Source organism: Veillonella tobetsuensis, from assembly GCF_002959935.1.
In the GTDB taxonomy this organism is placed as follows: Bacteria; Bacillota; Negativicutes; order Veillonellales; family Veillonellaceae; genus Veillonella; species Veillonella tobetsuensis.
The window spans coordinates 233,186-290,856 of the sequence record NZ_PPDF01000012.1 but is presented as its reverse complement, the minus strand read 5'-3'; the positions used below and the strand labels follow the sequence as shown (position 1 = coordinate 290,856).

Below are 57,671 nucleotides of genomic sequence, written 5' to 3'. Positions count from 1 at the left end.
ATACAACGTATGCGTTCAATAAACCGGTTTACTAGATGACTATCAACCACATATTCACCTATATGATAAGGATATCGATTAGGTATTCCATGATAATCAGATCCACCTGTAATAAATAAGTTCCGCTCCTTTGCCATAGCCAAATATTTTTGTTCATCCGCTTGATCGTGTTTGGAGTGATATACTTCAATACCATCAAAGCTATAATCTAGTAGTTCTGTAACATAATCATCATTGCGAACTAGTTTAGGATGGGCCAATACAGCTAGTCCATTTGCATTGTGAATAATATCTAGTATTTCAGGAACTTCTAATTTGACCTTAGGAATATAACAAGGACTTTTTGAATTTAATATGCCATCAAACACCTCTTGTACATCTTTGGCATAGCCATGGTCTATTAGTAATCTAGCAACATGTGGTCTACCATAAGATTTGGTATTTGGATATAAATCTTCTAATTCTGTAAAAGAAATATTATAACCATGATTAATACATCGAGAGATAATATCTTTTATTCTTGATTCACGCTTTTCCTTAAAGAATTCAATGAATTTATGCAGGCCCTCATCATGGTGATTAAAACCATAGCCTAAAATATGTATATCTTTTCCTTTATAATGAGCACTAAATTCACAGCCTGTAATAATTTGAATAGGACTCTCAATGGCTAACATTGTATCTATTCCAGCAATCTCATCGTGATCAGTTAATGCAATCATTTTCAAATCAGCTTCCACAGCATGTTGCAATAGCTGCTCTGGTGTTTCTACACCATCAGAAAATGTAGAATGCATATGAAAATCTACACGCATAATTACCTCCAAATTATTACAATACCCTATCATTTAATTATGACTTATTCTACTAGTTTATTCAAGTTTTTAAAACTAATCTCTGAAAGTTTTACAACTATAATTAGAATATTTCTAATTCTCTATAACATAAAAATTGCGATTCTAATGAGCATTCACTAGAATCGCAATTTAAATTATAATTGACTCAATAATTCTTGTACTTTACTGGATACTTCACCAATTGGACAATTAATAGCTTCACCTGTTTTACGGATACGGATTTCTACTTCATTACTATCCAACGTATTTTTACTTACTGTAATTCGTAATGGATAGCCAATAAGATCAGCATCTTTAAATTTAACACCAGCTCGATCTTTACGATCATCTAATAAAACATCTACTTTATTGTTTAACAATGTATCGTAAATAGATGTACTTGTGGACATTAGAGCTTCATCTTTTGCGTTAATAGGAACAATAACTACTTCAAAAGGAGCTATAGCACGAGGCCAAATTATACCATTCTCATCATGGTATTGCTCAATAGTAGCAGCTAATGTACGGCTAACGCCGATACCATAACAGCCCATAACCATTGCATTAGGACGACCATTTTGGTCAAGGTATGTAGCTTGTAAACTTTCAGAATATTTAGTACCCAACTTAAATACTTGGCCTACTTCGATACCTTTACTGTATTCTAAAGGACTATGACATTCAGGGCATACATCGTCTTTTGTAATTAAACGAATAGGTGCTACAATAATATCTTCTGTATTAAAATCGCGTTTAGGATTGATATTAATATAATGAGCATCAGCTTTATTAGCACCACCACAAACATTATATGTTTCCATAACAGATTCGTCTACAACAATAGCAAAATCGTCTGTTTGTTTAAGGCCTACCGGACTGATGAAACCAGCAGTCAATCCAACCTTTTCCAATTGTTCAGGTGTTGCCATTTCAGGCTCTACGGAACCATTAACCGCATGTTGAACAGCCACTTCATTCACATCATGATCACCGCGAACCATAGCTAGAATTACTTTATCTTCAATGGCATATACTACGGCTTTAATAGTTTTTTCTAAAGGTAAATTGAGCATTTCAGCAACAGCTTCAATAGTAGATGCATGAGGCGTATCCACAACTTCTAATTCTTTTAAAGCCTCTTCTACTTGTTTCATGATGCCCGGTTTACCAATTTCAATATTTGCAGCATAGTCACAAGATGAACAGTGAATAATATCTGCTTCGCCAGCTTCAGCAATAGCCATAAATTCATGAGTATTGCTACCACCAATAGCACCGCTATCAGCTTCTACAGGTCTAAAAGTAAGACCGCAACGAGTAAAAATACGACTATATGCATCATACATAGTTTTGTAAGATACATCTGCAGCTGCATCATCAATATCAAAGGAGTAACCATCCTTCATAATAAATTCGCGGCTACGCATTAAACCATATCGTGGACGACGTTCATCGCGGAATTTGCTTTGGATTTGATAAAGATTAACTGGTAATTGACGATATGAATTAATTTCATTTTTTACCAATGTTGTAATCATTTCTTCATGAGTAGGTCCTAAGCAGTACTCCACATCATGGCGGTCATTAATGCGCATCATTTCAGCACCATACGCATTCCAGCGACCGGATTCTTTCCAAATGTCAGCAGGTTGCAAAATAGGCATCATGACTTCTTGTGCTCCAGAACGGTCCATCTCTTCACGAATGATGGCTTCAATTTTTTTGATACTTCGCCAGCCCAACGGTAAAAAACTATATAAACCATTGGCAACCTTGCGCATAAAACCTGCACGCAACATAAGTTGTTGACTTACCACATCTGCATCAGATGGAACCTCCCGCAATGTTGGGGCATATAATTTACTGGCTAACATACAATTACTCCTTATCAAGTGTTTCTAAATATTGATCTATTTCTCTAAATAAAGTATCTACTAATTCAGATTCAGGAACAGTTTTAAATACTTCCCCTTTTCTGAAAATAATGCCTTGACCATTACCACCGGCAATACCAAAATCAGCTTCTCTAGCTTCACCTGGACCATTTACAACACAGCCCATAACGGCCACCTTAATAGGTGCAGAAATAGATGCTAAACGTTCCTCTACAATACCTGCCATATCAAACAAGTTAACTTGGCAGCGACCACATGTGGGACAAGAAATCATGGTGGCCCCAAAGTTTCTAAGGCCTAAATTACTTAAAATACTTTTTCCCACTTCGATTTCATGAATGGGATCACCTGTTAAGGATACACGCAATGTGTCTCCAATACCATCCAATAGTAATGCACCTATACCCATAGCAGATTTAATAGTACCTTGTTTAATAGTACCTGCTTCTGTTACACCTAAATGTAATGGATATGGTATTTTATCTGAAAGCTTTCTATATGCATCTACCATGAGAGGAACTTCAGTAGCTTTAATAGAAATCTTCATGTGTTTATAGTCTAATTTTTCTAAAATGCGCACATGCTCTAAAGCAGTTTCAACCATCCCATCAGCTGTAGGATGACCACCATAAGCCTTTAATATATGTTGAGGTAAAGAACCGGCATTAACACCAATTCGAATAGGTATTTGTTTAGGTTTAGCTTTTTCAATAACCGCTAAGACCTTATCCTCACCACCGATATTTCCTGGATTAATACGAAGACCATCTACATTATTCTCGATAGCTTCTAAGGCCAATTTATAATCAAAATGAATATCTGCTATTAAAGGGATTGTAATGCCTGCACGTACCGCTTTTAATGCTTTGGCAGATGCCATTGTCGGTACTGCTACACGCACTAATTCACAACCTGCTTCAGCCAGTCGATTAATTTCAGCTATCGCCTTTTCTGTATGTACAGGATCAGTAGTAATCATAGATTGAATACTAACTGGTGCATAGTCGCCAATTTTTACATTGCCTACATAGATGCCATTTGTTGGTTTTCTAGTAATCATATATAACTCCTAACTATGACTCTTATAGTAATTGTATAATATCTTTTGCCGTAGCATATACAAAGATAGTGACTAAAAGAGCGATACCAACCATTTGAATATACATCAACGCTTTAGCAGGTAATTTACGTCTTGTAATAGCCTCAATCAAAATGATGATAAGATGACCGCCATCTAATACTGGTAGTGGCAATAAATTAATTACGCCAAGGTTGATGCTAAGTAATGCAGCAAAGCTCAATAATGGGGCAAACCCTTGTTGTGCTATAGAACCAGCCATATGTGAAATGCCTACTGGCCCAGATACTTCTGCCTGTTCTTTGCCGACAACCATCTCTCTAAGACCATCTACCATGGCTCCAATAATATATCCTGTTTTTTGAACAGCTAATACAAAGGACTCCCCAATACTATGAGGTATTGTTTCATAGGATTGATAAATACCAAGTTTAGGTGTATCCTTTTCTAATTTAGGAATCACTGTAGATTCTATTGTTTCTCCTTTACGCTCTACTACTACAGTAACCCCATGATTAGCGGTACCTTTTAAACGTTCAGAAATCTCTGACCATTTTGAAATAGGTTGATTATCAATGGAAAGAATTATATCTCCACCTTGTAATTTACCTAAATCAGCAGCACCACCTGTTACTACACTACCAATAATTGGTTTATCCGTAGAGACCATCGTTCCTACTGTTGCATTTAAGCCAAAGTAAATCACGATAGCTAGTAAGAAATTAAATATTGCACCAGCAGAAATAACAATTAACTTTTTATAGGCTGGTTTATTGTAAAAAGAACCTTCATCCAAAGGCTCATCAGGTGTCATACCTGCAATTTTATTAAAACCACCTAAAGGAATACAACGAATGGAATAGAGTGTTTCGCCATATTGTTTTTTGACTAAAATAGGACCAAAACCAATGGCAAACTCATCAACGCGCATTCCAGATAATTTTGCAGTTATAAAATGACCTAATTCATGAATAAACACAATTAGACCAAATACAAATATTGTGGCTAAAGCCGTAATCATACTATCTCCTATTTATAAACTCTGTTGCTTTTATGCGAGCCCATTGATCGACAGCCAATAAGTTATCAAGGGTGAACGTATCATCAGGTTCCATAGATTCTAATACAGCAGTAACAATTTTATAGATGTCGCTAAACACAATTTTCCCATCTAGGAAGGCGTAAACAGCAGTCTCATTAGCCGCATTAAAAACAGCTGGTTTAAAACCACCTATTTTACCTACTTCATAAGCTAAACGTAGTGCAGGAAAATCGTCAACTCTAGGAGGCATAAACTCGAGAGTGAGTAATTCTTTAAAGTCTAAATGCTTCATATCAAGAGACATACGATCAGGGTAGGTTAAAGCATATTGAATAGGTTCTCTCATATCAGGATTTCCCATTTGTGCAAGAATAGCACCATCCTTCAAACGAATCATGGAATGGATAATACTTTGAGGGTGAACCACAACATCGATATGATCAAAATCAAAACCAAATAACCAGTGTGCTTCAATTACTTCTAATCCTTTATTGAATAAAGAAGCAGAATCAATAGTGATTTTGCTCCCCATGTTCCAAGTTGGATGCTTTAAACAATCCGCTGCAGTTGCAGACGCAATACGTTCACTAGGCCAAGTACGAAGTGGTCCACCAGAAGCAGTTAAGATTAATGAATCTACATTAGCTTTAGTTTGACCTTCTAAGCATTGAAAAATAGCACTATGTTCACTGTCTATAGGTAAAATAGCAACGTCATATTCCTTGGCAATAGAAGTAATTAAGGGTCCCCCAGCAACTAAGGTCTCTTTATTTGCAAGACCAATGGTTTTACGAGCTTTAATGGCCTCCACAGTTGGCTCGATTCCTACAGCACCTACAATAGCAGTAATAACCATAGTTGCCTCTTGTATTGTTGCTGCCGCTATCAAAGCCTCTTTGCCACCAATTAGTTTAGTAGATCCAGTGTAACGATCTTTAAGAAGAGTATACGCTTGCTCATCAACAACGCCAGCTATAAGAGGTTGAAATTCATTGATTTGCTTTTCTAAAAGATCAATATTTTTATTTGCTACTAAGGCAACTGCCTTAAATTGATCTGGATGTTGTTTGATAACATCTAGCGTCTGAGTACCTATTGAGCCAGTGCTTCCCAATATACTTACATATTTCATAAAAACCTTCTTTTCTGCTTAAGTTATTATGCAAAAAATAAAATAAGTAATAATGTAACAGGGGCCGTAAACAGTAGACTATCGAAACGATCTAATACGCCACCATGACCAGGCAATAATGTACCCGAATCTTTCACATTACATAATCGTTTTAATTTGGACTCAAATAAATCCCCTAATGGTGCTAATACACCGCAAATAATACCTACATAGGCACCAAAATAAACAGGTATATTGCTTATACTAGCATAAATAATACCCGTTATAATACAGCCGATAAAACCACCAATAAAGCCTTCTAATGTTTTATTAGGACTAATAGAAGGTACAATTTTGCGCTTACCAAATGCACGACCCGCAAAATAAGCAAAGGTATCACTGGCCCATGTACAGAATAATAGTAGCCATAGCATAACTACGCCCCAGCTTTCACCAGCTATAGGCATAGTTAAGGAATAATATAGCCAATCATGACGAATTAATAGTAATGAACCTAATCCCATTACTATATATATCAATCCAAATAAGCTATAGGATACACTACTCATAGAATATGTATTTTCGCCAAATGTACACATTAGGTAATTAGCGATGAATGCAAACATAAGCGCAGTCAAACCAAGTGTGTAGGTTCCGAACCATAAGGATATCATTATAGCGATAATCGATATATATCCCCATAAAACCGGTACCCGCACACGTCTAGCCTTACTGAGCAGAACAAATTCACGCCACCCAATAAGGGCCAATAAGGTTATGAGAGCATCATAGGTAAAACCACCTATAGTTATAGCACCTAATGCAATAATAAAACCAATAACCGCAGTGATAACACGTGTTTTAAGCATCGATTATTCCTCTTGCAAGCCACCAAAACGACGTTCGCGCTTTTGATATGCTGCTACAGCTTCTAATAAAGTTTCTTTTGTAAAATCTGGCCAATGCAAATCTGTAAACCAAAATTCGGCATACGCTAGCTGCCATAATAGAAAATTACTGATGCGATAGTCTTTACTTGGTCGTATCAATAAATCCACATCACTAAATTCTTGTGTATACAAATGATCACTAATATATTGTTCTGTAATATCTTGAACTGCAAGTTGGCCATCTAACACAGACTGTGTTAATTCTTGTACAGTTCTAACTATTTCATCACGCCCACCATAATTAATAGCTAATTGTAATGTTAGGCCTGTATTATTCTTGGTTAATAATTCTGAGTCAGAAATAATTGTCTGTAATTCGTCTGAAAGTCCTTGAATATGTCCAATAAAACGTATGCGAACATTATGTTCATGCATATATTGTACATTTTTTTGTAAATATTCTTTGATTAAAGCCATCAAAAGAGAAACCTCTTGTTCAGGCCGTTTCCAATTCTCCGTAGAAAATCCATATACAGTTAAAGCGCTAATACCGATTTCATCAGCAGCAATAACTATTTCTTTTAATACATCAGCACCTGCCCGATGTCCCATTGACCGAGGCATGCCACGACGCTTTGCCCAACGTCCATTACCATCCATAATGATGGCCACATGACGAGGCACATTATTTTCATCTATGTCGATTGTAGACGAGGTATTGCGTTTAAATAGTTTCCTCAGCATACATTACCCCCAGAGTATGTCCAAAATCACTGGCTATCATAGGTCTATATACAACGATATGAAGCACATCCCCACATTCAGTAATTCTTGCGACATAATAGCCTTCAGAGGCTATATCAAAAAAGCGATTAAGATTATCGCCAATTATTACCTTAAAAGGAATATGGGCAGCCTGCAATTGAGACTTTGCAAGCTGCCAAGGCATTCCTATAAGACTACTAGAATGAGTCATTATACTTCTAATACGTCCTTTTCTTTAACGGCTTTCAAATCATCGATTTGTTTAATCTTTTTGTCCGTCAACTTTTGAATTTGATCTAAACCATCTTTAACATCATCTTCAGTAATGGTTTTAGCTTTTTCTTCTTTTTTCAATACATCATTAGCATCGCGACGAATATTGCGAACCGCAACCTTTGCATCTTCAGCTTTTTTATGTACGATTTTTACAATCTCTTTACGACGTTCTTCTGTTAATTGAGGAATTGTCAAACGAATTGCAGTACCATCATTACCAGGATTTAAACCTAAATCAGATTGTAGAATAGCTTTTTCAATAGCACCAATCATAGATTTATCCCATGGTGCAACCAAAATCATACGAGGTTCTGGAACAGAAATATTGGCTACTTGATTGATTGGTGTAGGAGAACCGTAGTAATCAACCATAATTTTATCAAGTAATGCAACACTAGCACGACCAGTACGAATAGAAGCAAATTCATGTTTTAAAGACTCAATGGATTTATCCATGCGTTGCTCTTGTTCTAGCATTAAATCTTTTAATTCCATAGTGATTATTCTCCTCGAACGATAGTCCCTATTTCTTCACCTTTTGCAGCTTTTGTAATATTACCAGGAATATCCATGCTGAACACGATGATAGGGATATTATTATCTTTACACAATGTAGTGGATGTAGAATCCATTACTTTTAACTCTTTTGTAATAATATCATTATATGTTAATTCATCAAATTTGATGGCATTAGGATTTGTTTTTGGATCAGAATCATATACACCATCAGCAAATTTTTTCGCCATCAAAATTGCATCAGCTTCAATTTCAGCAGCGCGCAATGCAGCAGTTGTATCAGTAGAGAAATACGGTTTTCCAAGACCTGCACCAAAGATTACAATACGTTTTTTCTCTAAATGACGAATAGCACGACGACGAATATAAGGTTCTGCAACCTCTTGCATTTCGATAGCTGTTTGAACGCGTGTATCTACGCCAGCTTGTTCTAAAGCATCTTGCAATGCTAAGGAGTTCATTACTGTTGCTAGCATACCCATATAGTCAGCTGTAGCACGATCCATACCTTGATTGCTGCCAGCCAACCCTCTCCATAGGTTACCGCCACCAACAACAATAGCGATTTCTAAATCAGTGGATTTAGCTAAAGCTGCAATTTCTTGAGCAAACTTTTCTACAACATCAGGATTAATACCAAATCCTTGATCACCTGCTAAAGCTTCACCACTCAACTTCAAAACAATACGCTTAAAGTGTCTCTTTGCCATTTGTATACTCCTCTATTGCAAAATAAGAGAACACGGTACGGTGTTCTCTTATTATTTCTTAATTATTTACCAACAGATGCCATTACTTCTGCTACGAAGTCATCTTGGCGTTTTTCAATGCCTTCGCCCAAAGCGTAGCGAACAAAACGACGTACGTTGATGTTTTCACCGATTTTTGCAATATTTTCATTAATGATATCGGTAACTGTTTTGTCACCATCTTTAATGAACGCTTGTTCTAATAGGCAATTTTCTTTATAGAATTTTTCAATACGACCAGCAACCATTTTTTCCAAAACAGCTTCAGGTTTTGGTTTACGGCCTGCTTTAACATCTTCTTCAGCTTCTACTTTAGCTTGTTCCAACAATACTTGTTTTTCATGTTCGATAACTTCAGCAGGAACCTCTTCACGATTCAAGTATGTAGGGTTAACAGCAGCGATTTGCATTGCGATATCGCGCGCTAAGCTTTGGAAATCATCAGTTTTAGCAACAAAGTCAGTTTCGCAGTTAACTTCTACTAAAACACCGATACGACCACCAGCATGGATGTAGGATTGTACTACACCTTCAGCTGCGATACGACCAGCTTTTTTAGCTGCAGCAGCCAAACCTTTTTCACGAAGAAGGTCAACCGCTTTATCGATATTACCGTCAGTTTCTACCAATGCTTTTTTAGCATCCATCATACCTGCGCCAGTCATGTCGCGCAATTCTTTTACCAAAGCAGCAGTAATTGCCATTATTTTGTTCCTCCTAGTACTAATTAAGGTAAGGATATAGTCCTTACCCTAATTATATATGTTATAGATTTATCTTTCAAATGCTAATCAATTATGATTAAGTGCTAACAGAATTATTCTGCAGCTTCAGCATTGACTTCTTCGAAGGATTCGCCTTGACGACCTTCAAGAACAGCGTCAGCCATTTTACCAGCCAATAATTTTACTGCACGGATAGCGTCATCATTTGCTGGGATTGGGAATTCAACTTCGTCTGGATCACAGTTAGTGTCAACTGTTGCAACTACTGGAATACCCAATTTTTTAGCTTCTGCAATAGCGATTTTTTCTTTTTTAGGATCAACTACGAAAAGAGCACCTGGCATTTTAGGCATATCTTTGATACCGCCAAGGTATTTTTCAAGTTTCTCCATTTCATGACGAAGGCCGATAACTTCTTTTTTAGGCAATACTTCAAAAGTACCATCTTCTGCCATAGCTTCCAATTGTTTTAAACGTTTAATACGAGTTTCAATTGTTTTGAAGTTAGTCAACATACCACCCAACCAACGTTCGTTAACGAAGAACATGTTAGCGCGGATAGCTTCTTCTTTAATAGCTTCTTGAGCTTGTTTTTTAGTACCTACGAAAAGGATAACTTCGCCTTGGGAAGCAACTTCACGTAAGAAATTGTAAGCTTCTTCTACTTTTTTAACTGTTTTAGACAAGTCAATGATATAAATACCATTGCGTTCAGTGAAGATGAATTTCGCCATTTTAGGGTTCCATCTTCTAGTCTGATGACCAAAGTGTACACCAGCCTCTAATAATTGTTTCATTGATACTACTGCCATTGTGGCACCTCCTGTTAATTAACCTCCGCCGCTTCATCCTCCGGGTCACCCAAAATTAGGCACAGTACCGAAGTCCACTGACGTGCATATTTTTCATACCCAATAATTTTATCAGAAAAATATTGTAAAAGCAAGAGAAGAGTCAGTAATTATTTAATAATTACTGACTCTTCATCAAATATATCATTTTTAACAGTCCATAATACATGTACGAGTTTTAGTTGTTTCGTATTGATTCTATCATTTTAGCTCTGTCTTGAGCACCAAATACAGCTGATCCCGCAACTAGCAGAGTAGCACCGGCGTCTTTTATTGGGATGCATGTAATATCATTGATACCACCATCAACCTCAATAACAGCATCCTGATTCCCCATTGTTTCCAATAAAATTTTAGCTTGTTTAACTTTTTCAACGGCCCGTGGAATAAAAGATTGTCCCCCAAAACCAGGATTGACAGACATAATTAAAATCATATCGAGATCTGCAGCTACATCTTCTAATGTGGCGACTGGTGTTCCTGGATTAAGTGCAACGCCAGCCTTCATGCCATTTCCTTTTATTTGTTGAATTAAACGATGTATATGTGGAACTGTTTCTTGATGAAATGTAAAATATTCAATGCCAATTTTCGCATACTCTTCAACATAATCAGCAGGATTAGTAACCATCAAATGCACATCAAATGGTAATGTGGTATGAGGGCGAATGGCTTTCACAATAGGTGCACCAAATGTTAAATTTGGTACGAAATGTCCGTCCATAATATCAATGTGAAGATAATCCGCACCAGCTTGTTCAATACTTTTAAGCTCGTCACGGAGCATAGAGAAGTCAGCCGATAACATAGATGGAGCTATTTTAATCATATTAAAACCTCTTTCTTTGGTTCTGAATATCCTTTCGAATGATTGTATATGCATCATAACGGCTTTCAAAAATCTTATGATTAGCCAAAGCTTCCTTGATACCACAAATTGGTTCATGTTCATGATAGCATGGATGAAATTTACAAGACTCTACATAATCAGAAAACTCTGGAAATAGCGTCGGCAATCGTTCCAAAGTAACATCAGTAAACTCAATGGCGCTAAAACCAGGCGTATCCATAATAAAGGAGTCAGTATTTAAGCTAAACAATGATGCATGTCTTGTTGTATGTTTTCCGCGTTTAATTTTATCGCTTATATCACCCGTTTGAAAGGCAAATTTTTCATCAACAGCATTTAATAGACTGCTTTTACCAACACCTGAAGGTCCTGCAAAGGCAGTCACCTTATGTAGCAATTTATTACGTAATTCATTAATGCCAATCTTCGCTGTAGCAGAGGTTGTAATAACTTGATAACCAATGGCTTTGTATTTATCGATAAGTTGATCTGTAGATGTATCACCTACATCATACTTATTAACACATAGCACTACCGGAATATCGGCATGTTCTATCATGACAAGCATCTTATCCAATAATAATTCATTAATATCTGGATTATGTGCAGCTACGACGAGGATGACTTGATCAATATTGGCCACTGCAGGGCGAACCATAGAATTTTGACGTGGCAAAATACATTCTACAAAGCCATCTTCTGAAAATTCTACGCGATCACCTACGAGTAAACTATATCTTGATTTTTTTAAACGTCCTCTTACTTTGCATTCATGAATGGTCCCTAATTCATCTTGAATGTAATAGTAACCATTCATGTTTTTAATAACAATACCTTTATTCATAAGGCCTCTACAATGTTGTATCCTGAACTAACGCACCGTTTAGATACACCTCTATACGCACGTTACCAACACCAGATACATTTTTAACGATGCGGTCACCCGGTTTATTTGTATCATCATAGATAACCGTAGAACCTTCATCATCTTTAACAACTATCTTTAATTCTTGATTCTTTGAACCAGATGGAACGGTTACATCGACAGTCCCTTTAGTTCGGTTGGAGGAACTTTGTTTAGAATCCTCTTTTTTCTTAGAGTCTTTTAATTCAGTAGCTAAGTTTAGGCTACTACCTTCATTAACCTCTTCACCAGCTTTTACACTTTGTTCGGTAACAATTGCTTTTTCATCTACAGAACCAGAAATTTGATTAACCCCAATATTATTAGACCCTAGAACTTGACGAGCATCTTTCAAGGTCATACCAACTACATCAGGCATTTTAACTTTTTTAGTTTGAGGTTTATTGACAACTAGATCAACAGTTGTACCTTTAGATACTTTAGAATCGCCAGAAGGACTTTGCGCAACAATAGTATTATCCGGTTTACCTTCAATAGAACCTTGTGTTATCTTACCGACAACTAATCCTAAATCTTTAAGTCGTTGTCTAGCTTGTTCTACAGTCATACCGGATAAATCTGGAACGGTAATATCCCCCACACCCTTAGATACAACAAGATGGATAGTTCGTTGTTCCTTAACCTTTTCACCAGAACCAGGGCTTTGAGAGATAACTTGTCCCGCTGGTACATCGGTATTAGTAACTTCACTAGTAGAAACACGCAAATGTTTATCTTCTAATATATTTTTCGCTACTGATACTTGTTTGCCCACAACATTTGGCACATCAACAGTAGTATTACTCCAAAAATTACCATAACTCAAGAATGCGCCTAAAAATGCAATCAAGAAAATAACAGCCGCACTTAAAACAATATATTTTTGTGGTATAGATGCAATCTTACTAAGCATAGATTTCTTTTGTACCTCTTTTGGCGTAGTGTCATCAATATCACTAAAATCATCTAGTGTATCTGGATCTACTGCTGGAATCATTTGTGTTGCAAAATCATATGGCTCATGACGTTGAGTTTTTCCCATTGTAAAGCCTTGAGATAAACGCAAGTCACCCATCATTTCTGAAATAGATTCAAAACGATCTGCTGGATTTTTAGCTAATGCTTTCAGTACAACAGATTCTAATAATGGAGGAATCGAAGGATTGTATCGCGTAGGTGGTATTACCTTTTCTCGTACATGTTTTAATGCAACAGCAATTGGCGTATCACCTTCAAAAGGAACCTTACCAGTTAACATTTCATATAGAACAACACCTAGTGAATAGATATCCGTATTGCCGTCTACAGATTTGCCACTAGCTTGTTCTGGTGAAAGATAGTGAGCCGATCCCATAATAGAGTTGGTGTACATTACGGTATTAGTGGAATTCATGGCACGAGCAATACCAAAATCAGTTACCTTTACACGACCAGTATTAGTGATAATGACATTGTGAGGTTTTATATCACAATGCACAATCCCCATCGCATGTGCGTGCTCTAAACCTTCTCCAATAGAAATGGTTATTTTAACAGCCTCATCAATAGATAATCTATGGTGACGGGTAATATATTCTTTTAATGTTTCACCATCCACATATTCCATGATGATGTAATGCATATCTTGGTCATAGCCAACATCATACATATTTACAATATTAGGATGGTTTAATTTACCCGCAGCTTGTGCTTCACGTTTAAAACGACTTACAAACTCATCATCACTAGCAAAATTTGCATGTAAAATTTTAATAGCTACTGGACGCCCTAATAAGGTATCTTCGCCCTTATATACGTCAGCCATACCACCGACGCCAATTTTAGACAGGATACGATAGCGATTATCCAACAATGTATCTTTAATCTTCATAATATTTATAACTCTCCATATCTAAGTTAGATAGTACCTACGATAATAGTAACATTATCTCCGGCACCTGCATTATATACATCATCAATCAATGCATCCAATACTTCTGTATTATCTTCAATATCATGTAATACCTGACGTATTCTCTCATCACTAATATACCCAGATAAACCATCAGTACATAATAAAATGCGGTCTCCAGATTTTACAGATAATGTACCACTATCGACTTGTAAATCTTCTTCAACACCAACTGCTCTAGTAAGTAAATTACGTTGAGGATGCTTAAACATCTCTTCTTTTGTAATTTCTCCGGCTTCTAATAGTTGTTGCACCATAGAATGATCAGTAGTAATTTGAGTTAGTTCATCATTTCTAAAAATATAGAGTCTACTGTCGCCAACACTAGCCCATAATAGTTTATCATCTACCTTAGCCACTACAACAGCAGTAGTGCCCATTCCACTGAGACGTTCCTCACGAGCTACGCGATTGACTATGCGAGTATTCGCATGCAATATAGCATCCACCAAGGATAATTCATCAATGGTTGATATAGATTGTAAATATTCTTTTATTTCATCAACAGCATAGGTGCTGGCAATTTCTCCGCCTCTATATCCACCCATACCATCGGTAACAGCACAAATATTATCGCTAATAAAAAAGCGATCTTCATTCTGCTTTCTAACTAATCCTATTTTACTTAAACCTACGATATTATTCATGAATCTCCTCTTTCCGTCCATGAGCTGCCTTTAACTGCCCACATGCGGCTTGAATAGCATCCCCCATTTCTTTACGAATTGTAACAGAAACACCATAGGAGGCGATGATATCCTTAAATATGTTCATATGTTTACTAGAAGGTTTATATAAATTAATATGCTCATTACCATTTACAGGAATTAGGTTTACATGACAATTAGGGAATTCTTTACCAATTTTTCCTAATTCATGAGCTTCCTCTAATGACACATTAATTGAATCTATTAAAATATATTCAAAAGTAATACGTCGTTGTGTTTTCTCATAATAATATTTTACAGCCTCTAATACCTCATCTAACTTATAACGAGATCCAACAGGCATAATCTTACGACGTGTTTCATCTGTTGTAGCATGTAGCGATAATGCCAATGTAATTGGAAGATCCTCATCGGCCAATTTATATATATTAGGAACCCATCCACACGTGGAAATCGTCATTTTTCTATAACTAATATCAAATGTAATAGGGTCGTGAATAAGCTTCAATGCTTGTAATACATTATCATAGTTTTGTAGCGGTTCACCAGCCCCCATAACGACTAAAGAATGGATGTCCTCCTCCTTTAAGGCGCTAAAAAGAACAACTTGTCCTACAATTTCAGCAACAGTTAAATCCCTAAATAATCCACCCTGTGTAGAAGCACAAAAAACACAGCCCATCGCACAGCCAACTTGAGATGAAACACATACAGAATTACCATAATGTTGCTCCATCAACACCGCTTCAATTCGACTATGATCAATAAGTTCTAATAATAACTTATGAGTTTTGCCATCTGGTGAAATAGATTGTGTAATAATCCTTGGAATCGATATTATGCAGTTCGCGTCCAACCAATCTCTTAACATCTTAGGGAATTGTGTCATATCTTGAAAGACAAAAATATGTCGATGATATATGTAATCTATTAATTGCTTAGCTCTGAATTTTTGAATCTTATGTTCTTCAAATAACGATTGCAATTCAACTAAGGATTTACCTAATAATTCAATCATGAGTTCTCCCATTTACTGATAACTACTTAGTTAAGATATACGTTGCATTTTAACCATAAAGAAACCATCCATATCATCTGTAGGTGGATATGTTGTAATCATACCATTATTTGACTTTAGTGGAAAATCAGCACCTACAGGGACTATGGAAAATTCTTTATGCTTTTGTAAAAATGCTTCAACTACATCTTCATTTTCCTTGTAGTTTAGCGTACAAGTGGAATATACTAAATAGCCCTTTTCTTTAACAGTCATTGCTGCTCGTTCTAAAATTGCCAATTGTAATGGCGGTAATTCTGAAAGAGTAGATTCATCCTTGCGCCAACGCATATCAAGTTTCTTTTGTAATATACCTAGACCAGAACAAGGGACATCAACCAATACTCGATCAAAGTACGATTTCCATGCAGATGGTAATTCAGTAGCATCTTGAACCTTAGTTTGAACAATAGAAATACCTAATCGTTGAGCATTCGACTCCATTAGAGTAATCTTATGCTCATGTATGTCACAACTCATCAATGAACCCGTATTATCCATTAAGGCTGCCATATACATTGATTTCCCACCAGGAGCAGCACAACAGTCTAATACACGTTCACCAGGCTGAGGATTAACTAATCGTGCTACCAACATAGAGGCCTTATCCATGAAAGTTATATAACCTTTTATAACTGCATCAGATTTTTCAAGACTACCGCGATGGCTATTTATATAAATAATATCCTTGTAATTACTATCCTGCGAAACATCCCAGCCTTGTTCTTTTAATAAAGTTAAACATTGAGGAATATCTATAAGAATTGTATTAATTCGTGCAGTCAATTTAGGCTGTTGATTAAACCATGCACATAAATCCTCTGTCTTATCACGACCAAACTCACCCATCCATAAATCGATAAGCCATAAAGGAATATTATAAATAAAAGATATTACCTCTATATCATTTGATGCTAAATCCTCGACACCAATGCTATCTTGTTCCCGTATAATAGATCTCAATATGGCATTCACAAAACCCGATAAGCCACGAGTTAATTTTTTAGCTAGTTTAACTGATTCATTAACAGCTGCACTTTCAGGAACTTTATCCATATAAATAATTTGATAAATACCTAGACGCAAAATCTCTACAACCATAGAAGATAATTTCTTCAAAGGTCGTTTAGCAAAATGCACAATAATAGCATCTAAATAATTACGTCTTCGCACCACACCATATACAAGTTCAGTAAAGAAACGTCTATCTAAATCGGCTAAATTATGTTTAGAAATATAGTCCTGTAAAGTTATATTAGCATAAGCACCATTTCGATTGATATCAGATAATGCCTTTACCGCCAATAATCGTATATTTTGTTTTTGTCCATTCTTAGCAATTTCGTTCATAAGTATCCTTATCAATCAATAATTCTACAGCCTCTCGCACCTTATTAATATCGACAGTAGTATTACAACAAGGCCCGTTAGGTCGCTGATTTAATACGCCAATGACAGGAATCGGAAATACATCAGCCATGCCGCTGGCAAGATCCCGTTCACATGCTATAGCAATAATAGCCTTTGGCTTAGCTTCTTTAACCTTCATACGAGCTAATGTACCGCCAGTAACGACAATAAATTGACAACCATATTCCTTTGCTATTCCTAATAGGCCTCCCACCTGACAACGGCCACATTGTTTACAATTATATACATCATGTGTCACCTTGTGAATACATGTATTTTCTTGTAAACAGTGAGGTGTTAACAGAAGAATTCGCTCAGGACATACCTTATATAATTTCATGCCTACTAAATGATTAATCAAATCAATCATGGATTGACGCAATTCATCTTTTTTTATACCTATAAGAACCCTTCCTAATCCCAAGGATACTGGAAAAAGTAAATATATAAAACGATTTGCAATACGTAATAATATAGGATGAATATATGTAGCCCCTGCTGATGCAATAGCTAGAAGAAACCATAGGAACCAAACGATTAAAATTATGATTCCCCCAATGATTTCACTCACCAAAGCTAAGGTATAAGATATCTGTTCTAAACCAGGCCACACTATATACATAGTAAAGCTCATGATTAAGGTTATTGCCATACAAGACAGGGCAGATAGCTTTAAATATAATGGATATGTTTTATAAGATTCATTACACTTCATCAAATGCAATACCACCTTTAATTTGGTGACCATTAATAAAATCTTGCCCACTTATGCGTTTTTTATTTTCTGGTTGTACCTCTATAAGCAGAATGTAACCTTGTTCACCAGTTGAAACGACAAGACCTTTCGTTGTATGAACAATAGTACCAGGCTTGGCAACATCTAGAGTAAGCTGATTATTATTTATAGAAACAATAGCCTCATTTGCATTTACAGACTCAACAATCACCTTTTGAGCACGCCAAACCTTTAAACGTTTCCCCTGTAAATATGTATAACATCCAGGGGCAGGATTTAAGCCGTGAATTAAATTAACAATCTTATCTGCTGGTTGATACCAATCGATAAGTCCCATCTCTTTAGTAATTTTAGAGGTATGGCTAGCAAGACTATCATCTTGAGGCATTGATATAATCTCACCATTCACCCATTTATCTAAAACAGGAGAAATTGTACGGGCCCCCAATTCAGCAATACGATTAAATAAATCGCCCGTCGTCTCATCTGGAAGAATATCTATTTCTGCAATATCGATAATATCACCGGTGTCTAAACCATCATCCATATGCATAATAGTAACACCCGTTTTAGTGTCACCATTTAAAATTGCATAATGAATAGGCGCAGCCCCTCTATATTTAGGTAAAATAGATGCATGGATATTAACACAGCCGTATTTAGGCAAACGAATTAGCCATGGTGGTAAAATCTTTCCATAAGCAATAACAACGATAACATCTGGAGCAAGAGCCATTAATTCCTCTTGTACAGTTTCCTCACGAAGCGTTACAGGCTGATAAATAGGCAAATCTAAAGATAATGCCGCCTCTTTTACAGGGGGCATTTGAATTTGTTTGCCTCTACCTTTTTGTTTATCAGGTTGACAGTACACACCTACAATAGAATGCCCTGCTTCAACTAATGCTTGTAATGTAGGTACTGAGAAATCTGGAGTGCCCATAAATACAATGCGTAACGGCTTATAATTAGACAATTTCCTTCTCCTCCGGATGATCTGCAATACGGCGTAAATTTGTTGCTTTTTCAATAAACAAATGGCCCTCTAAATGGTCTATTTCATGTTGAAAGATTCTCGCCAAAAACCCTTCAGCTTTGATAGTAACTTTCTTATTATGAGGATCAATCCCCTTTACAGTTACCTTTTCATAACGCTCTACATCACCAAAATACCCAGGAACACTCAAACAGCCTTCTAAGCCGATTTGAGAACCTTCACCATGAGTGATTTCAGGATTGATAAGAGCTATTAAACCACTACCAGCATGGTCATCAACAACAATAATTCGCTTAGATACATTAACTTGAGGCGCTGCTAATCCAACACCTTCAGTTTCATACATGGTATCTGCCATATCTTCAATTAGTGTACGTAATTTTTTATTTACATGTTCTACAGGTTCAGCCACCTCTTTTAAAACTGGATGACCTGCTTTTACTACTTCAAGTACTGCCATTTATTCCTCTTATTAAATGGGGTCTACATCTATGAGTAAGCCCTCTTGTGTAAAAATCCAAGAATTATAAATATAATCTTTCACAGCATCTAAATCTTCACCGCGAATCATAATCGACAAACGATACATATCGCGTATTTTTTTTATGCCAGCTTCATAGGGACCATTAAAGTCAATCGGTTGTGATTGAAAATGTTGCTCTAACTCATCTACAATCTTTTGAGCTATATTTTCAGCCATATCTTCCTTTACATGTCTTACGACCATATAAATCATCTCGCGAAATGGTGGATAACCTAAGGCCCTACGATTTTCTATTTCTTCATTGTAAAAGCCCAAATAATCATGAGCCTTACTCTTTATTATAGCATAATTTAAAGGATTATACGTTTGTATCACAACGGTACCTGACTTATCACCACGACCAGCACGACCTGATGTTTGAGTCAGTAAATCAAACGCACGTTCTGATGCCGAATAGACTGGAATATTTAGGACTGAATCAGCCGTCAAAATCCCAACAGCTGTAACATCCTTGAAATCATGCCCCTTAGAAACCATTTGAGTGCCCAATAAAATATCGTATTTATGATTTCTGAAATCTTGTAAAATCTCTTCACCCACATCTTTATGTTTAGTTACATCTTGGTCAAGACGAGCAATGCGAGCCGATTTAAAATGACGACGCAATTCTTCCTCTACCTTCTGTGTACCAGAACCAAAAAATTTAATTCTTTTGCTATGACATTTGGGGCATATGGTAGGGATTGGTTCATGATGCTCACAATAGTGACATCGTAGTTCTTCGCCTGCCTGATGATACACCATCGCCACCTCACAATGGGGACACATAATAGTTTCACCACAATCTCGGCACATAACAAAGGTACTATAACCACGACGATTCAAAAGAATAATCATTTGGTTTCCATCAGCGAGCGTACATTGAATCAACTCCATCATAGCATCAGAAAACACAGAATAATTACCACGTATCATTTCTTCCTTCATATCCACTATTTGAACACGAGGCATAGGTTGATCAAATATACGATTAGGTAATTCTAATAATTTATATTCACCTTCTGAAGCTTTGTAATACGAAGTTATGGATGGTGTAGCGGAACCCAAAAGAACTGCACAATTGTGGGCTTTGCCACGCCATAATGCAACATTCTTAGCATTATATCTAATCATATCCTCTTGCTTATACGATGTATCATGCTCTTCATCTAGTACGATGAGTCCAATATCTTCAGCCGGTGCAAACACAGCTGAACGAGCACCGATTATGATATGACTATCTTTTCTTCGTATACGCTCCCAATTATTATTTCTCTCACTAATCGTTAATTTACTATGAAATACTACAACCTCATCCCCAAAGGTAGATACAAATCTTCGAACAATTTGATCTGTTAGTATGATTTCTGGAACAAGAATAATAGCGGTTTTGCCTTTACCGATGCAACGAGCTGCTGCTTTTAAATAAAGCTGTGTCTTACCACTACCTGTTACACCATGTAACAGAAATGTTTCATGCTGTTCAAGATCTATAGTTTTCTTAATTGGTTCATATACAGTCATCTGTGCATCTGTTAAGGGAATACTTTCCTCACCACTTAGGAGTTCTGTGAAAGCAGTTTTTGTATCTTTAAAACGTTTTTCAATGTGAATCCCCTTCTCTTCACCTATTTGTTTAATAACCATATAGGAAAAGCCTTTTGCTCTTAATAAAGATTTTGGAGCACCACCGACCTCAATTAAATAAGTAGCTAGTTCCCGTTGTTTACGTTTTTTAGGACTCACTTGATCAATATTAAATTCAGCTGTAACAACTAACCATTCTTCTTTAGGTGCATCATAAGATTTTAATGTTTTATGAACTGTAAATAATCGCAATGCATCTCCAAAAGAGCATAAGAAATAGTTACTAATTTGTTTAGCCGTATCCATCATCTCTGAAGTAAACCAAGGATCGCTATCGAGAATATCTATGATAGAACGTAAAGTAAAATTTGGTTTTTCTAGTAACTCTTCATAGCCAATGAGTATACCTTCTTCACGGCTACCACCTAAGGGAACTAATACACGAGTTCCTGCTTTTACATCGCCAAATTTCTCAGGCAATAAATAGCTTAATGGTTTATGTAATTGTTTTGCAGGTCTATTTATAATAATACTTGCTACGCGCATTAGTTCACCTCCTCTAATCTAATTATTATATCATATGATAAAGGAATAAAAAAAAGACTTAGTAGCCAAGGCTACTAAGTCTTTCAAATTATAAACCAGCTTCGTGACGTAAAATATCAGCTTTATCAGTATGTTCCCAAGGAAGATCAACATCAGTTCTACCAAAGTGACCATACGCAGCAGTTTTGCGATAATGAGGTTTTAATAAGTCTAGCATTTCAATGATACCTGCTGGACGCAAGTCAAAATGTTTACTTACTAATTCTTGAATTTTTTCTTCTTCAATTTTAGCGGTACCAAATGTATCAACTAAAATAGATACAGGTTTTGCAACACCAATAGCATACGCTACTTGTACTTCGCATTTATCAGCTAAGCCTGCTGCTACAACATTTTTAGCTACATAACGAGCAGCATAGGCTGCAGAGCGGTCAACCTTAGAAGGATCCTTACCAGAGAAAGCACCACCACCATGACGAGCCATACCACCATAAGTATCGACGATAATTTTACGACCTGTTAAACCAGCATCACCATGAGGACCACCGATAACGAAACGACCTGTAGGATTAATGAAGAATTTAGTATTTTCATCAATGAATTCTGCAGGAAGTGCAGCGTCGATAACATAGCGTTTCAAATCATTTTTTATTTGCTCTTGTGTTACTTCTGGGCTATGTTGTGTAGAAATAACAATCGTATCAATACGTTTAGGTTGATTATCAACATATTCTACAGTAACTTGAGTTTTGCCATCTGGACGAAGATATGTCAATGTACCATTTTTACGAACTTCAGCCAAACGACGAGACAAACGATGAGCTAAAGAAATTGGCATAGGCATATATTCAGGTGTTTCATTAGTTGCGTAACCAAACATCATACCTTGGTCACCAGCACCAATTTTATCGTTGATTTCGCTGTTACCATCTTTAGATTCTAATGCTTCATCTACGCCCATAGCGATATCTGCAGATTGTTCGTCAATAGAAACTAATACACCACAAGTATCGCAGTCAAAACCATATTTTGCACGTGTATAACCAATTTCACGAACTGTGTCACGTACAATACGAGAAATATCAACATATGTATTAGTAGAGATTTCCCCTACTACATGGACTAAACCTGTAGTCACAAGTGTTTCACAAGCTACACGAGCTTTTGGATCTTTTTCAATAATCGCATCCAAAACAGCATCAGAAATTTGATCTGCTATTTTATCTGGATGGCCTTCCGTAACGGATTCAGAAGTAAAAAACATATGTTTTTCTGCCATTTGTTCCTCCTATAATAAAAAAAATCCCTCATGGTCTCTCATGAGGGAGACCCATCTATCAGTACTTGACTGTCGGATTTAGCACCTTCTTTAATAAAGGGTTGCTGTAGCTTCAACGGGCCTTTCCCTCCACTACTCTTGATGAGTTAAATCTTGTTTTACATTGTAAACGATTTTAGAAAAAAAAGCAAGCTATTCCTTATCTTGTAAAGATAAGTCATGTTCTACTTTATGTAATGCACTTTCAAATCTCCGATACAAGTGATGACGGCCCAAAATATCAAGAAAGTCGGACTTATACATTTCACGACGAATATCATAATTGATATCACTTAATAAAACTTCAATATTTCTAGCCTGTAATTCTTCGATAATCCCTTTCAAAATACGTAGACCTGTTAAATCTACAAAAGGGACTGCTCCAAATCTAATAATTAAATATTTTGGGTCCTTATGAATCGAATTTAATGCTCTTTCAAAAGCTGTTATAGCGCCAAAGAAAAGTGGCCCTTCCACAGTACTACGCCTACAACTAAACCAGCTACAATATTATTACTCCATTGAGACTTAGCTAATGATCCTTGTTGATATGCCCTCTGTATGGCAAACACAAATAAACACTTCTTTCTATAACTACAAACTGTAACTACAATAGATTTATTATTTCGATGCCAACAATTCAACAACCTCGCCAATTATATATCTGGCAAGTTCAGATTTTTGCATATTTGGCATTACCTTTGGCTCTTTATTAGGATATAAGAAAAAACCTTCATTAGTATCTACGTTAAATCCAGCATTGGATTTACTAACATCATTAGCCACTAACATATCTAGATTCTTACGACGAACTTTATCCATACCATAATCGACAACATGTTCCGTCTCTGCAGCAAAACCAACAAGCAATTGATGTGTCTTAAGCTCTCCTAAACCTTTAAGTATATCAGGATTCTTTACAAGCTCTAAGGTCATGGTCTCCATTTTTTTTATTTTTTGAGGTGCTTTATTGGCCACTCTAAAATCGGAAACAGCAGCTGCCATGATGACAACATCAGTAGTATCATAATATGAATTAACTGCTTCTTGCATTGCTTCTGCAGAATCTACAGGTACATATTCAACCCCATCTGGAACATCAAGAGATGTGGGAGCACTTACTAGAATTACACGAGCATTTTCTTTAAGAGCAGCTTCAGCAATAGAATAGCCCATTTTACCACTAGATCTATTACCAATATAACGCACAGGATCAATGTTCTCTTGCGTCCCACCAGCAGTAACAAGTACGGTTTTACCAGATAGTTTTCCAGTACCATCTAATAATTGTAATTCTTTAGTTAACCATGCGACGATGTTCTCTGGAGATGGTAATCTACCAACACCAGTTACACCACAAGCAAGCCATCCAGCATCAGGTTCCATGATATGATAACCGAAGGATGCTAAATCCTCTAGATTTCGCTGTACAATAGGATTGTTGAACATCTCTGTATTCATAGCAGGGCACAAAAATTTAGGAGCTGAAGTAGCCATAATTGTCGTTGTCAACATATCATCTGCAATACCTGCTCTAATTTTGCCAATTACATTTGCCGTAGCTGGTACAACAATATAAGCATCAGCCCATGTCGCTAGAGCAATATGCTCTACATTCCAATCGTGAATTTCTTCCCACATATCAACAGCCACTGGGTGACCGCTAATCTCACCAAATGTCATAGGCGTCGCAATATGAGTGGCATTTTTTGTCATTACCACTTTGACCTCTGCCCCAGCTTTTCGTAAACGACTAACCACTTCAATTGCTTTATATGCAGCAATACCTGCTGAAACGCCTACAATAATATGTTTCCCTTTCATAATTCTCCTTTTAAAAATTCCTTGTACAAAATGTACAAGGAATCTTGAGTAAAATTATTTAATACCTTCTTTAGTGCGTTTATATGTTACTTCACCTTCAGCAATTTCATAGAATGCTAAAGACACCGGTTTATCTGTATTATGCATATCAGTTGCAAGACAATCTTCACCATCAGTCAATTCACGAGCACGCTTAGCTGCTAATGTTACTAATGTATATTTACTATCTACACGTTTTTCCAATGTTTTCAATGGAGGTTTTACCATCATACTATCACTTCTCCTTAGATTCTTGATATTGTTTGTAAATATATTTAATTTGCTCTTTATTACGGCTAATCTTACAAGCTTCAGCACGTAAAATAGAAGCAACCTTCACAGAAGCATCTTCTAAATCATCATTGACTACAATGTAATCATAACGATGAGCTAATGCTAATTCAGAGCAAGCCAATGACAATCGCTTATCTATAACTTCCTTTGCATCAGTTCCACGATTGTAAAGTCGTTCAGATAATTCAGTTAAAGATGGAGGCACAATATAAATAAATACGGCATCACTAAAACGTTCTTTAACTTGCATAGCGCCTTGAATGTCGATTTCAAGAAGTACACTCTTACCCTCATCCAACAAGTTCATTACATGTTGTTTTGGAGTACCATAATAATTATCATACACCTTAGCATACTCTAAAAAAGCATCTTCTGACAATAATGATTCAAACTCTTCTTTTGTACGAAAGAAATAATTAATTCCTTCCTTTTCTCCAACCCGTGGTTCCCGTGTAGTCATAGATACAGAATATACGAGATTAGGCATTTCGCCGCGTATATTAGAACAAATAGTACCCTTACCTGCACCAGATGGACCGGAGATGACAATTAATAAACCTCGATCTGCCATATTAACTCCTAAGCTTCAACAGTATCCTCATCAACTTCGTGTTGCACAATACGGTGTGCCACTGTTTCAGGTTGAATAGCTGACAATACAATTTGCCCACTATCCATAACGAGTACAGCCCGAGTTTTACGACCATAGGTTGCATCTATGAGGAGACTTTTATCTCTAGCATCTTGAACCATACGTTTAATAGGAGCAGATTCAGGGCTAATTATGGCAATAACACGATTAGCAGAAACCATATTACCAAAACCAATGTTTAGTAATTGGATACTCATAAACAGACCTCCTTACTCAATGTTCTGTACTTGTTCTCTTACTTTTTCTAATTCACATTTCAATTGTACCACATGATCTGTCAATGTTATATCCATCGCTTTCGAGCCAATCGTATTGACCTCGCGATTCATTTCTTGAATGATAAAATCTAACTTGCGACCAATAGGTTCATTCTTCATAAGTGTATTTGTTAATTGTACCACATGAGACCTAAATCGGACAATCTCTTCCGTAATATCTGTTTTATCTGCTATAATGGCAACCTCTTGGAGTAAACGATCTTCATTGATAGTAATATTTAAATTTTCAACAGATTCATTAATTTTAGTTCGTAAATGTTCTTTATAGGCGACCACAGCATCTTCTTTATGCTCATTGATATGATCAATAATTGCGGTCATTTCTGAAAGTCTCTGTAACAAATCCTGTTGAATATGAACTCCCTCTGCTTGACGCATTGTTATTAATGCCTCAAGAGCATTAATTATGGTTTCAGTAATTAGAGCAGTAAGTGAATCCTCTGTTATCTCATCATCCTTAACCTGTATCCAATCATTAGATATAGACATAACGGCAGATAAAGGTACTTCTTGTGGTGATGCATAAAATTTTTCTGCTACAAGTAAATCTTGTATTTGTGCTTTCAAAGCGCTATTAATTAAGAAACTCTTAGTTCTATCCCCCACATCTTGTAGGGTCACATAGACATCAACCTTTCCTCGATGTATAACCTTTTGGATACATTTACGGATAATATGCTCTACTGAGTTTACTTGTTTAGGGCTCCGTATATTAAGCTCTAAAAATCTTGAGTTAACTGATTTAATCTCAATTGTACATTGTAAACCATCTAATAATTGGGTTGCACGCCCAAATCCCGTCATACTATTCATAAAATCCCCTCCTTTTTTATATATTGTATCACGAATCTTAAAGATATCTATCAAATATATATGATATACTAAACTATACATCGTGTATCACCAAAAGAAAGGATCACCATGAATTTAGACGGATTAACCATGTCTGTATTGGCTAGAGAACTAAATGAAAGCCTTCAGAGTGGACAAATACAAAAACTATATCAAGTAGATAAACATTCGTTACTTTTTAAAGTGCGCAGTGCTAATCAAGATGTGAATCTCATGATTACTGTTGGTGCTAATCCTGCAGTATATATCTGCAATCCCCTACAAGACTTACCGAAGGAACCAAGTTCTTTATGCATGTTTTTACGAAAACACATAGAAGGTAGTCGCATTACATCGGTAGAGCAAATTAATGGCGACCGCATCCTATGTATTCATATAGATAAGCTTGAAATGGATGGATCCATTACCTCCACATCTCTATATATTGAACTTATGGGGAAATATTCGAACTGTATATTTGTTCAAAACGACACTATTTTAGAGTCCATCATCCATGTATCGCCTATGATGAATCGGGAGCGCTCTGTAGGTCCTAAAATGGCCTATGAATTACCACCAAACTCTAACAGAGTTTCCTTACTAGATTTTTCTGAAGAAGAAATTTCTAATCTACTAAAGACCTTTGGTTCTGGTACAGTTATTAATACCATACGCTCTGTATTTAATGGCTTTGGCAAAGCTTTATTAGACTATGTACTTAATCAATCTAATTTAGATGGCTCAGAAGAACTAACCACATTATCAGATACTTCATTTCAAGGTTTATATAAATCTCTATATAATTTAAAAGAAAAGTTATTAGTGGCCCAACAATTATTGATGTATGAAAATACTAGGGGCAAAAAAATATTTATGCCTTTTCCTATTGAAATAGGTTATACATTAATCAAAACATATCCATCTATTTCAAATGCAATTGAAGAATCTATTGTTGCAACTGGTTCCATCCATACAGCAGATAAGGAATTAGAGCGAATTATATCTAACGCTATCAAAAAAGAGGAATTGCGTCATAAAAAAATTAAGGACGAGCTAGATGATACACAAAAAATGGAAACCTATAAATTATATGGCGATCTTTTGATGATTAATGGTCATTTACAAGTACAATATCAAACCTCTATCGAAGTACAGAATTTACTTTCAGAGTCAGCAGAAACCATTAGCATTCCATTAAAGCCGACCTTAACAATCGTAGAAAATGGTCAATGGTATTATAAGCTTTATACTAAACTGAAAAATCGTATCATAAGCGGACAATATCAGTTGGACCAAAGTACAATAAAATTAGAATACTATAGAACTATCTTATATAGTTTATCACTAGCAACAACGAGAGAATCCTTAGAGGAAATACGACACGAATGTATGGATGCTGGTATAATAAAAAAATCTAAAAAACCTCTTTCATATAAACTAGGAAAATCTAATTACATTCATTTGGAGATTCCAGAGGGCGACCTTTACATAGGCCGCAATAACCAACAAAATGAATATTTAACACATCGTTTTGCCAAACCTAATGATTTATGGTTCCATACACAGGATGTTCAAGGATCACACCTTATTTTACGAACCAATAATGATGTAGATGATATGCTTATCTCACAAGTAGCTAAATACGCAGCTTATTTTAGTAAAGCCCGTCATACATCAAAGGTACCCGTAGACTACACATATATTAAAAATATTAAAAAGCCTCCTAAATCACCTTTAGGCTTTGTCATTTTTAATACACATCAAACAATGATTGTTGAACCAGAAAAACCACCTATGTATGAGGAATAAGAAAAGCCCCGATAGAAATCTATCGGGGCCCTTTTATGTAAGCATCACTATAATACAATCAAATTATAATGTTAGATTTTATTGATTTTCAGCTTTTTGTTCACTTTGTTGCAAGCTTTCACGGTTTTGACGAAGGCTTTCCAAAGTTTTTTCTAAGTTATTTTCTACATATTTCAATACGTCACCAGCATATTGAATAGAACTAGATTTTAACTCTTCAGAGGATTGGTTTGCTGCATTGATAATTTGATTAGCTTGTTCTTGAGCTTGTTTAACAAGTTCACTTTCAGCTGTCAATTTAGCAATATAGTCTTTAGCTTGATCAATTAATGTATCAGCTTGACGTTGAGCATCAGCTAATACTTTATCTTTTTCAGCTACAATACGACGAGATTCATCGAGCTCAAGCGGCAAAGATTCTTGGATAGCATCGATAATACGCATAATTTCATCCTCTTCAACCATGCGTTTTGTAGTCATAGGAATACGGCTGCTGGATTCAATAAGAACCTCTAAATCTTCAAGTAATTTTTCTGTTTTCATACAATTCACTCCTATTATTCATTACCATCGATGTTAAAACGTTTTTCTAATTTAATCTTTACATCGTCAGGAACAAGTCCTTCCAATTTACCACCAAATTTGGCTAGCTCACGAATCCCTGTTGAGCTTACAAAAGAATATTTATTATTCGTCATAATAAACACTGTTTCAATGTCATCATCTAAATACTTAGCAAACAAAGCACGTTGGAATTCATACTCAAAATCGCTAAGTGCTCTAAGACCACGAATGATGATAGTTGCATTCTTAGATTTAACATAATCATTGAGTAATCCACCAGTACAGTCGATTTCTACATTAGGAATATGTTTGACAGAATTTCGTATCATTTCAACGCGTTCTTCCATAGTAAATAGTGAATTCTTATTAGGATTTGAACTCACTGCGATAATTAACTTATCGACTAAACGACTACCACGTTCAAAAATGTCAACATGACCATTTGTTACGGGATCAAAACTTCCTGGGCAAACTCCTATCCGCAAAGGTCTAACTCCTTTCACTATGTTTCACAAAATATGAAACAAGGGTGTAACCAAATTTTTGTTCCTTTATACATTCCCACTCTGGTGGCATTGTAAAAGCCTCATCTTTATGGTGTTCTAATACTAAAACGCCATCATCAGCCAAAGCATTATGTGCCACAACAAAATCAATGGTCTCTTGTATAAAGCCATTTTCATATGGTGGATCAGAAAAAATATAATCGAACTGCTGGTCACCTATAAAATGTTTTAGTTGTGAAAGTTTTTTTGGTACAATTTGCATTCGATCCTCAACGCGACAATGAGTGGCATTTTCACGAATTAATTTACCAGTTCTAAAATCAACAGCAATAGCTGATTCTGCTCCACGACTTAGTGCTTCAATAGCAATTGCCCCAGTACCAGAAAATAAATCTAATACGCGAGCACCATATATGCCACGATGCGCTAATACATTGAAAATGCTTTCACGAACACGATCCAATGTTGGGCGCGTATCCACACCTTTAGGAGATTTTATAGTATGGCCTTTGGCAGTGCCTCCAATAATTCGCATACAATCCTCACTAGATTATACTCATTAATTATAGTATATAAATACTCAAAATAAAAGTATCTTTTACAATTATGACACTTCGATTTTGCTATCTCGTCCCATCAATTCCTGCAGTGCTAATCGAGGAGACTTTTCTTCATATAAAACCTCATATAGCGCTTGAGTAATCGGCATTTCTACATGATACTCAATAGCCATATCACGAATAATAGAAGTAGCAAAAAAACCTTCTACTACCATATTAGTATGATTCATAATATAATCCATAGTCTTACCATCTGCTAACTGTTGACCAGCAGATCGATTGCGACTGTGTGGACTCATACAGGTAGCAATTAAATCACCCATTCCAGCTAATCCTGCATAGGTTTCTTTTCTTGCCCCCATAGCTAAACCAAAGCGTGTCATTTCATGCAATCCACGAGTTAATAATAATGCTTTACAGTTATCCCCCAAGGATAATCCATCAACAATGCCTGCTGCCAAAGCTATTACATTTTTTGTAGCCCCAGCTAATTCAACACCGATATAGTCATCGCTAGTATATATACGAAACTTTTTACTATGCAAGGCTTGTTGAACCTTTTTACCTATCTCCATAGATGTAGTCCCCACTACAGCCGCGGCAGGTAAATTCCGACCAATTTCTTCTGCGTGATTAGGACCAGATAAAACTGTTAAATGACAGCCTATAGATGCTAATTCTTCCTTCATAACAGTGGTCAATAATTTGCCAGTATTACGTTCCACCCCCTTAGAGCAAAGAACATAAATCTGATCTTTATGAGCAAATTGCTTTAAATTCTGTAAAGCAGTTCGCACATGAATAGATGGTGTAACGATGAGTACAATATCAGCTTGTTCTATAGATGTTTGTAAATCCGAGCTAATAACCAACTCATTTGGTAATGCAACATCAGGTAAATAAGACTTATTTTCTCTATACGCAATGAGTTCATCCCTAAATTCAGGACGTCTGCAATATAAGGTGGTATCATTACCAGCGACTACTGATTTTATTGCTAGAGCTGTGCCCCAACTACCAGAGCCGATGATGCAAACTTTCATATTACTCTCCTTTTTTGACACGTTCTACCTTCAACTCTTTACCGGCTAGTAATCGATTAATATTTTCTCTATGGCGTACAATAACAAACAATGCTGCTAATACACCAAAACCTACAAACCACCAAGATTCTCCAGTTACATACATCAATATGGGAACCAATGCTGCGGCCACAATAGATCCAAGAGAGACTAATTTAGTGAAGTATACAATAATCCCCCAAATAGCAAAACATAAGCCTGCAACAATCGGAGATAATGCAACTAGTACACCTAAACCAGTTGATACCCCACGACCACCTTTAAACCCAAGGAATAGTGACCAGTTATGTCCAACCATAGCCAAAATACCACCTAAAATCATATACATTGGATTTAATGAAGAAAACAAAAGCACTCCAATAGCACCCTTCAAGGCATCACAGAAAAATACAGGAAGTGCTGCTTTTAATCCAATGACGCGATAAGTATTAGTAGCTCCAATATTTTTAGAACCATACAAACGGACATCTGTATTAAAAAACAATTTACCGATAATAAGACCGCTTGGTATAGAGCCAATTACATAGGCTAATAGTGCATATCCTAATATGGACATCAATTCAACCACCATTTTCCCCCTTATCCTTTATAACTATTAATCTTCATCTTCACGTTTTTTACCACGAAGAACTAATCGAATTGGAGTCCCTTCGAATCCAAAACTTTCGCGTAAACGGTTTTCTAAGAAACGCATATACGAGAAATGGATTAATTCTGGTTCATTTACAAACAGTATAAAAGTTGGTGGCTTAACACTAGCTTGTGTCATATAATAAATTTTCGGAATTCTGCCATTACGTGATGGAACAGGATTTACTGTTTGAGCATCTTGTAATAACTGATTTAAAGTACCTGTAGAAACACGACGGTATTGTTGTTCAGATACGAATTTAAGCATATCCGCTAAACGATGGATACGTTGCTTAGTTAATGCAGAAGCAAATAGAATTGGTGCAAATTGCAAGAAACCTAATTCATCGTAAATGTCTTCAGTATAGCGCAATGTAGTCTTATCATCCTTTTCCACAAGATCCCATTTGTTTACAACAATGATAACACCCTTACCAGCTTCATAAGCATAACCAGCAATTTTTTTGTCTTGTTCCGTAACGCCATCAACGCCATCTAAAACGAGAACTACAATATCAGATCGGTCTACAGAACGAAGAGAACGAACGATACTATAACGTTCAACAGCTTCATCAATTTTAGCTTTACGACGCATACCTGCCGTATCAATAAGAATAAATTTTTGATCCCCATGTTTCCAATGGGTATCGATAGAATCCCGTGTAGTGCCTGCCACATCAGAAACGATAACACGATCTTGACCTAATAAAGCATTAGTTAGAGATGATTTACCTACATTAGGACGACCAATAATAGCAACATGAATGGTATCCTCTTCATCTACATTCGTTCCTACTGGTGGAAAATGTTTAACCGTATCATCTAATAAATCACCTAGGTTCATTAAATTTTTAGCAGAAATACCAATGGGATCACCTAAGCCCAAATTATAGAATTCGTAAATATTAGCTTCTTGGTTAACACTATCAATCTTATTTACAACTAATACTACAGGTTTGCCACTAGTTCTTAAAATATTAGCAACCTCTTCGTCGGCAGGTACAATTCCTTGTTTACCATCTACTACAAAAAGAATTACATCAGCTTCTTCAATAGCAAGTTCTGCTTGAAGTCTCATCATCTTAGGAATAACATGACTATTTTCTGTAACGAACTCAATGCCACCGGTATCAATCATAGTAAATTCACGATTTAACCACTCTGCATCAAAATAAATTCTATCGCGCGTAACACCTGGAATGTCTTCTACAATAGAAATTCGCTTATTAACAATGGCATTAAATAATGTAGATTTACCTACATTTGGACGGCCTACAACGGCCACTAATGGTTTTGCCATACTTTCACCTCATTTATAATATATATCACTTCATTTTATCATATTAAGGGGATTGTACGCAAAAAGGCTAATCAAGGAAAACCTTGATTAGCCTTTTTATAGATTCTGAATTATACCGAATTATTCAGCGTCTTCTTCAGTTTCTTTAGATTCCATCAACTCAGTTAAAGCCAAGCCCAATTTCTTTTCATCTTTGTTAAGAGAAATGATTTTAACTTCAACTTCTTGACCACGGTTCAAATAATCTTCAACTTTTGCATTACGTTGTTTTGTAATTTGAGAAATGTGAAGTAAACCTTGAATATCGTCGTTAACCGCTACGAATGCACCATAAGCTACCAAACGAACTACTTTACCAGTGATAACATCACCAACATGTAAAGTTTCTTCAGCAACATCCCATGGGCTCTTAGTCAAAGCTTTTAAGGATAAGGATAATTTGTTGCTTTCAGCGTCGAAGGATTGTAATTTAACTTCGATTTCTTGACCAACGGAAAGAACATCTTCCACTTTTTTGATTTTTTGCCAAGAAATGTCAGAGATATGAAGTAAACCTTCAATACCACCGATATCTACGAATGCACCATAAGGCATAATTTTACGAACGATACCTTTATAGTTTTCGCCTACAGTAATGTTTTTCAATGCTTCAGCTAATTTTGCTTGACGTTCCACTTCAAGTACTGCACGACGGGAAAGAACCAAACGGTTTTTCTTTTCATCGATTTCAAGAACTTTTGCTTCGAATTCAGTACCAACCAAGTTGTCCAAAGATTTTACGAAATGCACATCACCTTGGGACAATGGAATGAAACCACGAAGGGATTTTACTGTTACCACCAAGCCTGCTGGAATAGCGTCGATACCTTTACATACGATAGGCTCGTCTTTTTCTTGAGCTTCGATAACATATTGCCAATCTTCATCTTTAGCCAAACGAGTCATGGAAAGATAAATAGGATTATCTTCTTTGATGTGGTTCATGATAACTGCTTTAATTTCATCACCATTTTTCAACACATCTTTGGCAGAGTTTGGTGCTGGATAAGAAATTTCAGTTCTATTCAAAATTGCTTCAGTTTTGTAGCCAAAAGATACCCATGCGCGTTCATCTTCTACTTGGACTACTTGACCTTCTACAACATTTCCTTTCTTAAATTCTTCTTGACCTTCTGCTGCTAATAATTCTGCAAAATCTTTCATTGTCTCAATGACCTCCTTAATAATCCAGTCGGGAGTCGATGCTCCTGCTGTTACTCCTACCGTCTGTACTCGGTTAAACCATTCCAGTTGTAATTCAGTAGAAGTTTCAATGTGGTGAGTCATACATCCAACGTCACGACAAACCTCTGCCAATCGGTTTGTATTGCCGCTATTCTTACCACCTACCACAATCATAAGATCTACATTACGAGCTAATTCAACAGCAGAGTTTTGTCGTTCCTGCGTTGCATTGCAAATCGTTTTGAAAATCTTAAGATTCTTAGATTTTTTCTCTAATATCTCTATTATACTTGTAAATTTGAATTGTGAAAAGGTTGTTTGTACAACAACACCCATTTTTTCAACAATTTGTAGTTTTTGGGCGGATTTTTCATCTTCGATGATTATTCCTTCATTATTAGCCCATAAATTAATGCTTTTGACCTCAGGATGGTTTTTTTCGCCTAAAATAACAAGTGTCATCCCATCTTCTATAACAGACTTAGCATCTTGTTGGGCCTTTTTAACATGTGGACAAGTTGCATCTACTATATTAAGCCCTTTATTTTCAGCCTCTTCATAAATGGCTGGTCCTACACCATGGGATCGAATAATCATAGTTCCTGAATCAATATCAGAAACTTCATCAATAGGTTTCACACCTTTACTTTCAAGTCGGCCTACTACCTGTGGATTATGAATGATTGGTCCTAAGGTATAGCTTTTACCAGCCCCATTGGCTGCCTCATTCGCCATTTCCACAGCTCGTTTTACACCATAACAAAAACCATGGTTATCTGCCAAAATTATTTCCATAAAGTCTCCTCTACACGATTTTCATGATACGAATCAATCATACGTTGTATTTCAGCCTTTACAACATCATTAACGGCATTAATAGCTTCAGGTGTGGCCTTTGCTTTTTCTACGGGAATTTGCTTTCCAATAATACAAGCTACCTTGCCGCGTTTCATATTATAAGAACCAATTATCGCAACTGGTACTATACCTATACCTGTGCGCAACGCAATAGATGCTGCGCCATCATGGAATCGGCCAAGTTTACCACTCTTTTGACGATTCCCTTCCGCAAAAATACCTAATACCTTATGATCTTTTAATAAGCCCATAGCATGTCGAATTGCAACTTTATCTATAGCACCTCTATTTAATGGGAATGCACCTAACCATGTACAGATAAATTTAGAAATTGGATTTACAAATAACTCTTGTTTTGCCATAAAATGTACATGTCTCGGAAGAGCATAGCCACAAATGGGTGGATCATTATTACTCAAATGATTTGGAACGACGATAACAGGGCCTTCCATAGGGAAGTTATCTCGACCATATATTTTTAAGCCATATCCAACTTTGTAACGCAACCAAAAGGCCGTACGCCAAAGCCATGTAGATATTTTATTCATGTTCAATCTGCTCCCGTACAAGATGTAAAATATAATCTACTGTTTCATCAAATGTCATATTACTGGAATCTACCAAAATAGCATCTTCGACCTGAATCAACGGGGACTCTTTACGAGTTTTGTCCATCTTATCACGTTGCATAACACTAATTTTAATATCTTCTAAAGATTGTTCATTAGTTGTACCCTTAACCTCTAAGTAACGGCGCATAGCTCGTGCCTCAACAGATGCAGTCAAATAAATCTTTAATTCCGCATTAGGTAATACGACAGACCCGATATCACGACCATCTAGAATAACGCCACCAACCGAAGCCATCGCCTGTTGTCGCTCAACTAAGTATTGACGAACCCCTTTATAAGATGCAATGGTTGAAACATTTTCATTGATTTTTTGTTGTCGAATATAGTCAGTTATATCTTCACCACGTACAAAGACCTTAAACGCCGTATCAGTAGGTTCCATAGTCAAATCCAAAGAAGGTAATAAGGCTTCTACCGCTTTTTGATTGGACACCTCAAGATGTTCATGCAACACAGCCCATGTAACAGCGCGATACATAGCACCCGTATCAATATATAAATATTGTAATTCCTTTGCTACCACCTTTGAAATACTACTTTTACCAGCACCAGCAGGTCCATCAATAGCAATAGCAATCTTTTTATGACTCATTACATCCCCCTTAAACTTCGCCGTGAACAATATGCATAGCAGCTACATAACCAGTAGAAAATGCAGCTTGTAAATTATAGCCCCCTGTAAAAGCATCTATATCAAGTACCTCACCAGCACCGTATAAACCTTTCACTAATTTAGATTCCATAGTTTTGGGATTAAATTCTTTTAAAGAAATACCACCAGCCGTTACGATAGCCTCCTCAACAGGACGAAGCCCTTTAACAGTTAAGGTCATATGTTGTAACACATGACAAAGTTGCTGACGTTCTTCCTTAGTAATTTGATTTATCGGTTTAGCCGGATCTAACTTAGCTAAGGAAATAATGATGGGAATAAGATTTGAGGGTAATAAATCCTTCATGCCATTAGCTAATTGTTTCTTAGAATACAAATCAAAATCCTTCTGTAATCGTTTATCTAAAACCTCAGCAGTCAATGCAGGTTTTAAATTAATGGAAACTGCAATGGGTGCTGTTTTTTTCTTACGCAATAGCTTACCTACTGTATGACTAAGAGATAAAATAGTTGGCCCAGTTACACCAAAATGAGTGAACATCATTTCGCCAAACATTTTAGCCTGTACCTTTTCCTTAGACACTATAGATACCTCTACATTACGTAAGCTAAGGCCCATAATATCTTTTACCCAAGACTCTTCTGTAACAATGGGTACTAGTGATGGACGTATATCTGTAATACTATGACCTACACCTTCCGCCAAACGATATCCATCACCAGTAGACCCAGTCAATGGATATGATGCACCACCGGTAGCAATGATGACATCCTCACAAGCATAGGACTCTTTAGTTGTAACAACACCTGTTACTACATTATCTTTTGTAACAATCTTTGTAACAGCTTCATTTAAATGAACGGTAACATTATATTTCTTAAGCATCTTCATAAAGAGATTGCGTACCTCTAACGCAGAGTCAGATTCTGGAAAAACACGACCGCCTCTTTCTACCTTAGTTTTCAACCCCCATTCATGCAAAAGAGCTAATAAATCTACATTACTAAAACGCTCATAAGCACCATATAAGAATTTACCATTTCCCGGTGTATTTTTAATAAAATCACTTATGTCAGCACTATTCGTTATATTACAACGTCCTTTACCGGTGATACCCATTTTTTTGCCCACCATATTCATCTTTTCCAGAAGAATAACACGAGCCCCCTCACGACCAGCGATAACAGCAGCCATTAATCCGGCAGCACCGCCACCTATTACAACGATTTGCTTCATTTCTTATCTCCCAACGCTTTTAAAGCATTAACTTCACGTTGAGTTAGTTGTCGAACACCACCACGTTTTACACCACTTAGTGATAAGCCACCATAAGCAATACGTTTAAGATTGTGAATACGATATCCAAAATGTTCAAACATACGACGAACTTGGCGGTTGCGACCCTCATGAATAGTAATTTCAACTTCGTGAACACCATTATGATCATCAAAGCCTAAGTCAACAATCGTTGCAGGAGATGTAATACCATCCTCTAATGGAACACCATTCGCAATCACTTGAAGATCATCTTCTTTAACACGACCTTTTACACGAACTTCGTATGTTTTTTCAACGCCTTTAGAAGGATGTGTTAAATTTTGTGCTAACTCACCATCATTGGTTAAGAGCAATAAACCTTCTGTATTCAAATCAAGTCTGCCTACAGGATAAATTCGTTTCTTTTCGTTCTTAATATAATCTAAAACTGTTTCACGGCCTTGAGGATCTGTGACAGATGTAATGACACCTTTAGGTTTATTAAGTAAATAATAGACTGGTTTTTCAACAGCCAACAATTGACCATTTACCTTAACCTTATCTTTTAGAGGATTTACTTTTACACCCAATTCAGTTACTTTTCGACCATTAACTAATACTTTACCTTCGGTAATCAGTTCTTCTGCTTTACGTCGTGATGCTACACCGCAACTAGCAATAAATTTTTGTAAACGTTCCATGTTATATCCTTATCTATAATGAATGCTAATCATTATTTAATTCGTCACTTTCATTTGTAATATCCAACTCTTTATGTAAATCATCAATCGATGTTACACCTGTGCTGCGCAAAAATTCATCGGTAGTACCGTATAAGATAGGTCGTCCCACAGTATCCTTATGACCTAATTCAGCAATTAAAGCGCGAGATAATAATTGTTTAATAACCTTATCACTATTTACGCCACGCACCTCTTCAATTTCAGCTTTGGTAATAGGTTGTTTATATGCAATCACAGCTAATGTTTCCATCGCTGCATTTGATAACTTATCTTCTTTTTTACGAATATGACCTACATATTCAGAAGATGAGGAATCACTTACAAGTTCAACTCCTGCTGCGGAAACACGTATGCGTATCCCTCTCTCAGCTTCAATTAATTCACTAGCTAATGTATCAATATATATTTCAACTTCTTCTTTTGAAAGGTCAAACACATCCATCAGAACATCGATTGATAATGGCTTAGCAGCTGAAAACAAAACTGCTTCTAAATGTGATGTTTTCATGCTAAACCTCCTCTATAGATAAATCCTTACCGTCTATATTGACTGGTGCTGTAAAAATAATATCCTCTGATTCATAATGCATAATCAATTGTTGCTGCTTTAATAACTCTAAAACAGCCATAAAAATCGTAACCATACCACTTCGAGTTTCAATAGCAATCAATAAGTCTCTAAAGGCCAATCGTTCACCTCTACGAGCACGGCTAGATAAAGATACAATCATATCCTCTAGACTATATGTATCTTTCTCAACAGTTACTTGTGGCACCCTTTCATTGGACTCTTTTTTTACAGTACGATTTAATACAGTATAAAAAATATCATATAACTTTGTAAGCTCAAGATTATAGTAGCTATCTAATCCCAAAATACTCGTTTCTTCAGGACGACTAAATACATTAGACTCAATAGATGCCTTCTCCATAAGTAAATGAGTGAAATCTTTAATCTTTTTAAATTCCACAAGTTTCGCCACCAATTCATCACGAGGATCTTCATTTTCCTCTGGCTCAGGTTCAACTTTAGGTAATAACATACGAGATTTTATCTGCAATAATGTTGAAGCCATTACAAGAAATTCACTACTATAATGAATATCAAAATGATTCCAATTATCTAAATATTCCAAATATTGACTTGTAATTTCAACAATAGGAATATCAGTAATTTCTATCTTATGTTTTTCAATTAAATGCAAGAGCAAATCGAGTGGTCCCTCAAATACATCAAGCTTATAATTATAGTCCCCCATGAATCCCCATTCCTTATTGATACTTTATCTTCAATCATATAATTATAACGTAAATCAGAGATTTCTTCTACGCTCGTTATATATAATTGTATTTTTTATTGTTCTCTGCTATCTTATTAATGTAAAGAATTACTATATAGTTTATTTTAAGAGCTCCTTTAGAAAGGTATTTACAATGTTATCATCGGTGAAAGAACTTCTCCGTAACCCCATATTACGTTTTGGGATTATCGGTATCGTGCTCTATATTGCACTTTTTTTGATTTATGAACCCATTACACTAGGCCTAGATGTTGAAGATATCACTATTCTTGCAGTGCCGACAATGGTTGGTTTATTTTTATTCCAATATTTTATGAGCTGCACTGTATTTCATCGTCCTTTTATCGGTTACGGCCTTGTAGGCCTACTATGGGGATTAACATTCCCGCTCTTATTTCATTGGTCGTATGTAAAACCCCTATATTTTTACGAATTTGCTAATGATTTCCTCTTTGGTTTACTCCTATTTATGGGACTTTCAGGTATCCAATATTTAATAACCCAAACAGGACGTTTTCAAAAAATAACGTCCGCTATTATGGCATTATTTGCCACCACACTTAGCTTAATTCCTCTTATTCAAATTGGCTACTATATGACTACGTGGCACTGCTTAACACCTGCTAGCCTATTAGCCCTCTATATGACCAATCCTGAGGAAGCATTAGGCTTTCTAAAAAACGCAGCAGGCATCCCTGGCCTCATTGCTGTAGCCATCGGATTAATTCTGTTCACCCTATTCCTATATTGGTGTAATCTTGGTATGAAACGTGTAGTTGAAATCAATACAACACGTCCATTGCGTTTAGGCGTACTTGTCGCCTCTATGGTTGCCTTTCTAGTATATGTACCTTTTTATTTATTTCCCCAAACTTGTATTATCGCCAATTGGATTGCAGCTGGTAACTATGTAAAAGAAATGCAACAATATAATGATAATCATCATATTGTATTCGACTCGTTCAATCTTGATACATCTGATACAGCAGCTAAGAAAACACCTGGTACAATTATTCTCGTCATCGGGGAATCTAGTTCTCGCGATTATATGAAAGTATATAATCCAGAATTTCCGTATGATGATACACCTTGGCAAGAAGATATGAAATCAAACAATAAAGATTTTATCTTCTATAATAATGCTTATTCCTCATATGTACAAACGGTACCAACCTTAGAACGAGCTCTTTCTGAACGTAATCAATATAATGACCGTCCATTTTTAGACTCCGCCAATATCTTAGACGTTGCCAAAAAAGCCGGTTATACTACATCTTGGTTTAGTAATCAAGGCGTATTCGGTGAATATGATACGGCTATTTCCTTAATGGCTAAAACAGCAGACCTCACCAAATGGTCCCATGAGTCTTATGGATTTTCAGACTTATACGATGAAGCTTTATTACCATTACTAAAAAATGTAGATCCCAAGAAAAATAATTTTGTTGTTATCCATATTATGGGCAGTCATATTTATTATAATGACCGTTATCCACACGAGTTTAGTAAATGGAAAAAAGGTCCTTATCCTGATGGTATTGAAGCCTATGCTAATAGCCAACTATATACGGATTGGTTATTACAACAGATTTACACATATGGCAAAGATAATTTAAATCTCCAAGCCATGGTATATTTTTCTGATCATGGTGAAAGTCTAGATAAATCACATAATCCAGATACCTTTGATTTTGTAATGACTCATATCCCGTTCTGGATTTACTTATCCCCTCAATATCGTGCTGCCTACCCTCAAACAGCAACGACATTAACAAATCATGAACAACAATATTTTACTAATGATCTATTATACGATACCTTAGTAGGACTTATGCATGCACCAAATAGTCGCTATGATAAATCAAGAGACTTTAGTAATGATGCATATCAATTTAATTTACATAACCTTACTACATTGTTAGGTGAACAGCCACTTACTAATGATCCTGTAAATCAGGGTAAATAGAACGTCAAAAGCGACGATTGAATCTGTCAATCGTCGCTTTTCTTCGGTATAAGAGAATCTATGTTTTTCTCTGTAAATACCTCTATATGATTTTCTAGCAATAAATCTGTAGTAACACCATTTCCTGTTGTTAAGATGCCAGAAAATGTACCATCATAAATCTCACCACAGCCACAACTAGGGCTTTTAGCCTTTAATAAGGCCCTATGGCAATTATTATCTTGTGCAATAGTTAAAGTACGCAAAGCACCTCGGACAAATTCTTTTGTAACATCTACACCTATATTATTGATTACAAGCTGCCCCACACGTTCAGCAGGTGGTCTAGGCGTAGATAATCCGCCTAATATTTCCGGACAAATTGGAATAATATTATATAATGACTGAATACATTCTAATTCATCTATTCTATTATTCTTTCCATCATATCTACAGTGAACGCCACACAGACATTCACTAATTAGTAAATTAGGCTTTTTCATGTTTCATTTCCTTGGAATCGATAGATATGTATAGTAGTAATAAAAAAAGACTAACCGAAGTTAGTCTTAATGGTGCCGAGGACCGGAATCGAACCGGTACGGTTATTTCTAACCGACGGATTTTAAGTCCGTTGCGTCTGCCTGTTCCGCCACCCCGGCATGGGTAACGATTGTGGAGGCGGCACCCAGAATCGAACTGGGGAATAAAGGTTTTGCAGACCTCTGCCTTACCGCTTGGCTATGCCGCCATATAAGTGGAGCGGGAAACGAGATTCGAACTCGCGACCCCCGCCTTGGCAAGGCGGTGCTCTACCGCTGAGCTATTCCCGCATGTACATGGTGCCTCAGGACAGAATCGAACTGTCGACACACGGATTTTCAGTCCGTTGCTCTACCGACTGAGCTACCGAGGCATGAATGGCGACCCCGATCAGATTTGAACTGACGATCTTCGCCGTGACAGGGCGACATGTTAACCGCTACACCACGGGGCCGTATCCAAAGTACTTGCTTAGTATATCGGTTATCAGAGTTTTTGTCAACACTATATATTAAAATTCATAATGAAGTTTTTTTCATCTCCCAAAATAGTGCTATCTTTGTGTCCGGGTTCCACTAATAATGCATCATCTAACTGTAATATTTTATCAAGACTTTTACGTAAATCATCTGCATTACCATTATAATTATCACTATTGCCCACATTTTGTTTAAATATAGTATCACCGGTAAATAAATGATTTTCGATTTGCAAACAAACTGATCCAGCACTATGTCCCGGTGTATGATAAACATAGAATTTGAAAGGACCTATTTCTAAGGAACCCTCATGTAATGAGATACATTGTGTAAACATTTTCTTTTTATATACACTAGGACGACGACGAATAAGCTGTAATAATTCGTGATCACCTTTGTGTAAATAAGCAGGAATTTTATAATGTTCACAGATTTCATCGAGAGCAGACACATGGTCGCAATGACCATGTGTCAATACAACAGCTAACGGTGTTGTATCCCCAACCATATCAATAATATGTCGACTGTGAAAACCTGGATCTATTATGAGGGATAGGTTATCTTGTTTTAACACGTAACAGTTTGCTTTATATAAGCCTAGTGGACATTTTATTATCTCCATATACGTTTCCCTTCTCTTATAATAAACCCGCCATATACAGTAATTAAAGGAATTATAGAACTGTATATCGTTTTGTCATATCCTTTTTAATAAAATAACCTTCCCAAAATTGTGGATGTAGCATAACTAAAATTGTAAATAATTCCAGACGGCCTAATAACATATCTATTATTGCAATAACCTTAGCACCATCAGGCAATATAGAAAAAGTATCTGTAGGACCGTAATTAGCAAAAGCTAAACCTACATTACTTTGAAATGCCGTTACAATTTGTAATGCGTCACTAGTAGACAAACCAAAGCAAGTCATAAAGAAAACAGAAATTACATAAATCATAAAATATAAGAATATGAACTGTTGTGTCATCTGAATCCATTTGTCAGGCAATGGTTTTCCATTGATTCGCACAACTTGAACCATATCAGGATGTATAGACTTACGCAAATAAATAATACTACTCTTGATTAGAATAATAAGTCGTATAATCTTAACGCCCCCTGTAGTAGAACCACTACAACCGCCAAAAAAGCTAGATATAAATAACATCATTTTAGCTGCAGCAGGCCATAAATCATAATCTGACACAGCAAAGCCACTACCTGTTTGAATAGAAACCAAAGTAAATGCAGCATCTTGAAATAACTTGCCTATATGAGTAGCTTCGGATTGGATACATAAAGCTATAAATGTAATAAGAATACCTAAAGCTAATACGAGCCAATACATACGGGTCTCAAAGTCAGAGATTAATGCAGAAAAACCTTTATGAATTACGTTGTAATATACAGCAAAGTTGCCACCAGCAATAATCATAAATAAAATGAATACTACACAAATATATATATTATCACTGTATATAAAGGTTCCAGCTGTAGTCGGTGTTAATCCTCCTGTGGCTATAATGGAAAACGCATAATTTAAAGCATTAAAAGGATCTATACCGCCAAGCCACAACATAATAAAACAAATTATCGTAAATACAACATATAGAGACCATAATTTGGAAGCCATTGATTGTATACGTGGCAATACTACACCTGGCTTAGGGACGGATGCTTCAGCATTGAAAAAGTGGGCTGCATCAGCACCCAGGTTACGTAAAAATGACAAAATTAGAACGATAATTCCCATACCACCTATCCAATGCATTAATCCACGCCAAAGGATAAAGGTTTTAGGTGCTTGATCGACATCATATATAACCGTAGCGCCCGTAGCAGTTAACCCTGAAGAAGCTTCAAATAATGCATCTACAGGATTAATGAGAATACCAGATATCATAAAAGGAATGGAACCAAGTAAAATAGTAGAAAGCCACGTAGATGCAACTACGAGAAAGCCATCACGCAAGCTAAAACTTTTACTTTGATGACCATTAGTAACCAATAAAAATCCTGCTAATCCGGATATAGTAGCTGTAACAGCAAATGACCAATATGCAGTTTCAAATATAATGCTATATATGAATGGTATAAGGAGAAAAGCTCCAAAGATATAGAGTAATTTCCCTACCAAAGACATGACAATTTGTATACGCATATAACCCCTACGTCAAATAGTTTAATAATTTAGTAACTGACTCTGGTAATGTAAATAATACAATATGGTCCCCTACCAAAATCTCTGTATTACCACGCGGCACAATAGCCTCATCACCGCGGAGTATAACGCCAACAAGTGCTTTACCAGGAAGGCGAATATCCTTAAGTTGTTTGCCTGCTACTGGTGATTGATCTGTAATAAGAATTTCAATGGATTCAGCCTTACCACCTTCGAAGGTTGAAATTGACACAACGCCTTCACCACTTCGTACAATTCTTAGTATTTGACCTGCCGTCATAAGTCTAGGAGAAAATACAATATCAATCCCCACTTGTTCCATTAGCATAATGTATTCTGGACGACCTACACGAACAACAGTTTTAGGTATGCCCATATGCTTACCCACCAAAGCGACAAGAAGATTCAACTTATCGTCATCTGTGAGGGCAATGATAACATCGTTATCAGCCACTTCTTCTGCTTCGAGCAAATCAAAATCCGTACCATCGCCATTGATAATAATTGCTTTATCCACTTGAGCAGCCAAGGCTTCACATCGCTCGATATCCTTTTCTATAACCTTAACCGTAAAGCCAGATTTTTCTAATAATACAGCAAGATTTCTACCTAACAATCCAGCTCCAATGATAATAGCGCGTTTATGAAAGGCCTCATGATTAGAAAACCATTGTTGTTCAACAGCATCAACGCCATCTTTTAAGCCTAGAAAGAAAACACTATCATTAGGTAAAAGAATACTTTCACCATGAGGTATAATCATTTCGCCTAAGCGTAATATACCAACTAATAAAACCCCTTCTGGAAAAGTTAGTTCTTTTAACGGTTTATTGATGAGAGGAAATGTACTATTAATCTTAAACTCTATCAAACGTACAGAACCTTGACCAAACTCCTCTACATCAAGAGCAGATGGCGTTTCAATAATACGAAGTAACTCTTGAGCGGTAACCATCTCTGGATTGATGAATAAATCAACACCTAACCGTGCTTTCATTGTGTCATCCATATGTTCAGCGATATTCGTATCCCTAACACGAGCTACCGTAGATGGAACACCGGCTATCTTGGCTACCGCACAGGATAACATATTGACTTCATCAGAGTCGGTAACGGCAATAAATATGCCTACATCAGACATATCAATTTCATTTAATAATTGAATATCGCTACCATTGCCACAAACAAGGCTAACATCTAGCGTATTTTCTAAATTATGAATCCGTTCTTGTGAACGATCTATAAGATATACATCATGATCATCCTGAACCAATCTTTCACACAAAGAATATCCAACTTTACCAGCACCTACTACAATAATTTTCATAGTTTAGTCCTCTTTGTCAGTTGATGGTGTCCATTCTTTTCCCGTTTCTGTTAATAATGTCCATCCATCTTCCTGAACTACAAGACGGTCCTTCATCAAATGACCAATAGCACGTTTAAATGCAGCTTTACTGATATTAAATTTATCTTTAATCAGCATTGCTGATGACTCATCACTATAAGGCATTTTACCACCCCGCTGTAAAAGATATTCCATAATAATCTGACCATCAGATACCAATGCCTTCTCTTTTATAGGGCGCATAGAAACATTAATACGACCATCGTCACGTTTAAATGTAACGCGGGCTTCTACCATTTCTCCAACATTTAGTTTTCTTGTCATTTCAGAGCGATGCAAAAAAGCAATCCATCGCTCTGGAGTAATAAAAAATGCACCATCACTAGTCAAATTATAAATAGCACCATTAACTTGTTGCCCTACAACAGCTTCTGTAGCCGCCTTAGAAGCACGGCGCATTTCATCATCAACATCCATCGATACAGCCATACGACCAGATTTATCGGTATAGAGTTTTACCCATACCTTTTCCCCGACTTGTGGTCTACCACGCATTTCAGCGTGAGGCATGAAAATCCCCCGTTCAGTACCAACCTCTACAAAACATCCAAAATTAGTTACATTAATAACCTCAACATAACCAATTTGTCCTACCTTCATAGCTGGTAATCGCATGGAAGCTGTCAAACGCCCCTTTGGATCACGATATAAAAATACCTCTACATCATCCCCAATAGATACTGGTGATGTTTGTTGATCCTTATGGAGTAATATATCATCATTTGTATTACCTGTTTGACCATCAAGGAAAGCACCATGATCACTGGTACGTAAAACACGTAAGGTGGCTATGGTATTCTCCAATAATTCGCTAGCCATATATTATTCTCCTTCAAAAGGAACACGCTCAGCGTCATTCCATAAGGCTTCTAGACCATAAAATTCACGAATTTCATCATTGCCAAATACATGGCAAATGATGTCACCGAAGTCTAGTAAAACCCACTCACCTTCACGATAACCTTCACGATGAAGCACTGTCATACCTTGTTCAGCTGCAACATCTTCAATTTGATCAGCAATACTTTGAGATTGCTTAATATTGTTAGCACTTACAATCATAAAATAATCGCCTAACATAGAAATGCCTTCTAAATCTAAGATTTCAATATCTCGACCTTTTTTATCAAAAGCTGCTTGTGCAAGGGATAATGCATGTTGTTTAATTGCTTCTTTTTGTTTCATTATATCTCCTATTTTACTCTTTCTTTTCTGCTTCTGAACCTGGTTCACTTGGCTTAGCTCTTGTGCCTTGTTCCGATTCAACAGCAACCTTTTCCTTAGTTGCTACAGGAGCAGACACAAATTGACTCATATCTTGTGGTGATAATGTTCCCATAGTTATACCTACTAAACGCTGTGCCTCAGTAGGATTAACATGCCAGTAAACGATATTATCAATTTTCTCTTTTTCACCAGGTAAAATATAAAAATGAATATGATCTTTTTCAGTTTGACTAATGGAACGCATCAATTTAATGGCATCCCATGTGGAAATATTACTTTCATAATGGCTCCATAAACGCCAAATATGCCAAGCTTTAGTTAGGAAAAATCGATCTTGCTCACGTTCAACCCAAAGTTTTAAGAAACGTTCTTGTCGTTGTACACGGCTAAAATTATCATTATGTTCATCAGCATATCTCAAATAGGCTAATGCTTTATCACTATCTAAGTTTTGATAGCCTCGACGCAAATCGATATCCTTATTCCCTGTTTCAGCATCAACATGTTCCATATTTTTTTCTACATAAAACTGTTGATCACCTAATACATCACTGGTTTTTCTGAAAGCTGTTTCGTCAACAATAACATAGTAAGGAATACTGATATGAAATACATCCTCTATTACGGCCTTTGTTAGTTCAATACCACCATCTGCATACATTTGATTTAACATGGATACAGATTTTTGATCTCTACTTTCAATCTTACTATTACTAGGAATACCGATTATATCCATCGTACTCGTATTCATATTAATAGACATGAGGAATAATGAATCGGCTTGACTCGGATTATTTTTATCTTTGCCAACAATCAATACATAAACAGGCTTATCTAAAGCCTTTTGCTCTACGCTGACTGTATCAGTATGTTTTGGCTCACTAGATTCCTCAATAGTAGCTGCCGTATCAGTATTAGTAATACGGTGATAAACGTAACTAACACCACTATACAGGCCCCAACCTATGCCACAAATGACAGACAGTGCTAATACAACGGCAATCACTAATCGTCCCCACTGAACCTTGGATTTCTTCATTTGTCTCTCTCGACGCCTTCTACGTCGACGGGCACGTGCTTTTTCGAGTTCATCCATTATTTGCACCTCCTTTTTTCATATGTCGCAATAGATCATTACGGCTAAGAATAGTGAGTGGATAAATTGAATCTCCACTATCAATTAAATGACGTATAGTCATATCAAAACCACATAATACACCAGCATCTAAAGACTGTTCAGCAGCTAATCGAATATCATTTACACCAGGAAATTTACGATTCGGTTCAATATAATCAGCTAGAAATATAATTTTATCTAACTTTGACATATTTTCTTTCCCAGTAGTATGAACGCGTATAGCCTCCAAAATATCTGGATTTGTTACACCATATTGAGTATTAGCCAAAACCATTCCAGCCAAACCATGTAGCAAGGCACCACTATGTAGCATATCTTGGTCACAAGGCAAATCTGCAACTAAATCACGCATTTCTAAGAGAGGAATTTCTTTAGCACAATCATGTAAAAGTGCAGCTAAATGAGCATCCTCAATATTTGCACCATATTTTTTGGCTAAATACATAGCAGAATTTACTACACCTAATGTATGAATAAAACGTTTTTTACTTAATTTATTAGATAAATCGGTTTCAATCTCTTTTATATCCACCTTATATTATTCCTTCCGATAAATATCATATTTCTCAATATACTTAACTACACATTTAGGCAACATATAGCGCACCGTTAATCCATGTCGTAATCTATCACGTAAATAAGTAGCAGATAATTTCATTTCTGGTACATTCATTAAATGAATCTTATCATGAGCTTTAGGCCCTAATAAATCTAAGGTAGTATCTATAACTTGAGATCCATCGGGACGCATGGCACCAATAAAGTGACAATTATCTAATAATTGCTCAATAAATTTCCAATTTGGTAAATCTCGTATTGTGTCTGTGCCAGCGATAAAGAAAAACTCAACAGAGTCCCCATATATATTTTTAAAATAATGAATCGTATCAATAGTATAGGAAGGCCCTTCACGACGCATTTCCACATCAGATATTTCAAAATATGGATTATCTGCTACTGCGGCAGCGGTCATCGCATATCGATGCTTTGCATCAATAACATCATTATGTTTATGAGGAGGAATACGGGCAGGAACAAAAATAACCTTATCTAGTTTGAAAGTTTCCCTTGCGACCTCTGAAATCATAAGATGACCTAAATGAATGGGATTGAAAGTTCCTCCCATTATACCTATGCGCCTTGTTTCTACCATATATAAGCCACACCCTTTATGACTATAATACAAATCAAGATAAATAATGTAATTGCTTTTATATACGATACCCACTCATAAGAACCTTTTGGAGTCTGTATATAACGATAGTAAGCTCGCAATAAATAATATAAGCGTATCACGAACGAATTTGCCCCGTACCAAATACAAAATATTTATAAGATGTTAATGCTTGTAAGCCCATTGGACCACGAGCATGAAGCTTTTGAGTGCTAATGCCAATTTCAGCACCAAAACCAAATTCGAAACCATCTGTAAAACGAGTAGAAGCATTATGATATACAGTTGAACAATCTATAAGATTCATAAAACGCTGTGCAGATGCAACATCATCTGTAACAATGGCTTCTGAATGATGTGTTGTATAACGATTAATATGTAAAATAGCATCATCCAAAGATGAAACAATGGCTACATTTAAATCAAAATCATTATATTCTGTGCTAAAAGAATGTTCATCAACAGCTATACCTTTTATTATTTGTAACACCTCAGGCGTACCATGAATGGTTACATGATGAGACGCTAATTTTTTTTCTAAAGCCACTAAAAATTCTTTTGCAATCCCTTCATGAACAAGCAGTGTTTCCATGGAGTTACAAACTGAAGGACGTTGTACCTTAGCATTTACAGCTATATCAAGGGCCATCTCAAGATTCGCATCAACATCAACATAGGTATGACAAACACCACTTCCGGTTTCAATAACAGGAATCATACTATCCTGTACAACACGTTGAATTAAACCAGCACCACCACGCGGGATAATCACATCGATATAACGACGTTGTTGTAATAATACACTTACAGCTTCACGATCTAAGACCTCCACTAATTGGATAGCCAATCGAGGTAAATCATGTTCTTCAAGTACATCTTGCATAATGGAAACAATAACTTGATTTGTATTGAAAGCCTCTTTACCACCTCGTAAAATAGTGGCATTAGCGGTTTTAAAACATAGTGCACCAGCATCTACAGTCACATTTGGACGCGCTTCAAAAATAATACCTATAACACCAAAAGGAACGGCTCTCTTTTCTATATGAAGTCCATTTGGTCTATTTATACTTTCTAAAACAGAGCCCACAGGAGATGCCAATAAACTGACTTGCCGAACACCTTCTGCCATTTGTTCAATACGATCTTTTGACAAAAGTAAACGATCAAGCATCGTGTCAGGCACTACATCACGGGCAGACTCCATATCTTTATGATTAGCCTCTAAGATACGATCTGTATGTGTTACTAAAGCCTGAGCCATTGCACGCAATACATCATTGATGCGCTCCTCTGGCAATTGTTGTAATACAAGTGATGCTGCTCTAGCAGATTCGCCCATATTTTTAAAGATTGATTCATATGAAATCATGCAGCACCTCATCAATGAATAATAACAAGATTATTTCTATGAATGACTTCATCATAGGTTGTATTAATTTCTAATACACGCGCAATATCCTGTGTATTATGACCTTTAATTTTAACTAAATCTGATGAACTGTAATTTACTAAACCACGAGCAATCTCTTTGCCATCATACAGAATGGATACAGTATCACCAGGTTCAAAAATGCCATCTACAGAAATGATACCCGCTGGAAGAATACTAGCACCCTTATCCAAAACAGCACTAGCACAACCATTATCAATAGTAATAAAACCACTTAAACGTTTGCCATACGCAACCCAGTGATGTTTTTGAGAAACACCTTGATTATTAGCAATAAATAATGTACCTATGTCTTCACCCTTACAAACTCTGCGTAAAGAATTATCCGATTCTCCACTAGTAATAATCATGTGAATACCTGAGTTGGTTGCCATATGGGCCGCTTTTATTTTTGTATACATACCACCAGTACCCATACTAGATCCAGCACCACCTGCAATTTTATAGGTTTCATCGGTAATCATCGAAACCTCATGGATTAAGGTTGCTTCTGGATTAGTGGCAGGATTTGCCGTATATAATCCATCTATATCAGATAAAATAATTAATACATCTGCCTCTACGATACCTGCTACAGTAGCAGATAATGTATCATTATCACCTATTTTATATTCCTCAATGGCTACTACATCATTTTCATTGATGATTGGAATTACATGAAGTTGTAATAAAGCATGCAAAGTATTACGCAAATTCAAATAGCTATGACGAGAGGTACTATCCTCCTTCGTCAATAATATTTGAGCCACCGTTCTACCATACTCTCGAAACATACGTTCATACATATGAATTAGCACACCTTGACCAACTGCTGCAGAGGCTTGACGCAATACAAGATCTCTTGGTTTTTCTTTAAATCCTAGTGGAGCCAAACCTGCACCAGTAGCACCTGAGGAAACAAGAATAACCTCTTTCCCTTGATTAGCAAGATCTGATAATTGACGGACTAAATGCTCAATCCGTTCTAAATTTAAATGACCATTTGGGTAACATAATGTGCTGCTCCCCACTTTTACAACAATGCGTTTAGCATTCTTAATGGCATCTCTCATAAAATCGTCTCCTATGTAAGGGAAAAAGGTTATAACAATTATTTAGGTAATATAATTTTAGGTTCTTTTTTAGCTTTATAAAGAACACCGTTAAATCCGATAACTTGCACTAATTCAGCACCAAGCATATCAGCTAATTCTTGGAAAATTTCTTTATCTTCAGGGCTATTATTAAGCAGTTTAACCTTGATTAGTTCACGTGCCATTAATGCCGCTCTAGCACTATCAATAACACTGTTTTCAAGGCCATTTTTACCGATTTGAACAACCGCTGGCATAGTAGCTGCTAAAGATCGTAAATATCGTTTTTGTTTTCCTGTCATTATTACTCCTAGTCTCTGAATGTAAAGCGTTGATCACCAATTACAACTTCATCGCCTTCTTGACATCCCTTTTCACGTAATTTATTATCCAATTCCATAAAACGCCAAATACGTTGGAAACGGCGTAAGGATTGATCATCATCAAGATTTGTCATCGCTACAAGGCGTTCAATACGTTTACCTGTAATATAAAAGGCTGCATCGTCGCCACGGGTGATGACAAACTCCGTATCAGGTTTAGCTTCATACATTACGGTATCATCAGTAGCTTCAATCTCAGGCTCATAATTTTCTACATAGTAATATGCTCGTTCCATAAGTTCTGGCAAACCTTCACCACTTAGAGCATTAATTAAGAATACTTCATAGCCTTTATCTTCAAAATACGCTTTCGTATTAGGAATAGTATCTTCATCAAATACAAGGTCAATTTTATTAAGTGCTACAATCTGTTTCTTACCAGCTAATTTTTCAGAATACTTACGTAACTCTTCATTAATAGCATCAAAGTCTACCTTTGGATCACGGCCTTCCATGCCTGATACATCGAGAACATGAATTAAAATATTCGTCCGTTCCACATGGCGTAAGAAATTATGACCAAGTCCTACCCCTTCACTAGCCCCTTCAATAAGACCAGGAATATCGGCTAATACAAAGCTACGATCACCAGAGATTGTAACAACTCCCAATACTGGTGTTAAGGTAGTAAAATGATACGCTGCTACTTCTGGTTGTGCTTTAGATACCTTGCGTAAAATACTAGATTTACCAACGCTTGGATACCCAAGTAAGCCCACATCAGCTAACACTTTCAATTCTAATTGCAGCCAATGCTCTTCACCTGGTTCACCTTTTTCAGCAAATGTAGGTGCACGATTAGAGCTAGAAAGGAATCGTGCATTACCACGACCGCCACGGCCGCCCTTAGCAATGACAAATGTATCTCCATCATGTACTAAATCACAGAATACTTTACCAGATTCCTCATCCTTAACAACAGTACCTAATGGTACAGGGATAATTAAATCATCTGCACCTCGACCATGTTTATTGGCACTTTCACCATTGCCACCCTTTGGAGCTTTAAACTGACGTTTATAACGGAAATCAACAAGGGTGTTGATATTTTTATCCGCTTTTAAAATTACATCTGCCCCTTGGCCACCATCGCCGCCGCTAGGTCCGCCATTAGGAACATATTTTTCACGACGGAAACTGGACATGCCATCTCCGCCGTCACCCGCTTTTACAAATACACGAGCGCGATCTATAAACATAATTACATCCTTTTCTGCAAAACTATTTTAAAAGTTCTATTGCCTTTTGAATTTGAATATCTGTAATATTACCAGATGGAGAAGTTCCCTTTGGTAATTCTAATACAACATCTGGTTGAATACCTGTGCCATCAATAACACGATCATTTGGCGTATGGTATTTAGCAATCGTAATCTTAATACCTTCTTGTTCAAAATTTGGATATACACTTTGAACGGTACCTTTACCATAACTATTTGTACCTAATATAGTGCCAAGTTTTCTGTCTTGAATAGCACCGGCAATAATCTCAGAAGCACTAGCAGACCCTTTATTAATAAGAACTACCATAGGCAATGCAGGATTCTTACCTTCTGATACATAGTTGCGCTTTTCATTATCTCGTGTTGTAAAGGATACCAATGTACCTTCTGGCATAATAATACTAGCTATATCCTGAGCACTATTTAATAATCCACCAGGGTTATCTCGTAAGTCAAGTACAAGTGAAGTCATACCTTCAGAGCGTAACTGATCATATTGTGTTTTGAAATCATCTGCTGTGTGTTCAGCAAACTGACTAATCCGAATATATCCAATATGATCTGTCAACATTTTACTTTTTACTGTAGGTAACACAATTTCTTCTCTTGTAACAGTATATGTCAACAACTGATTGTCGCGTTCGACCACAATTGTTACATCTGTTCCAGCATTGCCACGAATTTTTGCTGCTGATTCTTCAATAGTCATAGAACTTGTATCTACACCATCTATAGATACAATATGATCTCCACTTTTAATACCGGCCTTGTAAGCTGGTTGATCATCAATAACAGACACAGCCTCTAGACCTTTAGGGCCATGACCAAGTACCATGCCAACACCAGCATAAGTACCAGAAGTATGCTCTTTCATGGTTTCTAAATCTTCTGCGTCTAAATAGACAGAATGTGGTTCTCCTAAAGACGCAATAAGACCTTTTAACATCCCATCAAAAAGTGTAGCCTTGCTGATTGGTGTCATAAACTTTTGTGTTGCCACATAATAGGTAACCACAAAACGAGGTAAACCATATGGCGATCCAGATATGTACCAAAATACAAGCCACATCATAACAATTGATGCCACTATATATTTAATTAGTTGTAAACATAGTCTTTTAATATTACTATTCATTCTATAAATAACCCATAGGATCTACAGGATCCCCATTTTCACGTACTTCAAAATGAACATGTGGCCCTGTACTATTACCTGTACTACCAGCATACGCTACTACTTGCCCTTTAGAAACAGACTGGCCTTCATCCACTGCCAATTCAGAATTATGGCCATACAATGTAGATAAACCATTGCCATGATCAATAACAACAGCATAGCCATATCCGCCCATCCATCCGGACCAAACAATAACACCACTATCAGCGGCATGAACAGGAGTGCCTTCATCGACACCAATATCAATACCGGAATGATAAATTGTGGTTCCCCAAATTGGGTGAACGCGATATCCATATGGTGAAGTAATTTCACCACTAACTGGCCATCCTAATTGGCCTGTACCTTGAACCCAAGTATAAGATGAACCCTGTCCTGCTGATTGAGCAGCCGCAGCTGCTGCAGCGGCACGAGCCGCTTGTCGTTCTTTTAACATAGCACTAATTTGTGCTGATGAAGCATTTAGTTCTTCAATAGCTTGCATTGCAACAGCTCTATCATTTTGTGCTTTTTGAAGAACAACATTGCGTTCTGCTTTTTTCTGTTCTATCTCAGCTTGTTTTGCAAGAGCCGCTTTTTCTAATTCCACTAACTTGGCTCGATCTTCTTCAAGCTTTTTCTTATGCGCTTCAATTTGAGCGCGTTCTTTCTTGATTTCACTTATCAAGTTAATATCGGAATCAATAATTCTTTTTAATACTTCTAAGCGATTTGCAAAGTCACTAAAATCTTTAGATCCAATAACTACATCTAAATAACTAAGACGGCCGTTGATATAAATATCACGCACCCGTTTATAAAATACGGCTTCACGACCTTCTAAGCGCTTTTGTGCTTCTGCCAACTGACGTTCATTTAGAGTAATATCATTTTCTACAGCTACCCGTTGTTCTGTAATAGTATTTAACTCTGTAGTAGCTTGTCGCAATTGCCCCTCTATTTGACGTAATTGTTCAGATACACTACCGATTACAGTTTCTGCATCAGACTTTATAGCATTTTGTTGATTCACTTGTTGTTGAATTGAATCTAACTGATTCGTTAAATCCTCATCTTCAGCCATAATAAAGGCTGGTGTCCCGCACAATACCACTCCCGTAAGAAGGGCCGCTACGAGACGAGTTTTTAATGTATACTGTCTCATAAGCCCTCTACTATACTTTCATGTATTGTTTTAACGAAATGGTACTACCTATAATGCCCACAATGATACCACCGCCGATTAAACAACCAACCAATTGATAAAAGAATGGGAACATAGGTACTAATGGGAAGAATGCAAGAGAATCAGATACTTCCATAGTTATGAAATGATAAAACTCTCCTACACACAACACTGCAATAATAGCGCCTATTAAGCCTAACAACATACCTTCAATAACAAATGGCCAACGAATAAACCAGTTCGTAGCACCTACATATTTCATAATCGCAATTTCTTTACGACGAGCAAATACGGTTAATCGAATTGTATTAGATATAATAAACAATGTCGCTGCAGCTAAGAATCCGATGAGGACGATACCACCAATACGAATAATTTGTGTAACGCGGAACAACTCTTCTATAATATCTTGTCCATAATGTGTACTTTCAACACCTTGGAATGTTGATACAAGCTTAGCTGTTGCTTTAACATCTTCTGGATTCTCGAAGGTAAGAACATAAGAGTTTGGCAAGGGATTTATCCCCCCCAAAGCATTAACCAATTGTTGTTGATCACCTAATCGTTCTTTAAACTCCTTCATGGCTTGTTCTTTGTTTACAAATTCCAAATGTTTTAGATTCGGAATTGCTTTTACTTGTCTACCAACCGCCATAATTTGGTCAGTAGTAAGGCCATCCTTTAAATACACACTTAGTTGTACTTGATTTTCCAAACTAGCTGCCATGTTATTTAAATTGATTACACCACAAAGGAATACACCAAGCATAAATAAGGATAAGGCTACTGTGGAAATGGAAGCCAATGTCATGAGACCATTG

At 36.5% G+C, this 57,671-nt stretch carries 60 protein-coding genes, 5 tRNA genes and 1 riboswitch (2 of these 66 running past the window's edge); of the genes, 2 read left to right on the top strand and 63 right to left on the bottom strand.

Annotated elements, in window-relative coordinates:
- The 29 genes from VTHSUH11_RS07315 to VTHSUH11_RS07175 all read right to left on the bottom strand — a co-directional run.
- Nucleotides 1–815: the 5' portion of a PHP domain-containing protein gene (locus VTHSUH11_RS07315; RefSeq protein ID WP_105093174.1), read on the bottom strand. It extends 10 nt beyond the left edge of the window; the window shows 815 of its 825 coding nt (coding positions 1–815); the start codon lies at nucleotides 813–815; the stop codon falls past the left edge of the window.
- Between the two features lie 176 nt (nucleotides 816–991).
- Nucleotides 992–2,710: a proline--tRNA ligase gene (locus tag VTHSUH11_RS07310; RefSeq protein ID WP_105093173.1), complete on the bottom strand. Its 1,719-nt coding sequence runs from the start codon at nucleotides 2,708–2,710 to the stop codon at nucleotides 992–994.
- Between the two features lie 4 nt (nucleotides 2,711–2,714).
- Nucleotides 2,715–3,791 (bottom strand): flavodoxin-dependent (E)-4-hydroxy-3-methylbut-2-enyl-diphosphate synthase, encoded by a 1,077-nt coding sequence (ispG, locus tag VTHSUH11_RS07305; protein ID WP_105093172.1) that lies wholly within the window; start codon nucleotides 3,789–3,791, stop codon nucleotides 2,715–2,717.
- A 22-nt stretch (nucleotides 3,792–3,813) separates the two neighbouring features.
- A complete protein-coding gene (gene rseP, locus VTHSUH11_RS07300) occupies nucleotides 3,814–4,830 on the bottom strand; it encodes an RIP metalloprotease RseP (RefSeq protein WP_105093171.1) in 1,017 nt (338 codons plus the stop codon).
- Between the two features lies 1 nt (nucleotide 4,831).
- On the bottom strand, nucleotides 4,832–5,983 hold the full coding sequence (locus tag VTHSUH11_RS07295; protein ID WP_105093170.1) for a 1-deoxy-D-xylulose-5-phosphate reductoisomerase: 1,152 nt from the start codon (nucleotides 5,981–5,983) through the stop codon (nucleotides 4,832–4,834).
- Nucleotides 5,984–6,009: 26 nt separating this feature from the next.
- Nucleotides 6,010–6,831 carry a phosphatidate cytidylyltransferase gene (locus tag VTHSUH11_RS07290; RefSeq protein WP_105093169.1) on the bottom strand — a complete coding sequence of 274 codons (822 nt, stop codon included), beginning with the start codon at nucleotides 6,829–6,831 and terminating at the stop codon, nucleotides 6,010–6,012.
- 3 nt (nucleotides 6,832–6,834) lie between these two features.
- The gene (locus tag VTHSUH11_RS07285; protein WP_105093168.1) at nucleotides 6,835–7,596 is read right to left on the bottom strand and encodes an undecaprenyl pyrophosphate synthase; all 762 of its coding nucleotides are present in this window, start codon (nucleotides 7,594–7,596) and stop codon (nucleotides 6,835–6,837) included.
- Nucleotides 7,577–7,828 (bottom strand): hypothetical protein, encoded by a 252-nt coding sequence (locus VTHSUH11_RS07280; RefSeq protein WP_059362319.1) that lies wholly within the window; start codon nucleotides 7,826–7,828, stop codon nucleotides 7,577–7,579. The genes VTHSUH11_RS07285 and VTHSUH11_RS07280 overlap by 20 nt, the downstream gene beginning before the upstream one ends.
- Nucleotides 7,828–8,388 carry a ribosome recycling factor gene (frr, locus tag VTHSUH11_RS07275; protein ID WP_059362316.1) on the bottom strand — a complete coding sequence of 187 codons (561 nt, stop codon included), beginning with the start codon at nucleotides 8,386–8,388 and terminating at the stop codon, nucleotides 7,828–7,830. The genes VTHSUH11_RS07280 and frr overlap by 1 nt, the downstream gene beginning before the upstream one ends.
- A gap of 5 nt (nucleotides 8,389–8,393) precedes the next feature.
- On the bottom strand, nucleotides 8,394–9,119 hold the full coding sequence (pyrH, locus tag VTHSUH11_RS07270; protein WP_059362313.1) for a UMP kinase: 726 nt from the start codon (nucleotides 9,117–9,119) through the stop codon (nucleotides 8,394–8,396).
- Between the two features lie 62 nt (nucleotides 9,120–9,181).
- Nucleotides 9,182–9,862 carry a translation elongation factor Ts gene (tsf, locus tag VTHSUH11_RS07265; protein ID WP_059362307.1) on the bottom strand — a complete coding sequence of 227 codons (681 nt, stop codon included), beginning with the start codon at nucleotides 9,860–9,862 and terminating at the stop codon, nucleotides 9,182–9,184.
- Nucleotides 9,863–9,975: 113 nt separating this feature from the next.
- Nucleotides 9,976–10,695 carry a 30S ribosomal protein S2 gene (gene rpsB, locus VTHSUH11_RS07260; RefSeq protein WP_105093167.1) on the bottom strand — a complete coding sequence of 240 codons (720 nt, stop codon included), beginning with the start codon at nucleotides 10,693–10,695 and terminating at the stop codon, nucleotides 9,976–9,978.
- Nucleotides 10,696–10,912: 217 nt separating this feature from the next.
- Nucleotides 10,913–11,563 carry a ribulose-phosphate 3-epimerase gene (gene rpe, locus VTHSUH11_RS07255; protein WP_105093166.1) on the bottom strand — a complete coding sequence of 217 codons (651 nt, stop codon included), beginning with the start codon at nucleotides 11,561–11,563 and terminating at the stop codon, nucleotides 10,913–10,915.
- Between the two features lies 1 nt (nucleotide 11,564).
- Nucleotides 11,565–12,428 carry a ribosome small subunit-dependent GTPase A gene (gene rsgA / locus VTHSUH11_RS07250; protein ID WP_105093165.1) on the bottom strand — a complete coding sequence of 288 codons (864 nt, stop codon included), beginning with the start codon at nucleotides 12,426–12,428 and terminating at the stop codon, nucleotides 11,565–11,567.
- 7 nt (nucleotides 12,429–12,435) lie between these two features.
- Nucleotides 12,436–14,358 carry a Stk1 family PASTA domain-containing Ser/Thr kinase gene (pknB, locus tag VTHSUH11_RS07245; protein WP_059362298.1) on the bottom strand — a complete coding sequence of 641 codons (1,923 nt, stop codon included), beginning with the start codon at nucleotides 14,356–14,358 and terminating at the stop codon, nucleotides 12,436–12,438.
- 26 nt (nucleotides 14,359–14,384) lie between these two features.
- On the bottom strand, nucleotides 14,385–15,086 hold the full coding sequence (locus VTHSUH11_RS07240; RefSeq protein WP_059362295.1) for a Stp1/IreP family PP2C-type Ser/Thr phosphatase: 702 nt from the start codon (nucleotides 15,084–15,086) through the stop codon (nucleotides 14,385–14,387).
- Nucleotides 15,079–16,125 carry a dual-specificity RNA methyltransferase RlmN gene (gene rlmN, locus VTHSUH11_RS07235; RefSeq protein ID WP_105093164.1) on the bottom strand — a complete coding sequence of 349 codons (1,047 nt, stop codon included), beginning with the start codon at nucleotides 16,123–16,125 and terminating at the stop codon, nucleotides 15,079–15,081. The genes VTHSUH11_RS07240 and rlmN overlap by 8 nt, the downstream gene beginning before the upstream one ends.
- 30 nt (nucleotides 16,126–16,155) lie before the next feature.
- Nucleotides 16,156–17,514 (bottom strand): 16S rRNA (cytosine(967)-C(5))-methyltransferase RsmB, encoded by a 1,359-nt coding sequence (rsmB, locus tag VTHSUH11_RS07230; RefSeq protein WP_105093163.1) that lies wholly within the window; start codon nucleotides 17,512–17,514, stop codon nucleotides 16,156–16,158.
- Nucleotides 17,498–18,322: a DUF116 domain-containing protein gene (locus tag VTHSUH11_RS07225; protein ID WP_105093162.1), complete on the bottom strand. Its 825-nt coding sequence runs from the start codon at nucleotides 18,320–18,322 to the stop codon at nucleotides 17,498–17,500. The genes rsmB and VTHSUH11_RS07225 overlap by 17 nt, the downstream gene beginning before the upstream one ends.
- Complete coding sequence (gene fmt, locus VTHSUH11_RS07220) at nucleotides 18,279–19,286, bottom strand: methionyl-tRNA formyltransferase (RefSeq protein ID WP_105093161.1); 1,008 nt, start codon at nucleotides 19,284–19,286, stop codon at nucleotides 18,279–18,281. The genes VTHSUH11_RS07225 and fmt overlap by 44 nt, the downstream gene beginning before the upstream one ends.
- Nucleotides 19,279–19,767 carry a peptide deformylase gene (gene def / locus VTHSUH11_RS07215; protein WP_105093160.1) on the bottom strand — a complete coding sequence of 163 codons (489 nt, stop codon included), beginning with the start codon at nucleotides 19,765–19,767 and terminating at the stop codon, nucleotides 19,279–19,281. Before def ends, fmt begins: the two co-directional genes overlap by 8 nt.
- Nucleotides 19,768–19,779: 12 nt before the next feature.
- Nucleotides 19,780–21,963 (bottom strand): replication restart helicase PriA, encoded by a 2,184-nt coding sequence (priA, locus tag VTHSUH11_RS07210; protein ID WP_105093159.1) that lies wholly within the window; start codon nucleotides 21,961–21,963, stop codon nucleotides 19,780–19,782.
- Between the two features lie 88 nt (nucleotides 21,964–22,051).
- Nucleotides 22,052–23,242, bottom strand: coding sequence for a methionine adenosyltransferase (gene metK, locus VTHSUH11_RS07205; protein ID WP_059362272.1), 1,191 nt, complete (start codon nucleotides 23,240–23,242; stop codon nucleotides 22,052–22,054).
- A gap of 48 nt (nucleotides 23,243–23,290) precedes the next feature.
- Nucleotides 23,291–23,390, bottom strand: a riboswitch (SAM riboswitch).
- Between the two features lie 44 nt (nucleotides 23,391–23,434).
- Entirely contained in the window at nucleotides 23,435–23,758 is a 324-nt protein-coding gene (locus VTHSUH11_RS07200; protein ID WP_244900001.1) for an STAS domain-containing protein, read from the bottom strand.
- A gap of 144 nt (nucleotides 23,759–23,902) precedes the next feature.
- Nucleotides 23,903–25,105: a bifunctional phosphopantothenoylcysteine decarboxylase/phosphopantothenate--cysteine ligase CoaBC gene (gene coaBC, locus VTHSUH11_RS07195; protein ID WP_105093158.1), complete on the bottom strand. Its 1,203-nt coding sequence runs from the start codon at nucleotides 25,103–25,105 to the stop codon at nucleotides 23,903–23,905.
- A 54-nt stretch (nucleotides 25,106–25,159) separates the two neighbouring features.
- Nucleotides 25,160–25,375 (bottom strand): DNA-directed RNA polymerase subunit omega, encoded by a 216-nt coding sequence (gene rpoZ / locus VTHSUH11_RS07190; protein ID WP_059362263.1) that lies wholly within the window; start codon nucleotides 25,373–25,375, stop codon nucleotides 25,160–25,162.
- Between the two features lie 4 nt (nucleotides 25,376–25,379).
- Nucleotides 25,380–26,009: a guanylate kinase gene (gene gmk / locus VTHSUH11_RS07185; RefSeq protein WP_059362259.1), complete on the bottom strand. Its 630-nt coding sequence runs from the start codon at nucleotides 26,007–26,009 to the stop codon at nucleotides 25,380–25,382.
- An 8-nt stretch (nucleotides 26,010–26,017) separates the two neighbouring features.
- Complete coding sequence (remA, locus tag VTHSUH11_RS07180; protein WP_005379012.1) at nucleotides 26,018–26,287, bottom strand: extracellular matrix/biofilm regulator RemA; 270 nt, start codon at nucleotides 26,285–26,287, stop codon at nucleotides 26,018–26,020.
- Between the two features lie 12 nt (nucleotides 26,288–26,299).
- A complete protein-coding gene (locus VTHSUH11_RS07175) occupies nucleotides 26,300–27,181 on the bottom strand; it encodes a YicC/YloC family endoribonuclease (protein ID WP_105093157.1) in 882 nt (293 codons plus the stop codon).
- A gap of 108 nt (nucleotides 27,182–27,289) precedes the next feature.
- On the opposite strand from VTHSUH11_RS07175, the gene VTHSUH11_RS07170 reads away from it, so the two are divergent.
- The gene (locus VTHSUH11_RS07170) at nucleotides 27,290–29,008 is read left to right on the top strand and encodes an Rqc2 family fibronectin-binding protein (RefSeq protein WP_105093156.1); all 1,719 of its coding nucleotides are present in this window, start codon (nucleotides 27,290–27,292) and stop codon (nucleotides 29,006–29,008) included.
- Between the two features lie 78 nt (nucleotides 29,009–29,086).
- Here VTHSUH11_RS07170 and VTHSUH11_RS07165 read toward each other — a convergent pair whose 3' ends face one another.
- The 13 genes from VTHSUH11_RS07165 to VTHSUH11_RS07105 form a co-directional block, all read right to left on the bottom strand.
- A complete protein-coding gene (locus tag VTHSUH11_RS07165; RefSeq protein ID WP_059362250.1) occupies nucleotides 29,087–29,551 on the bottom strand; it encodes a hypothetical protein in 465 nt (154 codons plus the stop codon).
- A gap of 14 nt (nucleotides 29,552–29,565) precedes the next feature.
- A complete protein-coding gene (coaD, locus tag VTHSUH11_RS07160) occupies nucleotides 29,566–30,057 on the bottom strand; it encodes a pantetheine-phosphate adenylyltransferase (protein WP_059362247.1) in 492 nt (163 codons plus the stop codon).
- 4 nt (nucleotides 30,058–30,061) lie between these two features.
- Nucleotides 30,062–30,613, bottom strand: a complete 552-nt coding sequence (rsmD, locus tag VTHSUH11_RS07155; RefSeq protein WP_059362244.1) for a 16S rRNA (guanine(966)-N(2))-methyltransferase RsmD — start codon at nucleotides 30,611–30,613, stop codon at nucleotides 30,062–30,064.
- Nucleotides 30,614–30,682: 69 nt separating this feature from the next.
- Entirely contained in the window at nucleotides 30,683–31,681 is a 999-nt protein-coding gene (locus VTHSUH11_RS07150; protein ID WP_105093155.1) for an NAD(P)H-dependent glycerol-3-phosphate dehydrogenase, read from the bottom strand.
- A 1-nt stretch (nucleotide 31,682) separates the two neighbouring features.
- Nucleotides 31,683–32,291 (bottom strand): glycerol-3-phosphate 1-O-acyltransferase PlsY, encoded by a 609-nt coding sequence (plsY, locus tag VTHSUH11_RS07145; protein ID WP_105093154.1) that lies wholly within the window; start codon nucleotides 32,289–32,291, stop codon nucleotides 31,683–31,685.
- 24 nt (nucleotides 32,292–32,315) lie between these two features.
- A complete protein-coding gene (gene der, locus VTHSUH11_RS07140) occupies nucleotides 32,316–33,650 on the bottom strand; it encodes a ribosome biogenesis GTPase Der (RefSeq protein WP_105093153.1) in 1,335 nt (444 codons plus the stop codon).
- A 120-nt stretch (nucleotides 33,651–33,770) separates the two neighbouring features.
- Nucleotides 33,771–35,669, bottom strand: coding sequence for a bifunctional 4-hydroxy-3-methylbut-2-enyl diphosphate reductase/30S ribosomal protein S1 (locus tag VTHSUH11_RS07135; RefSeq protein WP_105093152.1), 1,899 nt, complete (start codon nucleotides 35,667–35,669; stop codon nucleotides 33,771–33,773).
- Nucleotides 35,660–36,280: a lysophospholipid acyltransferase family protein gene (locus VTHSUH11_RS07130; RefSeq protein ID WP_105093151.1), complete on the bottom strand. Its 621-nt coding sequence runs from the start codon at nucleotides 36,278–36,280 to the stop codon at nucleotides 35,660–35,662. Before VTHSUH11_RS07130 ends, VTHSUH11_RS07135 begins: the two co-directional genes overlap by 10 nt.
- Nucleotides 36,273–36,956 (bottom strand): (d)CMP kinase, encoded by a 684-nt coding sequence (gene cmk / locus VTHSUH11_RS07125; protein ID WP_105093150.1) that lies wholly within the window; start codon nucleotides 36,954–36,956, stop codon nucleotides 36,273–36,275. Before cmk ends, VTHSUH11_RS07130 begins: the two co-directional genes overlap by 8 nt.
- A gap of 10 nt (nucleotides 36,957–36,966) precedes the next feature.
- Nucleotides 36,967–38,214 carry a BaiN/RdsA family NAD(P)/FAD-dependent oxidoreductase gene (locus VTHSUH11_RS07120; RefSeq protein WP_105093149.1) on the bottom strand — a complete coding sequence of 416 codons (1,248 nt, stop codon included), beginning with the start codon at nucleotides 38,212–38,214 and terminating at the stop codon, nucleotides 36,967–36,969.
- The gene (locus VTHSUH11_RS07115; protein ID WP_105093148.1) at nucleotides 38,211–38,936 is read right to left on the bottom strand and encodes a pseudouridine synthase; all 726 of its coding nucleotides are present in this window, start codon (nucleotides 38,934–38,936) and stop codon (nucleotides 38,211–38,213) included. Before VTHSUH11_RS07115 ends, VTHSUH11_RS07120 begins: the two co-directional genes overlap by 4 nt.
- Before the next feature lie 25 nt (nucleotides 38,937–38,961).
- Nucleotides 38,962–39,486 (bottom strand): SMC-Scp complex subunit ScpB, encoded by a 525-nt coding sequence (gene scpB / locus VTHSUH11_RS07110; protein ID WP_059362220.1) that lies wholly within the window; start codon nucleotides 39,484–39,486, stop codon nucleotides 38,962–38,964.
- A gap of 1 nt (nucleotide 39,487) precedes the next feature.
- Nucleotides 39,488–40,237: a segregation and condensation protein A gene (locus VTHSUH11_RS07105; RefSeq protein WP_105093147.1), complete on the bottom strand. Its 750-nt coding sequence runs from the start codon at nucleotides 40,235–40,237 to the stop codon at nucleotides 39,488–39,490.
- A gap of 175 nt (nucleotides 40,238–40,412) precedes the next feature.
- Here VTHSUH11_RS07105 and VTHSUH11_RS07100 point away from each other — a divergent pair, with 175 nt between their 5' ends.
- The gene (locus VTHSUH11_RS07100) at nucleotides 40,413–42,245 is read left to right on the top strand and encodes a phosphoethanolamine transferase (RefSeq protein WP_105093146.1); all 1,833 of its coding nucleotides are present in this window, start codon (nucleotides 40,413–40,415) and stop codon (nucleotides 42,243–42,245) included.
- Between the two features lie 26 nt (nucleotides 42,246–42,271).
- On the opposite strand, the gene VTHSUH11_RS07095 is transcribed toward VTHSUH11_RS07100, so the two are convergent.
- The 21 genes from VTHSUH11_RS07095 to ftsX form a co-directional block, all read right to left on the bottom strand.
- Nucleotides 42,272–42,727 (bottom strand): 2-thiouracil desulfurase family protein, encoded by a 456-nt coding sequence (locus VTHSUH11_RS07095; RefSeq protein WP_059362211.1) that lies wholly within the window; start codon nucleotides 42,725–42,727, stop codon nucleotides 42,272–42,274.
- A gap of 70 nt (nucleotides 42,728–42,797) precedes the next feature.
- A tRNA-Leu gene (locus tag VTHSUH11_RS07090) sits at nucleotides 42,798–42,886 on the bottom strand.
- Between the two features lie 14 nt (nucleotides 42,887–42,900).
- Nucleotides 42,901–42,975: transfer RNA gene (locus tag VTHSUH11_RS07085), tRNA-Cys, on the bottom strand.
- A gap of 7 nt (nucleotides 42,976–42,982) precedes the next feature.
- Nucleotides 42,983–43,057: transfer RNA gene (locus VTHSUH11_RS07080), tRNA-Gly, on the bottom strand.
- A 7-nt stretch (nucleotides 43,058–43,064) separates the two neighbouring features.
- Nucleotides 43,065–43,140, bottom strand: a tRNA-Phe gene (locus VTHSUH11_RS07075).
- Between the two features lie 5 nt (nucleotides 43,141–43,145).
- Nucleotides 43,146–43,221 (bottom strand) — tRNA-Asp (locus tag VTHSUH11_RS07070).
- Nucleotides 43,222–43,271: 50 nt separating this feature from the next.
- Nucleotides 43,272–43,868: an MBL fold metallo-hydrolase gene (locus tag VTHSUH11_RS07065; protein ID WP_105093145.1), complete on the bottom strand. Its 597-nt coding sequence runs from the start codon at nucleotides 43,866–43,868 to the stop codon at nucleotides 43,272–43,274.
- Nucleotides 43,869–43,920: 52 nt separating this feature from the next.
- Complete coding sequence (locus tag VTHSUH11_RS07060) at nucleotides 43,921–45,408, bottom strand: TrkH family potassium uptake protein (protein ID WP_105093144.1); 1,488 nt, start codon at nucleotides 45,406–45,408, stop codon at nucleotides 43,921–43,923.
- 7 nt (nucleotides 45,409–45,415) lie between these two features.
- Nucleotides 45,416–46,756 carry a Trk system potassium transporter TrkA gene (gene trkA, locus VTHSUH11_RS07055; RefSeq protein WP_105093143.1) on the bottom strand — a complete coding sequence of 447 codons (1,341 nt, stop codon included), beginning with the start codon at nucleotides 46,754–46,756 and terminating at the stop codon, nucleotides 45,416–45,418.
- A 3-nt stretch (nucleotides 46,757–46,759) separates the two neighbouring features.
- Nucleotides 46,760–47,656: a CvfB family protein gene (locus tag VTHSUH11_RS07050; RefSeq protein WP_059362194.1), complete on the bottom strand. Its 897-nt coding sequence runs from the start codon at nucleotides 47,654–47,656 to the stop codon at nucleotides 46,760–46,762.
- Nucleotides 47,657–47,659: 3 nt separating this feature from the next.
- Entirely contained in the window at nucleotides 47,660–48,022 is a 363-nt protein-coding gene (gene rsfS / locus VTHSUH11_RS07045; protein ID WP_105093142.1) for a ribosome silencing factor, read from the bottom strand.
- 13 nt (nucleotides 48,023–48,035) lie between these two features.
- Nucleotides 48,036–49,160: an LCP family protein gene (locus tag VTHSUH11_RS07040; RefSeq protein ID WP_105093141.1), complete on the bottom strand. Its 1,125-nt coding sequence runs from the start codon at nucleotides 49,158–49,160 to the stop codon at nucleotides 48,036–48,038.
- Nucleotides 49,153–49,734 (bottom strand): bis(5'-nucleosyl)-tetraphosphatase (symmetrical) YqeK, encoded by a 582-nt coding sequence (gene yqeK / locus VTHSUH11_RS07035; protein WP_105093140.1) that lies wholly within the window; start codon nucleotides 49,732–49,734, stop codon nucleotides 49,153–49,155. The genes VTHSUH11_RS07040 and yqeK overlap by 8 nt, the downstream gene beginning before the upstream one ends.
- 6 nt (nucleotides 49,735–49,740) lie before the next feature.
- Nucleotides 49,741–50,355 carry a nicotinate-nucleotide adenylyltransferase gene (gene nadD / locus VTHSUH11_RS07030; RefSeq protein ID WP_105093139.1) on the bottom strand — a complete coding sequence of 205 codons (615 nt, stop codon included), beginning with the start codon at nucleotides 50,353–50,355 and terminating at the stop codon, nucleotides 49,741–49,743.
- 139 nt (nucleotides 50,356–50,494) lie between these two features.
- Nucleotides 50,495–51,748, bottom strand: a complete 1,254-nt coding sequence (locus VTHSUH11_RS07025) for a glutamate-5-semialdehyde dehydrogenase (protein WP_059362180.1) — start codon at nucleotides 51,746–51,748, stop codon at nucleotides 50,495–50,497.
- A gap of 11 nt (nucleotides 51,749–51,759) precedes the next feature.
- Nucleotides 51,760–52,881 (bottom strand): glutamate 5-kinase, encoded by a 1,122-nt coding sequence (gene proB, locus VTHSUH11_RS07020; protein WP_105093138.1) that lies wholly within the window; start codon nucleotides 52,879–52,881, stop codon nucleotides 51,760–51,762.
- Nucleotides 52,882–52,919: 38 nt separating this feature from the next.
- The gene (yhbY, locus tag VTHSUH11_RS07015) at nucleotides 52,920–53,204 is read right to left on the bottom strand and encodes a ribosome assembly RNA-binding protein YhbY (RefSeq protein ID WP_059362174.1); all 285 of its coding nucleotides are present in this window, start codon (nucleotides 53,202–53,204) and stop codon (nucleotides 52,920–52,922) included.
- An 8-nt stretch (nucleotides 53,205–53,212) separates the two neighbouring features.
- Nucleotides 53,213–54,484, bottom strand: coding sequence for a GTPase ObgE (obgE, locus tag VTHSUH11_RS07010; protein WP_105093137.1), 1,272 nt, complete (start codon nucleotides 54,482–54,484; stop codon nucleotides 53,213–53,215).
- Between the two features lie 22 nt (nucleotides 54,485–54,506).
- Entirely contained in the window at nucleotides 54,507–55,643 is a 1,137-nt protein-coding gene (locus VTHSUH11_RS07005) for a S41 family peptidase (RefSeq protein ID WP_105093136.1), read from the bottom strand.
- Nucleotide 55,644: 1 nt separating this feature from the next.
- A complete protein-coding gene (locus VTHSUH11_RS07000; RefSeq protein ID WP_059362166.1) occupies nucleotides 55,645–56,829 on the bottom strand; it encodes a murein hydrolase activator EnvC family protein in 1,185 nt (394 codons plus the stop codon).
- A 10-nt stretch (nucleotides 56,830–56,839) separates the two neighbouring features.
- Nucleotides 56,840–57,671 carry the 3' portion of a permease-like cell division protein FtsX gene (ftsX, locus tag VTHSUH11_RS06995; RefSeq protein WP_105093135.1) on the bottom strand. The gene runs 56 nt beyond the window's last position, so 832 of the gene's 888 nt are visible here — the last part of the coding sequence; its start codon lies off the right edge, out of view; it ends in the stop codon at nucleotides 56,840–56,842.

Excerpts from the sequence above, each read along its gene's own strand:
- VTHSUH11_RS07165 (WP_059362250.1), bottom strand. The coding sequence starts at position 29,551 with ATGAAAACAGAAAAATTACTTGAAGATTTAGAGGTTCTTATTGAATCC.
- rsmD (WP_059362244.1), bottom strand. The coding sequence starts at position 30,613 with ATGCGAATTATTGGAGGCACTGCCAAAGGCCATACTATAAAATCTCCT.
- VTHSUH11_RS07050 (WP_059362194.1), bottom strand. The coding sequence starts at position 47,656 with ATGGCTAGCGAATTATTGGAGAATACCATAGCCACCTTACGTGTTTTA.
- VTHSUH11_RS07285 (WP_105093168.1), bottom strand. The coding sequence starts at position 7,596 with ATGCTGAGGAAACTATTTAAACGCAATACCTCGTCTACAATCGACATA.
- tsf (WP_059362307.1), bottom strand. The coding sequence starts at position 9,862 with ATGGCAATTACTGCTGCTTTGGTAAAAGAATTGCGCGACATGACTGGC.
- frr (WP_059362316.1), bottom strand. The coding sequence starts at position 8,388 with ATGGAATTAAAAGATTTAATGCTAGAACAAGAGCAACGCATGGATAAA.
- metK (WP_059362272.1), bottom strand. The coding sequence starts at position 23,242 with ATGGCAGAAAAACATATGTTTTTTACTTCTGAATCCGTTACGGAAGGC.
- VTHSUH11_RS07040 (WP_105093141.1), bottom strand. The coding sequence starts at position 49,160 with ATGGATGAACTCGAAAAAGCACGTGCCCGTCGACGTAGAAGGCGTCGA.
- VTHSUH11_RS07150 (WP_105093155.1), bottom strand. The coding sequence starts at position 31,681 with ATGAAAGTTTGCATCATCGGCTCTGGTAGTTGGGGCACAGCTCTAGCA.
- scpB (WP_059362220.1), bottom strand. The coding sequence starts at position 39,486 with ATGAAAACATCACATTTAGAAGCAGTTTTGTTTTCAGCTGCTAAGCCA.
- rsgA (WP_105093165.1), bottom strand. The coding sequence starts at position 12,428 with ATGAATAAAGGTATTGTTATTAAAAACATGAATGGTTACTATTACATT.
- rpsB (WP_105093167.1), bottom strand. The coding sequence starts at position 10,695 with ATGGCAGTAGTATCAATGAAACAATTATTAGAGGCTGGTGTACACTTT.
- VTHSUH11_RS07000 (WP_059362166.1), bottom strand. The coding sequence starts at position 56,829 with ATGAGACAGTATACATTAAAAACTCGTCTCGTAGCGGCCCTTCTTACG.
- rsfS (WP_105093142.1), bottom strand. The coding sequence starts at position 48,022 with ATGAAACAAAAAGAAGCAATTAAACAACATGCATTATCCCTTGCACAA.
- pknB (WP_059362298.1), bottom strand. The coding sequence starts at position 14,358 with ATGAAGATTAAAGATACATTGTTGGATAATCGCTATCGTATCCTGTCT.
- VTHSUH11_RS07240 (WP_059362295.1), bottom strand. The coding sequence starts at position 15,086 with ATGAATAATATCGTAGGTTTAAGTAAAATAGGATTAGTTAGAAAGCAG.
- def (WP_105093160.1), bottom strand. The coding sequence starts at position 19,767 with ATGGCAGTACTTGAAGTAGTAAAAGCAGGTCATCCAGTTTTAAAAGAG.
- trkA (WP_105093143.1), bottom strand. The coding sequence starts at position 46,756 with ATGAAAATTATTGTAGTAGGTGCTGGTAAAGTTGGATATTCTTTGTGT.
- VTHSUH11_RS07280 (WP_059362319.1), bottom strand. The coding sequence starts at position 7,828 with ATGACTCATTCTAGTAGTCTTATAGGAATGCCTTGGCAGCTTGCAAAG.
- ispG (WP_105093172.1), bottom strand. The coding sequence starts at position 3,791 with ATGATTACTAGAAAACCAACAAATGGCATCTATGTAGGCAATGTAAAA.
- VTHSUH11_RS07175 (WP_105093157.1), bottom strand. The coding sequence starts at position 27,181 with ATGAATAGTATGACGGGATTTGGGCGTGCAACCCAATTATTAGATGGT.
- coaBC (WP_105093158.1), bottom strand. The coding sequence starts at position 25,105 with ATGAAAGGGAAACATATTATTGTAGGCGTTTCAGCAGGTATTGCTGCA.
- der (WP_105093153.1), bottom strand. The coding sequence starts at position 33,650 with ATGGCAAAACCATTAGTGGCCGTTGTAGGCCGTCCAAATGTAGGTAAA.
- cmk (WP_105093150.1), bottom strand. The coding sequence starts at position 36,956 with ATGAGTCATAAAAAGATTGCTATTGCTATTGATGGACCTGCTGGTGCT.
- VTHSUH11_RS07120 (WP_105093149.1), bottom strand. The coding sequence starts at position 38,214 with ATGAAGCAAATCGTTGTAATAGGTGGCGGTGCTGCCGGATTAATGGCT.
- gmk (WP_059362259.1), bottom strand. The coding sequence starts at position 26,009 with ATGGCAGATCGAGGTTTATTAATTGTCATCTCCGGTCCATCTGGTGCA.
- VTHSUH11_RS07060 (WP_105093144.1), bottom strand. The coding sequence starts at position 45,408 with ATGCGTATACAAATTGTCATGTCTTTGGTAGGGAAATTACTCTATATC.
- proB (WP_105093138.1), bottom strand. The coding sequence starts at position 52,881 with ATGAGAGATGCCATTAAGAATGCTAAACGCATTGTTGTAAAAGTGGGG.
- VTHSUH11_RS07100 (WP_105093146.1), top strand. The coding sequence starts at position 40,413 with ATGTTATCATCGGTGAAAGAACTTCTCCGTAACCCCATATTACGTTTT.
- VTHSUH11_RS07095 (WP_059362211.1), bottom strand. The coding sequence starts at position 42,727 with ATGAAAAAGCCTAATTTACTAATTAGTGAATGTCTGTGTGGCGTTCAC.
- VTHSUH11_RS07170 (WP_105093156.1), top strand. The coding sequence starts at position 27,290 with ATGAATTTAGACGGATTAACCATGTCTGTATTGGCTAGAGAACTAAAT.
- remA (WP_005379012.1), bottom strand. The coding sequence starts at position 26,287 with ATGAGTATCCAATTACTAAACATTGGTTTTGGTAATATGGTTTCTGCT.
- plsY (WP_105093154.1), bottom strand. The coding sequence starts at position 32,291 with ATGGTGGTTGAATTGATGTCCATATTAGGATATGCACTATTAGCCTAT.
- VTHSUH11_RS07115 (WP_105093148.1), bottom strand. The coding sequence starts at position 38,936 with ATGGAACGTTTACAAAAATTTATTGCTAGTTGCGGTGTAGCATCACGA.
- VTHSUH11_RS07105 (WP_105093147.1), bottom strand. The coding sequence starts at position 40,237 with ATGGGGGACTATAATTATAAGCTTGATGTATTTGAGGGACCACTCGAT.
- VTHSUH11_RS07290 (WP_105093169.1), bottom strand. The coding sequence starts at position 6,831 with ATGCTTAAAACACGTGTTATCACTGCGGTTATTGGTTTTATTATTGCA.
- VTHSUH11_RS07025 (WP_059362180.1), bottom strand. The coding sequence starts at position 51,748 with ATGATTTCATATGAATCAATCTTTAAAAATATGGGCGAATCTGCTAGA.
- VTHSUH11_RS07295 (WP_105093170.1), bottom strand. The coding sequence starts at position 5,983 with ATGAAATATGTAAGTATATTGGGAAGCACTGGCTCAATAGGTACTCAG.
- VTHSUH11_RS07065 (WP_105093145.1), bottom strand. The coding sequence starts at position 43,868 with ATGGAGATAATAAAATGTCCACTAGGCTTATATAAAGCAAACTGTTAC.
- rsmB (WP_105093163.1), bottom strand. The coding sequence starts at position 17,514 with ATGAACGAAATTGCTAAGAATGGACAAAAACAAAATATACGATTATTG.
- pyrH (WP_059362313.1), bottom strand. The coding sequence starts at position 9,119 with ATGGCAAAGAGACACTTTAAGCGTATTGTTTTGAAGTTGAGTGGTGAA.
- rpe (WP_105093166.1), bottom strand. The coding sequence starts at position 11,563 with ATGATTAAAATAGCTCCATCTATGTTATCGGCTGACTTCTCTATGCTC.
- VTHSUH11_RS07130 (WP_105093151.1), bottom strand. The coding sequence starts at position 36,280 with ATGAATAAAATATCTACATGGCTTTGGCGTACGGCCTTTTGGTTGCGT.
- VTHSUH11_RS07225 (WP_105093162.1), bottom strand. The coding sequence starts at position 18,322 with ATGGTCACCAAATTAAAGGTGGTATTGCATTTGATGAAGTGTAATGAA.
- VTHSUH11_RS07310 (WP_105093173.1), bottom strand. The coding sequence starts at position 2,710 with ATGTTAGCCAGTAAATTATATGCCCCAACATTGCGGGAGGTTCCATCT.
- rpoZ (WP_059362263.1), bottom strand. The coding sequence starts at position 25,375 with ATGATGGTAAAACCTCCATTGAAAACATTGGAAAAACGTGTAGATAGT.
- obgE (WP_105093137.1), bottom strand. The coding sequence starts at position 54,484 with ATGTTTATAGATCGCGCTCGTGTATTTGTAAAAGCGGGTGACGGCGGA.
- yhbY (WP_059362174.1), bottom strand. The coding sequence starts at position 53,204 with ATGACAGGAAAACAAAAACGATATTTACGATCTTTAGCAGCTACTATG.
- rlmN (WP_105093164.1), bottom strand. The coding sequence starts at position 16,125 with ATGATTGAATTATTAGGTAAATCCTTAGTTGAATTGCAATCGTTATTT.
- nadD (WP_105093139.1), bottom strand. The coding sequence starts at position 50,355 with ATGGTAGAAACAAGGCGCATAGGTATAATGGGAGGAACTTTCAATCCC.
- VTHSUH11_RS07005 (WP_105093136.1), bottom strand. The coding sequence starts at position 55,643 with ATGAATAGTAATATTAAAAGACTATGTTTACAACTAATTAAATATATA.
- VTHSUH11_RS07135 (WP_105093152.1), bottom strand. The coding sequence starts at position 35,669 with ATGGAAATAATTTTGGCAGATAACCATGGTTTTTGTTATGGTGTAAAA.
- priA (WP_105093159.1), bottom strand. The coding sequence starts at position 21,963 with ATGCGCGTAGCAAGTATTATTATAAATAGACCTGCAAAACAATTACAT.
- rseP (WP_105093171.1), bottom strand. The coding sequence starts at position 4,830 with ATGATTACGGCTTTAGCCACAATATTTGTATTTGGTCTAATTGTGTTT.